This window comes from Armatimonadota bacterium (assembly GCA_013359125.1).
Classification (GTDB): Bacteria; Armatimonadota; Fimbriimonadia; order Fimbriimonadales; family GBS-DC; genus JABWCR01.
In genome coordinates this window covers 1-48520 of the sequence record JABWCR010000023.1, presented here as the reverse complement: position 1 = coordinate 48520, position 48520 = coordinate 1, and the positions used below count along the sequence as shown (strand labels likewise).

Below are 48520 nucleotides of genomic sequence, written 5' to 3'. Positions count from 1 at the left end.
CCGCACCAAACGACGGGTGCGGAGGATCTAGCGTATACGATGATGCACCGTCAGCAAACGGCCTTTTGCGAGAATGTAGCACAATTTTGAGTACGAATCTCAACCCTGAACTGGCAAACTGCGACCTGTTCAGGGAGCGAAAGCGGAAAGGAGTTCTGAGTGGAATCTCATTCTTATAGCGCCTTCCATGCCCTGAGATAGGTGCGCCAGGGCTTGAAGCCCAGTTTGCCGTAGAAGTTCGCCAGATCCGTCCAATCGATAACGCATTGGCGCGCGCCGTGCGATTGAAGAACCCTCAGCGCGCCAATAAGCAGCGCCATGCCCAAGCCCTTGCCGCGCTCGCTCTTACCGATGCCGATCGGCCCCAAGCCGCCCCAATGCCGGCCCATCGCCGCCCGCCAAAAGACGCTGCCACCAAGGTCGGCGCTCGTCTCGTCAAAGATATGACTGAAACCGACCACCCGATCGCCTCGCCATAACAGCACAAGGCCGTACGTCTCTTGCTTCAGGCGATTGGCCGTGTCGTAATGCCATCGGCCGGGGAATTCTGTGCTTAAAAAGTCAAGAAGCTGCGACGGCTCGTCCAGCATCGCAATACGATAGCCAGAAGGCAGATCGACGCTGGGCAAGGCGATCTGACCCAGGTCGGCGCTCAGGTCGAAGGCCTCGCCTCCCATCTCAAATCCGTGGTCTTCCAAAAGCCGGATCAGCTCGGAATACTCCTTCGGAACGCCCGGCCACAGGTGAAACGGGTCGGCGCCGAACGAAAGCTTCTTGTACCCCTGTGCCCGCGCCTGATCGATTACAGCCGCCAATGCCGCCGCATCGCCGGCAAAGGCCGCAATCCAGCACGTGTTTTGGTCAAGCTCCGGCCACAACGGCTTTGGACGGCGCAACAGAGCGAGGCAACCGTCAGCTTGAACCCAATCGACGGGCGCCTCGCACTCTAAGAGATTGCGGCGGATGAGGCGTTCGTCGATCGGAAACAACTCGCCGTAGCTTGCGTTCCAAATCGACTGGATCTTCTCAATCATCGGTCAAAGATCGAAGGTGGTCGCCATATCGAAACAGGCCGCTTCGTGCACGGATCAGGCGGTTCATCAGGCCTCCTCCGTCCGAATCGATCACGTCTTGCAAGTTTTCGGGCGCAAAGAGCGCCTCCACGGCGTCGGTCGGGCGCCCGGCAAACTGCATGCCGATCTCAACATCGGTCGGATCGCAATCGATGTGGGCGATCAGATAAGGCTGAATGGCCGGAAATTGATGCATTAGGTCGGCCCGAACTTCCGAATAGGCGGCTTGGAAGGGTTCGCCGTTGCCACATCGGGCGGCATCGCAAATCAGATCGGAGAGCCGTTCAAAGTCCTGATAGAACTCCGCCAGAAGTTGTCTTTGGAGCTGCCAATCGACGGGCGCGGGCTTGCCCAACGCTTCAAGGACCGTCTCTTTCAGGTTGATCTCTCTTCCTCCAAGCCGAATCGAGCGCACGAACGACATGATGGGATTCTACCTAAAAGTTCTACGAGGGCGGACGAATCTCCTGCACAGGTTGTGGATAAGTCCAGAAGTCATCGCAACGGGTGGTGGCTATCGGGCGAGCGCCATTTCGACAAAGAGACGTTCGGAACTGATCTGAGCGTTGGCATTGCCCAGCGCGGCTGCTTTGGCCGCCATGGCCTCGGCGATCAATCGTTTAAGCCGGTCGGCGCCCTCGTGCCTGCCTTCGATCAGTCGCTCTTCCAAGGCGTCGCGCAATCGCTCGGCGACGAACTCGAACCCTCGCGCGATCGCCTGTCGGCTTCCGCCCGTTTCGGCTTCGAATCCGGCGCAGGCGGCCCGAAATCGTTCGGCCCGAAGCAACGCGCCGATCGGTCGGCCCGAAAGACCCTCCATCACGATCTGATCCAGCTCTTCCATGGCCGAAAGCGAAGGGCTTTCGTCAGAAATCGCCCATCGGATAGCCCTGCCAACGCGGCCCCGAGCCAGCGAGCCGAGTCTCATGGCTCGCTCTGGATCGGTCCCGATTAAAGCGGTCAGGCCGTTGGCGATCTCGTTCGCGGTCAAGGGTCCCAGCCGAATGATTCGGCAGCGCGATAGAATGGTGGGCAGCATGCCGTCGGTCGAATCGGCTGTCAGCAAAAACGTGTATCCCGGTGGCGGCTCCTCCAGCGTCTTCAGCAAGGCGTTGGCGGCGGATAGGTTCATCATTTGAGCTCGCTTGATGATGATGAAGCGCCCGCGCCCCATGACGGCGTGAAACGAGGCCCATTGCCGGGCGTTGCGGGTTTGTTCGATTTTGATCTGATCGGGCGATGGGGCGACGATGAGCACGTCGGGATGATTGGTAGGGCCGTCGGTCAGCGCGAACTGCAGGTTTCGCGGCAGTGGCGTTTCGCCCGTTCCGAAAAGCTTAGCGCACGATTCGCACTCATAGCACGGTTTGACATTGGACAGGCAGAGCCAAGCTCCGGCATAGGTGAGTGCGAGCGTGTACTTGCCTAGACTTTCGTCGCCTGCCAGCATCAGCGCGCTGGGGGGCGATTCGCCCGCAAGCGAACTAAGCAGTTGGTCGACAATGGCGGCGTGGCCTATGATGCTCTTCAAAACCGTTCGGACCTCTCGACATCGATCACAAAGACCACCGCGCCGCCCACTTGCACTTTAACCGGAGTCGGATAAAAACTTCCCAAAGGCGAGGCGTCGGGAGGCAGCACGTTGACGTACTGTTCGCGCGTGCGGCAATTCTCATCGATGATCTTTAGCGCTTCGTCCACTTGGTCGTCTTCGAGGCCGATCAGGTAGGTGGCGTTGCCTTCGCGCAAAAATCCGCCCGAGCTTCCGATTTGGGTGAACTTGAACTGATTGGTCAGCAGCGCGCCCGTAACGCGGTTGCGATCCTTGCTGTGCACGATGGCCATCAACAGTTTCATCGTAGGCTCCATTTCTGCGCGATAACCGTCCATACCTGCTTTTGGAGCGCTTCCGGGTCGAGACAGCCGTTTAGGAGAACAAATCGGTCGGGCGCGAGGGCGGCTTCTGTCAGGTAGCCGGTTCGGACCCTTTCGTGAAAGGCCGCGCTTTCTAGTTCGAACCGATTGCGCTCGGATTGTCGGCGAAGGCCGATGCCTGCGGGCAGATCGATCAGAAAGGTAACGGTCGGCATCAAACCTCCGGTCGCCTCTGCGTTCAGTTTGCGCAAGAGTTGCGGAGACTTGCCTCGCGCATAGCCTTGATAGGCGACGGTCGAGTCGGCAAATCGGTCGCAGACGACCCAAGCGCCCGACTTGAGCCAAGGCCCGATCTTGTTTTGCACATGCAAGCGGCGGTCTTCCAGAAAGAGCTTCAGTTCGGTCTCGTCGTCTAGATGGGCGATGTCGAGCAGCCGTTGGCGGATGTCGGGGTCGCCGCCTCCCGGTTCTCGCGTCCAATGGGCCTCGTCTCCTCGATTTTGAAGCTGCTCGACCAGCCAAATGCTGAGCGAGGTTTTGCCGGAGCCTTCGACCCCCTCGAACGAGACGAAGCGCACGTCTAACCGTCCAACGGCTCGTCCGAATAGATGGGCAGGATGCGCACTCGGCGCTGCGGTTCGTCGCCGATGCTCTCGGACAGCAGCCTGTACTTTTCGATCAACTGATGCTGAAGGCGTCGGAGATAACTGTTCTGCGGGCTCAGTTCGAGCGGTTGGGCGGTGTTCATCACCTGTTCGATGCCTAGCTCGGCTTCGTTCAGCGCGCGCTCTTCCGCGTCGGCGGCGCCGTTCGGTTGGATGTCTCGCAGGGCGGCTGCGATCTGGGCATAAGTGTTGCTTCGGACGACCACGATCGGGATGTGCTTGGAAATTGCATCGCGCACCTTGGGCGGGCGGCGCTGAAAGGTGGATTTGATAGCGACGACCACATCGGCCTCTCTCGGCTCGCGCACAATGTAGGACGGAATGCGGAGGTCTCTGAGCGCTTTTTCCAACCGACTGCGGCTGACGCCGTATGGGAATATTCGCACCGGGTCGTTTGGTTTCCGCTTAGGAGGCAAGAATTCGATCGGCGGTTCGTCTACGCGGTCCAGCGGTTCGTCCTCTCGCAACGGACGGGACCTGCCATCGCTCTTTTGAAGAATCTCGATCTCGCCGGTCTCGGTGCGCACTCGGATTTCGGGCCGTGGCGGGATGCCGCGCAAAATCCGATCGACGGTTTGGGCTACGTCTAAATGCGCGGCCAACTTTTCGAAGTCGAGAATCTCGATCAGCACGTCAAAAGTGGGCGGGGCTTTGCGCTCCTGGACGGTCTTTTGAGTGCCGCGGCGGCGCGCTTCTTCGTCCGAAAGCGTTACGGTGCCAATCCCGCCGACCAGGTCGGAGAGGGTTGGATTCTGAAGCAGATTCTCCAGGCTCGTGCCGTGGGCGGTGCCGATCAGTTGCACGCCGCGCTCTGCGATAGTGCGGGCGGCGTAGGTCTCGAGTTCGGTGCCGATCTCGTCGATCACGATCACCTCGGGCATGTGATTTTCGACCGCCTCGATCATCACGTTGTGCTGCAAATTGGGCTCGGGCACCTGCATCCGGCGCGCGCGCCCGATGCCCGGATGAGGGATGTCGCCATCCCCCGCGATCTCGTTCGAGGTATCGACGATGATGACCCGCTTGTCGAACTCGTCGGCCAGCACGCGCGCCATTTCTCTCAGTTTGGTCGTCTTGCCGATACCGGGGCGCCCCAGCATTAAAATGCTGTGTCCGCTTTCGACTAAGTCGCGGATAATGTCGATGGTGCCATAGACGGCGCGTCCCACTCGGCACGTAAGGCCGATGATGCGATCGTGCCGATTGCGTATGGCCGAAATGCGATGCAGCGTGCGGGGAATGCCGGCTCGATTGTCTTTGCCGAACTCGCCGATTCGCTCCACGACGTACTTGATGTCGTGCTCTTCGACAATCGCCTCTTCCCACCGGACGACGCGACCGACAAATCGCGCCTCGGGCACGCGGCCCAGGTCGAGCACAACCTCCAACAGGTCGTCGATCTGGGGTTCGGTCTGCAGAGACTGCCTTATCTGGATAGGCAGAATCTCCAACAACTCGGCCAGGTCGGACGACGCATCGCCGGTCTGATTAGGAAGGTTAGTGGAAGACATACCTTGCTTGTATCGATTGGAGAACCGCCGTTGCGCAGTCCCGCGAGTAGTATACCTGGGCGCTAGGCCCCGCAAAGCCTGGTAGTTCTTGCAGGGATTCGCCCCGCTTAGCCGAAAATAGTTCGCGTATGCTCAAAAAGCGAATTTGGGACGCCCCGATCGGCGTCTGGCTCCTTTCCATCATTTTTGGACTGCTTTATTACGCGATTCGATCCTTTTACATCGATCAAGACGAACTTCGGGACGCGATCTCTGCGCTCCGGTTCTTCGATCGCTCCGACGAGTGGTTCTTCCACGGCTGGCATCCGTTAGGGATGGCGCCGCTCGCCTTGCTTTACAAGCTCTTTTCGATCCCGTTGGGCGGCATGGAGCCGCTCGATGCGATGCGCATGATCGCGGCGGTTTGCTTTACGCTGACCCTGTTGTTGCTGTATAAGTGGATGTCTCAATGGGGATTGTCTCGCGGAAACGTTGTTCTGTTGCTGTTCTTTATGGGGGCCAATGCGACGCTGTGCGCTGCGACGATGGGCGGCCAGTTTATGGTAAACGGCTTGCTGGTCGTGATCTTTTGGGGCGCCGTCGGCAAGTTGTTCCGACAGAAAGAGCCTAACGCTTCCTCTCTAGGGCTTATCGCCGGGCTGATGACGGGGCTGCACATGCTGATGATCGTGCCCGCCATCGTCATTGGGCGACTGTTGGCCGGCCGGCAAGCGGCGGGCATGGGATCGTACTGGGCTTCGCTTCTCGGCCTAACGCTTCTGATCTACGGCGGGAGTTTTGCCCTGTTCGCGGGCGGGCCTCAGGGCAAGCCTGGCTTTGTCGATTGGATATTGGCGACCGAAGCGAACGAGAGCCCGACCATGTCTCCTCTTAGCATTGCCGCGCCGATTACGATGTTGGAGCGTTCGATCAACGCGATCTTGCCGCTGGGACCGGACATGTTGCGCTCACAGGACATCTTCCAATATCATGCCTCAGGCAATTTGAACAAGTTGCTGAAAGGCATGTTTCTGATCGTCGTTTGGGTTCCTTTGGTGATGCTCTTTGCAATTCGCGGTCGAGAACAACAGCGATTGAGCCGCGGATGGCCGCCGACCTTCAAGGCTCTGGGCATTTCGTTTCTGCTCCTTCTGCCCCTGGTCATCGTTTGGCAAGGCGCTACTTTGGGTCTGTTCTATTGGCTGATCCTCCATCTGACGCTTTTGGCAGGCATCTGGCTGGCACAGTTTACTGAGGAGAATCAGGCGCAGTTTGGGATGGGTTTGGCGCCGCTGTCTATCGTCCTGATACTGTTCAGCCTGCAGAAAGGGGCGACGCTGACGGACAAAAAGTGGGATCCGGAGCGAGACCTGGTGATCGCGATGAAGGGCGATTCCAGACCGAACGACATCATCGTCTCGAACTTAAAGCCGGCCTTCTGGTCGCTCTATTACAATCCGACGGCCGAACTCTACATGCCGCATCGCGAGGAAGACCCGTTAGCGATGATAGAGCGTTTGATGGAGAAAGCTCGCGCAGAGAAGAGAAGGATTATCGTCTGGGATCACAGTTTGAACGGCTCTGTATTGCGCGCGGCGGGTTACCCGACAATTGCCGCATGGCAGGAAAAAGCCGAAGAGGCGATTACAAAGTGGCAGGAGAACATGCCCATGCTTTGGCGAAACTCGGACATGTTCTATCTGACGCCCACTCGGAACCACTGGCCGATCCAGGTAACCAAGCACGACTTTAGCGACGAATAGCGGGAACCCAGGGCGCGGTTCCGGGCCTTATAATAAGCATGATGAGACGATGGGTCGCGCTGATTGCCGTCTGGTGCGCTGTGGCTCAGGCTCAGCAAGAGGGGCAGTTGGGCCGTTGGAGCTTTGTCAACAGCGATGCCGGCCAGCCCTTGCGCTGGCGTACGGACTATAACAACGCGCCGGGCTTTACCGCCGCACCGTGGTACGACGAGACCTCGCCGCACGGGATCAGTACGGACTTTCGTCAGACTTTTGGCATCGATTCTGCGCTTTTGCACACCAACTGGGTCGTCTTTTGGGGCGCGGGAACTCAAAACTTTTCTAACTCAAACCTCCGTACCGGCTACTCTCCAACCCTGCTCTGGAATCCTTTCGATCAGACAGAGCGGGGCCGGAGAGGCTTCGTCCGACACAATCGCGATCCCCAGCCGGGCTTGCCGGGCGAAGGTCAACCGACCATCGACGCAAACATCCACACCGGCGGCCACGTTCGCCTGCCGGACGGACGCCTCTTCGTTGTGGGGGGCTGTTGGTTTCGAGCGGATTTGAATTTTGCCTCGGACGGTTTGCGCTCGACCTATCTTTTTGATCCGGCGCGGTTCGATCCCTTTGTGCCGCCGACCAGCGCACTGGCCAGTCCGTGGCGATTGTTGACCCGCAATGGCTTGCCCTATAACTCGAACGATCCCGAGACAGTGCCCGTGCTGACCAATGAGGCGCGGCGCTATCCCAGCGCGCTGGCCATGCCGGACGGCAATGTGCTGGTGGTGGGCGGCACGATCGACAACCACAGCACGCAAAACTGTACGGGCGCGTTTCGATTCACCTCGACCTACGAACTCTATGACGCCGCGACCAATCGGTACATCGCCTATCCGTTGCGCGCCGAATCGTGCGTGGGGAACTGGTGGCATCCCGAAGATCAGCGGCGCTTTCTAGGCGACGGCTATCCGTGGGTGTTCCTCACCTCGCGCTTTAACGGCCAGGACGAGTTTGCTCGGATCGTCTACGCCGGGCAGCGCGAGCCGGTCTATACGCTCGATCCGTACAATCTGAGCGGCGGATGGACAAGGCGGACGCCGTTGGGAAACGCTCAGCGCAAGGTGCGAATTTGGGGGAGCGCCGCGCTGTTGCCTAATCCCGTTCTGAACCCGCAGACTCCGCAAGAACAGGCGCTCAATCAGATCCTGTGCTTTGGTGGATACGACCAGTGCACGATCGTCAGCACCGATACGGCGGAGATTCTCGACTTCAGCCAAGGCGATACGCCGCATCGGCGCGTTTTCGATCTGCCAGGGCCAAGGCTCGACGCAGACGGCGTGCTGTTGCCCACCGGTGAGATTTACATCCTGGGCGGACTGAACCGGAGCTACTTTGGAAGCTGCCAATGGAGCCGCGACAATATCTTGTTCGACACTTGGCTTTACACGCCTCCAGCGTCGGGCGCATCGAACGGCTCTTTTAGACCGGCGGCGCGAATGGACGAACTGGATCGCGATGGGTGCAATATATTCTGTAGCGGTAGCGAGACGCAGTGCGACCGGGGCTATCTGACCAAGGACGGCGCGCGCGGCCACCACTCCTCGGCGCTGTTGCTGCCGGACGGTCGAGTGTTGTCCAGCGGCACCGAAATGAAAGCCCCCGGCTCCGACTCCTGCACTGTGGTCAATCGATTTCCAACTCTCTTTGACCCGCCCTATTTGCTTAAAGACGGCGGCCAGCCAGAGCCGCGACCGACCATTCAGTCCATCAGCCGCACCGATCCATTGGATTATGGCGAGACGATCGTGATGAGCGTCGGCCTGCCAGGGCCGCTGGGCGAGAAGTTCGAGGTTTCTTCTATTGCCTTGATGCGGCCAGGCTCATCGACCCATGCCGTGAACTTTGAGCAACGATTGGTGCGTTGCAAGTTCGAGATAACCAGCCAATCGCCGCAACAGGCGAAGATCGAGGCAACCATGCCCTGGAGCCCGAACACGGCGCCGCCCGGCTGGTACATGCTGTTTGTGAACGTCAAGCGAATGTCGGACGGCAAGATCATCCCGAGCATGGCGCAGTGGGTGCGCCTCGATGTGCCGGCCGACTTTACGCCTTGGTCGGTCTCTGGCAGCGGGGGCAAGGGCATCAAGATACGCTTCTATGATCCGGCAAGCGGCCTGATGCTGCGACAGTACGATGCGCCTTCAGACGGCTTCGATGCTTTTGGCGCGTGCGGTCGAATGCGAACGTCTCTGCCGAAAGGCGTTTACAAAATCGAGGCGAACGGCTTGACGAAAGAGATGCTTTTTGTTCCTGGCGAAGGGTTCAGCCTCTGACCCACCATTTGTGGAATCGCCGGTCATCGGTCAATTCAGGGTGAAACGCGATGCCCGTGATAGCGCCTTGCCTCGCGCCGACGATGGCTCCGTCCAACGTAGCGATCGGCTCGGCCTCCGCGCCTGCCTCGGTGATGATCGGGGCTCGTATAAAGACGCCTTTCACTCGCGCCTTTAGCGGCGCAACATCGACCATCGCCTCAAAGCTCTCGATCTGTCGGCCATAGGCGTTGCGGCGCACGGTAACGTCCAACAGCCCCAACCGCGGTTGGTCGGACTCCTCGATGCGTTTGGCCAGCAGAATCAGCCCAGCACAGGTGCCCAATACTCTCATCCCCTGTTCCGCCCGACGATGGAGGGCCTCATCGATGCCGTATCGCGCCATCAGTTTGCCCATCACGGTGCTCTCGCCGCCCGGGATGATCAGCCCCTCCAGGTCGTCCAAGTCGGAGGGGCGGCGAACCTCAATTGCCTGCGCTCCCAGGCTCGTCAGCGTCTCGATATGCTTGGCAAAATCGCCCTGAAGCGCAAGGACGCCAAACCTACCAGCCACGCCCGGCCAAGGTCTCTTCTTGCGCCAGCTTGGACGCCTCTCGGCTGACCATCGGCTGCCCCAATCCGCGGCTGACCTCTGCCAGCACGACCGGGTCTTGATAATAGGTTACTGCATCGACGATCGCTTTGGCGCGCGCCTTAGGATTTTCGGACTTGAAAATGCCCGAACCGACAAAGACGGCCTCGGCGCCCAACCGCATCATCAGTGCGGCGTCGGCAGGCGTCGCGATGCCGCCCGCCGAGAAGTTCGGCACGGGCAGACGACCGGTCTCGCGCACCAGTTTGACCAGTTCGTAGGGCGCCTGCAGGTCTTTGGCGATCGTCATCAGCTCGTCCGCTCGGGCGGAGTGAATGCGCCGTATCTCGCGCATGATCGTCCGCATGTGTCGCACGGCCTCTACCACGTCGCCGGTACCCGCTTCGCCTTTGGTGCGGATCATAGCTGCGCCCTCGCCGATGCGTCGAAGCGCTTCGCCCAAGTTTCGAGCGCCGCAGACGAACGGTACGCGAAAGGCGTGCTTATCGACGTGGTGCTCCTCGTCCGCCGGGGTCAGCACCTCGCTCTCGTCCACAAAGTCGATCTCCAGCGCTTGAAGAATCTCGGCCTCTACAAAGTGCCCAATGCGGCACTTGGCCATCACGGGGATGGAAACCGCGCGCTTGATCTCGACAATCATCTGGGGGTCGGACATGCGTGCTACGCCGCCGTCTCGCCGGATGTCGGCCGGCACGCGCTCCAGCGCCATGACGGCGGCGGCTCCGGCTTCTTCGGCGATGGCGGCCTGTTCGGCGTCCACCACGTCCATAATGACGCCGCCTTTGAGCATTTCTGCCAGGCCGACCTTGGTCAGCCAGGTCGATTTATTGGTATCGGAATTGCCGTTCTTGGCCATAGTATCACCCTATGCTGAGTATACCTTTGGAGACGCGTCAGGCGGGGCTAACAATGCCCATTATGGCCTCGTTACAACGGTGTCCACGTAGCCAAGGTGAGACGTCCACTGGTCCCCAATCTTGACCTGGACTTGGCAACTCTGTAAAGATTCTGGAGTAGCTACGTACTGCCAAGGGATGCGGAATGGATCTTTTGAACGAGGTTCTACTTCCACCCAGCCCTTGTTAGGAAGATAGACCTCGACCCATCCGTGTCTATTGTAATCGGTAAATCCCTGAAAGAGCTCTCCCTTCTTGTTGTAAAGGGCAAATCCGTGAATGGGCCGCGCTGGAATGCCGGCAGCCTGGCAAACCGCTAGAAACAGAGTTTGAAAATGCCCGCACCACCCGCGCTTATACTTCAGGAAACTGACTAAATCGTTGAACTTGTAATTGGCTTTCCCGTCATAGGCCCAAGGGGGGGCCATAAGCCACTCGCCCATCTGAGCGATGGCTTCGTCGATGCGAGGGGAGCTTGCCTTCAAGAGTTTGACAATTTCCTCGACTTCAGCCTTGGCTCCTTCAGGCAGCGGCTTCTTCGAAACCATTTCGACGACTGTTTTTTCCTGCAATTCGCTCCAAACAGGTCCTGGCCCGCTTGGTAGCCTCCGGTCTGAAGTCGACAGTGCGAACGAACTAATAAAAACGAGTTCGCGCCTGCCGTTCGCTTTTGCTTCCCACGTCCATGCTTCGCCGTTCTTCCAGGGTTCAAGCTAACCCGTGCTTGGGGTCAGCCGGATATCGCGAACGTGCTGGACGCCGGCAAGCATCCATGGACGGTGCAATGGTTTTGCGTGCCAAATCCGCACTTCCGTGGCTCCGTCAGGAATAGTGACGCGAGTGGTGTGCACCACGTTGACTGTTCGAAACCCACCGTCAGAAAGTTGAGACAACACTAGGAAGATGGCCAGTATTAGCTTCACAACGTTATTCTACCCTTCTCAATGCTTTGGACGAATGGGCGCCTAAACTCCCAAAATCGCCTTCAGTTCCAATACGAACACGTCCGTCAGCGTGCCGGGAGCAAAGACAGCGCGCACGCCCATGCGCTTCAGTTCCTCGGCATCGTCGTTGGGGATGGTGCCGCCCGCCACCAGCGCGATATCCTCGGCGTCTTTGTCCTTCAGCAGTTGCGCGATTTTGGGCAGCAAGGTCATGTGCGCGCCGGAGAGCATAGAGACCGCGATCATGTCCGCGTCTTCTTGGATGGCGACATCGACCACCTCTTCGGGCGTGCGCTGGAGGCCGGTATAGATCACCTCGAAGCCGGCGTCGCGCAGCGCCCGTGCCACCACCTTTGCGCCGCGATCGTGCCCGTCCAGGCCGACTTTTGCCACCACTACGCGCGGAATCTTGCCCATTTCTGGCTTCAATCTTACCTCAACCGCTCCAAAGCCAGCCAAAGGCAAGCGATGCTCTTGGCGTCTTCTATTTCGCCTTTGCGGATGTGTTCGATCAGACCGTTTAGATCGACCCTCTCCACTTCGATGACCTCGTCCTCGTCGCCTTGGGCCGCGTGAGGCGACAGATCCATAGCGAGGTAGGCGACCAGTAGTTCGCTGCAAAATCCGGGCGCAGAGTAGAACTGTCCCAGTCGCTCCATACGGCCTGCGCGATAGCCGGTCTCCTCGGCCAGTTCTCTTTGGGCGCAGTCGTCGGGCGGCTCGCCCGCGGACAGCGATCCGGCGGGCAGTTCCAATAGCGTCTTGCCCGTCGGGTAGCGGTATTGCCGCACCATCACCACGGTTCGGTCGTCAAGAATCGGCGCGATGACCACGGCCCCGGGATGTTCGATCACTTCGCGCACGGCTCGGCGGCCGTCGCTCAGTTCCACCTCGTCCACGCGCAAGTTAATCACCCGCCCTTCGTGAATGCGGCGCGAGGCGATTTGAACCTCTTTCATGGCGGCCATTTTGACACAATGCAGGAGAGGGGAAAGCCGCGCCGAACTTTGGGCTATAATAAGTATTGAGGGACCTCGAACATGCAGAACAACATTGACGCCGTCTTTTGGGGAATAATCGCCGCCGGTGTGATCTTCACTGGGATCATCTGGTATGTGGGCAATAATCGGATGCCTGCGCCGTTGCCGACCGTAACGCCGGCCGAGGTGGACAGCGCCCGGCAGCAGATCGTCGGCGCTCTGGGCAATGCCTTGCCCGAGGTGACTCAGGCGGCCGGACGAATGCCCGTGATGCCTCAGGCCGCCGGCATGACCGGTAACTGATTGGCGCGCATTTTCCTCGTTCGACACGGCCAGACGAACGCCAACGTCGTTGGCCGCATTCAGGGCTGGCTCGATGAGCCGCTCGATTCTACGGGTTTGGCTCAGGCTGATGCCGTAGCGCGCCGGTTAGCGCGGATCGCGAAAGGTTCTCAACTTGTCTCCAGCGATTTGGCGCGCGCATGGCGCACAGCCGAAGCGATCGGGATCGCGCTGGGCGCTGAGCCGGTTTCTGATTCTCGCCTGCGCGAGATGCAGTGGGGCGATTGGGAGGGTTTGAGCCGCGAAGAGATCAAGATTCGGTTTCCGGACGAGTATGCGCGTTACTCTGCGGATCCGACCCAAAGGCCCAGTAGCGCAGAAACGGTCGAGGCCTTTTGGGCGCGAATAGAGCGGTTTATCGAAAGCCAGGACCTGCGACGCGATGCGATCTGGGTCGGACATGGGGGCAGCGTGCGGGCTTGTGCGGCGCAACTTTTAGGCGGAGGATTGCCGCTTTATTACGGCCTACGATCGGACAACGGGGCGATCTCGATTATTGAAATAGGCGCCCAGCGCCGAACGCTGCTGTTGTTTAACGATGCGTCTCACTTGGAGGCGCCGCCGGCGGAGTCGTCAGCGCTGTCTTATGGATCGGAGCCGAGCGCGCCGAATCCGGCGGACGACTGAAGATTGCACCAAACGTTCTAAAGAGCAGCGACAGATCCATCAGTAGCGAGCGATTCTCGATGTATCGAAGGTCGGACGCGATTTTTCTGGGCAACAGCGCGCGCTCATAAAACTCTTCGGGGTCTTCTTCGTTTGCCAGCACCTCGGCCTCGTATCGAAGTTCGATCTGGGTCAGACCGGTGATGCCAGGCCGCACGCTGAGGATCGCTCGGCGCGCCTCATCGGGATATTTGTCCACGAACTGCTCGACCTCTGGTCGCGGACCGACCAGGCTCATCTCGCCAATCAGCACGTTCCATAACTGAGGCAGTTCGTCCAGTTTGGTCGTGCGCAAGAACTGTCCAAAGCGCGTGATGCGCGGATCTTTAGCGATAGTAACCGGGCCGCCGATCTTATCCGCATCGTTCACCATCGTGCGAAACTTGAGCGCCTTGAAGGGCTTGCCAAAACGACCTACTCGAGCGTGTCCATAAAAGATCGGACCAGGCGAAGTCAGTTTCACGCCAAGGCTGATCAAAAGGAAGAAAGGCGAGAGAACCACGATCCCAAGGGTTGACAATGCAACGTCCAGCGTCCTCTTGATCAGGTTGTTCAGCACTATGCCAACTCCTGGCCGACCTGCCACACGGCGGCGATCACGTCTTCGATGTCGTCATCGGTCATGCCGGGATAGAGCGGCAGCGAGAGCGCTTGGGCGAAGTAGGCTTCGGCATGAGGATAGTCGCCGCGCTGCCAACCGTAACGCTCGTAGTGGGGGTGGTAATGGATCGGGATAAAGTGGACGCTGATGCCGATGTTGCGATTCTTCATCGCCTCCGCAAACTCGTCTCGTCGCTCCTTGATCAGCGCGATATAGAGGTGCCAAGGATGAGTGCGGTCGGTCGGCATGTGGCGCGGGAACAGATCGATAAAGGGCATCTCGGCAAAGGCTCGATGGTATTGATCGGCGATCTGGCGGCGGCGTTCGTTCATAGCGTCCAACTTTCGCAATTGCCAAATACCGAGCGCGGCCAACAGGTCGGGCATATTGTACTTGTAGCCAAGCGTCTCGACCTGATAGAACCAGGAGCCTGCAGCCGTGTAGCGCTTCCAGGCGTCTCGACTGATGCCGTGCAGCGCCAGCTGTCGGCACTTTGCGGCCAATGCTTCGTCGTGCGTCGTTATCATGCCGCCCTCGCCGGTCGAGAGATTTTTGGTGGCGTAGAAGCTGAAGGCGGTCGCGTGGGAGATATTGCCGATCTTTCGACCTTTGTACTCCGCGCCGACGGCGTGCGCGGCGTCTTCCATAACTTTGAGGCCGTGTCCGTCGGCAAGAGCCATTATTTCGTCCATGTCGCACGGCAGACCGGCCAAATGGACGGGAATAACGACCTTGGTATTAGGCGTAATAGCCCTTTCGATCAGATTGGGGTCGATGTTGCCAGTTTGAGGGTCTATATCGACCAATACCGGCGTCGCGCCGACGTATTCGATCGCTTCGATCGTGGCGCAAAAGGTGATCGGAGTTGTGATAACCTCGTCTCCCGGCCCAATGCCCCATGCGGCCAAGACGACGTGCATAGCAGCAGTGCAGGAGTTGACGGCGACGGCATGAGGGGCGTTTACATAATCGGCGAACTCGCGTTCGAATTGTTGAACGCGGGCGCCCGTGGTGAGCCAGCCAGATTGGAGCACGGCGACAACCTCATCGATCTCTTCTTGACCGATGAACGGTAGGCAATACGGCAGGTGAGTCGTTCTGGTTGGCTTTGCCCGCCACGTCGCCTCCGATGCGACCACTTGTCAGCCCTCCTGCATCGGCTTTCCTAGCCGAGCTTGCAGGCAATTATACCCGCTCTCAGCCCTTGGCGGCTTTTATCAGCTCGCTAAGTCGCACTAAACAGTGTCCATTTCGCCTTAGGGCGCGATAGGCCCCTTTGGTAGGGTGCGAATAGTAGGACGCGGGCTCTTTTGCTCCCATGGATGCAGGATTAAGAATCGCTTCGACTAAGGCTTCCGATCCTTTATCGGCAAGCGTTTGAAACAGAGAGAAGGCGCTGATTCCTTTCGGAATCTTGGTCTCCCGCTGTGCAAGGATACGACCCTTGTCGATCTCTTCGATCATCTCGTGTACGGTCGTCCCGGTGCGCGTTTCGCCGTTGGCCAGAACCCAAAAGTAGGGCGCTAAACCGGCATAGGCAGGCAGCAACGAGCTATGGATGTTGATGGAGGTCTTCTTTGGGATGGAGAGCAGCTTCTTTCGAATTCGCTGGGGGCAACTGATGGAGAGGAGAATGTCGGGCTGGTGCGCTTCGACAAACGCGACCGATTCAGGGCTGTTGACCTTGACGGTTTCGAATGCAGGAACCTGAAACTCTTGAGCCAATCTCCGGACGGTGAGCGGTTTCTTGCCTAACATGCGGCTTAAGAACGACAAGCCCAAGGTTGAGGCGACCTTGTAGATAAGGTAGGGCAGCGCGGTCGCTTTGAGAAGCTCTTTGTAGGAGGCAAGCCCCGATTTCCCTTTGTAGTCGCCCGTTACGATCACGATTCCGGCCAGTTCGATTGCTGGGTGAGAGAAGAGCGGTTTCGCAATCTTTGCGGCAAAGTAGTTGCCGTTGGTCAGCAGGACGATCTGGGTCATCGGACCGCCAATTCTGCGCCGAGCATAAATTGATAAAGATCGCGATACTGTTCGATCATGCGCCGTTCGGTATAGCGTTCTTCAAAGCGCTGTTTGGCCGCTTGCCCAAGTTGCTGCGCGCGATCAGAATGAGAGATAAGTTGAAGAATTGTCCGGCAAAGCTGTGCTTTATCGCCGACGGATACAAATTCGGCAGCGCCTTCCGCCGCTTCAATGTTACTGGCCAAATCTGATGCAACTATAGGCTTTCCGGCGGCCATCGCCTCTAGTAGCGCGATCGAAAGGCCCTCGCGATGAGACGGCAACGCGACCAGGTCGGCGATGTTCAGCAGGTCGCCAATGTCGGTTCGAAAGCCCGGAGCAATGATGCCTTCGCCTTCGAACTTCAGATTGCCTTCTCCCGGTAGCAACAGCACGGCGCCGGGCTTTGCAAGGCGTATGTCGGGCAAGATTGAGACCAGTTCCTCTAGCCCCTTACCTTTGGCCAGGCGGCCGATCGAAGCAATTACGAATTGATCGGGCCCTATTCCTAGTTCGCGCCGAACATCGTCGGGTGTGCGCGCAGGCTTAACCCGCTCAGGCGAGATGCCATTTGGGATGGCGACGATCTTTTCGGGCGGGGCGATGCCCAATCGAACGGCCCAATCTCTATGGAACTCGCTCACCGTTACCAAACGGTGGCACCATCGGGCAGCCATGCGCTCCAGCGCGACAAAAAGACGCATCGAGACAGGATTGGACCGTTCGTGAAACGCGAATCCGTGCACGGTGTGGAGTATGCGCGGGCATCCAGCCATCCAAGCCGCCCTGCGACCAATGAACCCAGCCTTTGATGTGTGCGTGTGCACGAGATCGTATCGGTTCTCACGAAGATAGCGCGCAAGCGCCTGGGTTCCGCGCCAGTCGAAGATCGGTCGAATCTCGCGCCGAATCACATCTAATCGAACGCAGCGAACCCCAATCGCCTCAGATTCCGCACAGAATCGGTCGTCCGTTGCCAAAACTTCGACCTGATGTCCCATCTGAAGGCCAAGTTCCATTAGTCGTAAGATGATTACCGATCCGCCGCCAAACTTCGAATCGCCTATCGCGTGAAGCGTTCGAACGGGCATTAGCGCAACGCCTCACGGTTGCGGACTTCGGTTACGGCCAGGCCAAAAGCAGGTTTTGGAGCGGGCGCCGGCTCGTCTCGTTTCTGTCGTTGCTCGATAAAAGCGGCGATATAGGGCGAAACCAGCGCGAGCATCGGCGGATAGAACGGCAGCACCAATCGCAGGAATTGTGCTTGATACTCGATCCAATAGCCAAAGGCATAAATGCCGATGAAGAACCAGAGCGACCAAGCCAGCAGGAACGCGGTTCGATTAGCCATCCCGCGCTTGTTGGCCACCGTGTGCCAGACAAAGAGCAGCGGGACGATGAAGCTATCGGGCATCACAATGCGGGTGGCCAGCGCCATCGGCCAACTCATCGCGGTGGCAAAACTCGCGCTGACCTCGCTTCGAGAAGTGTCTGCAAAAAAGAAGTCCAAACCCAGCACAGACGGGATCATGCGTACAAGAAAGGCGCCGACATTGTCGAGCGAAAGCGCTGCATCGACATAGGCAACCTGCGGCAGCACCGCCTTTGCCGCAACAAATCCGATCGCTGCAAAACCAGCAAACGAGGCCAAGACGATAGCGCGACTAGGCTGCTTCTTTTGATAGAAGAGGCTGACCCATAGATAGACGATCGCTGTGCCCGCCATTACAAAAGGCAATTGAAAGCGAAGGTGATAACTGACGAACATCACAATGCCGCCGAGCAAGAGGTCCTTACGAACCAATGCCAGGCTAAAAAGCACGACGGACATTGCGATCATCACATCGCGCAGGACGAACATCGCATAGACGTTGGCCGATGGAAGGAGCAGGCCGCCGATGAGCGCGACAGTATGAGCAAGCTCGTTCGAGGGATAGACTCGCCGCGCCAGCCAAAATATCCCAAGCGCGGTAATCACCGTTATGTTCATGTTTAACAAGCGAAACATGAACGGATCGGACGATCCATTAAAGTATGCGAGCCAGCCGATGAGGATGTTGTAAAGTCGGTTGTGCAACATGATGATCGACTGGTAATCCGGCTCGATGCCTTGAGATAAGTCGGATCGAATGCGCTCGGCCGTGCTCAAGTAGAAGGCCTGATCGGGATTGACAGGGATCAGTGGAGAACCCCAGACCGCATTGGTGAGCACCGTTACGACTCCAACCATCGCCAACTTGACAAACAGCAGAACGCTAACCAGACGCCAATGTTGCTGAGGCACAAAGAATAAAGAGAGCCAGGGCGTTAGCAGTAAAACGACCGCCAGGCCGCTTTCGAGCCAGGTGGCCAGCGCAAAGGCTGCGCACCCGACCAACAGGCCGCCGATTATGAGCCGATTTCGTCGAATAGGGCTTCCCATTGATCAAGCACGGCGCACAGCGAGAACTTTTCGATGACCCGTTTGCGGGCGGCTTTGCCCATGGCCTCGCGCTCGGTTGGCGCCATCGCCATCACCCTTGTCATGTTTGCCGCCAAAGCTTCCGCATCGCCAGCCGAACAGAGCAATCCCGACAAGCCGTCTTCCACAACCTCGGGAATGCCGCCAACGCTGGTCGATGCGATAGGCAGGCCGGTTGCCGCCGCTTCTAACAGCGACATTGGCAACCCTTCCCAAGCAGACGACATCAAGAACCCGTCCGCCGCTTGCAAAAAATTTGCGCTGTCGGACACCGTACCGACGAATTGTACCTTTGCGCCCATCCCTATGGCCATGGTTACGAGCTCTGCCTTTAGCGGCCCATCCCCAGCGATCAGAAGCCGCCCCTTATCAGAGAGGGCGATGCGTGCGGCTTTGAGCATGGTTGGAATGTCCTTTGCAGCATCTAACCGACATAAGGCGACCCATACGAAATCGTCGTTCGGTGGCCTATCGATTGGTCCAAATCGCTCGGTATCGACGCCGTTCGGGATGACTCGGAGCTTGCCCGCGCTCGCTCCGCCTTTGTCGATCATGGCGGCGGCGGCGGCCTGGCTGATGATGGTCGTAACGTCGCATAGCCGCTCGGTCAATCGATAGGCCGCCATTCGCAGGCGACCGCCTTCGTTCATGCTGTGAGCCGTACAGACCAATCGACCCTGTCGAGCAAAGACACGAGCGATGCGGGACAGCAGATTGGCATGAATTTGATGAGAATGGGCGATATTAGGCCGCCAGGATCGGACGCAACGAGCAAGGCGCGCAATGGCGCGAGGGTCGGGCAACCGCCGTCGCATCTCCAACGAGGCGACCGGCACATCTTCGCGCAAGAGTTTTGAGCCAATGGGGCCAGGAGGCAGCAATGAGACGACCCAAGGCGACCATCCCCGCTGCTTGAGCCCTGTGGCCAGGCTGAACAATTGCGTCTCCGCGCCCCCTACGTCCAGTCCGGTCGAAACGAACAGAATCTTCTTCGGCGATGAGAGCGATCGGAAGAAGGCAAGACGTCGTTCCTCCTTTTCCGCCCAATCAAGATGTTGAATCTGGCATCGCTCGACCCTTCGGCCTTGCCAATCCTCTACAAATCTTCGAATCTTGGGTAGGTGATCGATCGGCTCGGAACCTAAAGGCAATTCTAAGAGGAACTCCGCCCCGCCCAAAAAGTCGCTGTCCCGATAGGCGATCAGCGTCGGCAGTCCCAATGCCAGGTACTCGCGGACTTTTAACGGCGAACCTTCTGCAACGCCCGCCCGATCCATCGCCAGCGAGCCGATCGCGGCATTGCACTCGCCCAGCGCCTGTCGATAATCCTGTTCTTTCAAATAGCCCAAGGCTTTGACGTTGGGCGGCGAGGCCGGAGCCTCGTCGGCGTTAGGACCGATTAAAATGTAATCCCAGTCTGGCGTCTCGGCGGCCAACCTTGCAATCTTGTCGGCCCCGTGCCAGCGCTGGCCGGGCGTGCCCATAAACGCCAATCGCGGACGAGCGTTCGAAGGCAATGGCAATGACTCATAACGGTTCAGGTCGATGCCGTTCGGGATGACGATGCCCGGACGGCACAGAGCGCGAAAATCCCGATCCAGGGCCAAGCCGTGAGCCACATAGACGATGCCCGACGCCAGCCCGAACAATCGGCCTCGAGTAAGACGGTGATAAAAATAGCGTCCGCGCGGTCCGGCGGCGTACTCCTTCAAGTCGTGCGAATTGACCTCGATCACGATCGGCGATCGCAACCCAGAAAGCGCAGGATAGTACAGGTCTTGGCGCAGATAGACGATGTCCGGCGACCAGTCGTTGATCTGTTCGACCAGAGACGCTACGGCGGCAAAGCGACCGCGAAATCCGTCGTACTCGACCGAACGAAGAGGTAGCTCGGTCGATGGCAAAGGGCTGCCCTGCGCTCGCAACAGAAAGAGACTCGCATCGCAACCGGCCGCTTGCCACGCTCGCGCTTGCGCGTCCACTTTTCTAAAAACGCCGCTTTCCGATCCGCCCATCCAGTGGAGCAGATAGGCGATTCTCACAGACGCGGCTCCATCGTTGTCAGGATTTCAGCGATCTTGCGCCCCGCTTGACCGTCGCCATAAGGATTGGGCGCGTCCTTGGGCAGATCGGCGTTGATCGCGTCCCGAATCGCCTCGGCTGCCAGCTCGGGCGAGATGGGATCGTGCACGCGGTTCCAACCCATCTCGACCAGTTCGACCCATTCCGTCTCGCTGCGCAGAGTCAGACAAGGCGTTCGATGAAAGTAAGCTTCCTTCTGAAGACCGCCCGAATCGGTAACGACCAACCGCGCATGGCGAATCAGCGAGGCCATCTCAAAGTAGCCGACCGGATTGATCAAGCGGAGATTCGGAGCCTCGAACGATCCCAGCGCGCTCTTGGTCCGAGGATGAAGCGGGCACAGCACAGGCAACTCCGCCCGCGCCAGGCCTTGAAAAATGGCCGAAAGGCGATCCGGGTCGTCCGTGTTCTCGGCCCTATGAATCGTCGCTACGATGTATTCGCCGGCAATAAGTTCGTACTTGCGAAGCGGTTCGTCGCCCGCTCGGTCCGCCGCATCCAGAGCGGCGTCATACATAACATCGCCAACTAGTCGGATCCGCTCGTCTGACAGGCCTTCTCCCAAAAGCGTTCTCCTGGCATTTTCGGTAGGCGCAAACAACAGCGACGAGGCATGGTCGGTCAGCGCTCGGTTGATCTCTTCGGGCATTTTGCGATTGTACGATCGCAGACCGGCCTCCACATGCGCCACCGGGATGCCCAGCTTGACCGACGCCAGCGCTCCGGCCAAGGTCGAGTTGGTGTCTCCATAGACCAGCGTCCAGTCCGGCTCTAACTCCTGTAAAACGCGCTCCAGCCCTTCCAACATGCGGCCGGTCTGCGCGCCGTGCGGACCAGACCCGATCGAGAGGTTGATGGCCGGCGCCGGGATGCGGAGCTCCTCGAAGAATCGCTCGCTCATCTCGGGGTCATAGTGCTGGCCGGTGTGGATGATGGACTCGTCGCAACGACCCTCCAGGGCGCGAGAGACGACTGCCGCTTTGACAAACTGGGGCCGCGCGCCGACCACCGTCGCGATCTTCATGCCCTTAAGAATACTGGATATCGAAAATCTCCGACCATAGCGCCAGGTTCAGCGCCCTCCAATGAGCCGACTGCAACGGCGTTTTGCCTGCAAAGACCAGATCGTATTCGGCAGCAAGCTTGCGCGAATCGATAAAGGGCAGACCGCCGAAAGCGCCGCGCTCGATGGCTTCTCGAATCGTCGGTTCCAAAGATCGCATCCACTGGCCTTCGTCGGTGGCAAAGCCGATCTTGTCGCGTCGATCCAAGATAGGGTCGGGCACTATGGGGCGCATCGCCTCGCGCAAGACGGCTTTGGTTACAGCCGAATCGCTCAGAAGCAGTTCGCTTCGAAGAGAAAACGCGATCTGGGCAAGCGCGGGCGTAACGAACGGCACTCGGCTTTCGATCGAGAAGGCCATCGAGTTTCGATCCTCAAAACGAAGGAGCATAGGCAGGCTGGTTGTGGTAACGTCGCTCTTTAAGTAGGCTCGAAAAGTTTGATGCTGATAGAGCGAGGCGTCCTGCGCGCTGAGCCAAGGAGGTGTCTTCGACTTCTCAAGGCGACGAAGGAGGGGGCGCTTCATCCAATCGGGCAGGGCGATAAGAAGCGACGCAAGCCCGAGCAAGGTTCGGCTTTGATTGGGGTTAATGCGCGCTGCCGAATTGATCAAATTGAAAGCAGATCGGAATCGAAAGGCCCTTGCGCGTTCAGCGACCGCCGGCCGAACATAGTTCAGATATCCGGCAAATAGTTCGTCCGCGCCTTGCCCGTCGATCATTACTTTGATGCCGGCTTCTTGGGCCGCTTTGAACACGCGGTACTGCGCATAGACCGACGTGCTGCTAAACGGCTCCTGCTGGGCTCGAACCAGCGCAGGCAAATCTGAGGCAAGTTCGTCTGCGCTGGGGCGCACCAGATGTCCCTGCAGTTCGGCCGCCTCGCCCACTACGTTGATCCACTTGAGTTCGCTAATGGCGTCTGACACCGGCACGAAACTGAAGGAGTGAATCTTCAAGTCCTTGCCTTCCAGGTAGCGCATGGCCATCACGATGGAGGACGAATCGATCCCGCCCGAAAGGCAGGCGCCGATCGGCACATCGCTGCGAAGATGGAGCTTTACGCTTTGCAAGAACGCTTTGCGAAGGCGGTCCGCGGCTTCCTCCATCGATAGCGAGGCATCCACCTTGTCCTCAAGGCGAAAATATCGATCGAGCGCGACAATCTTGGCCGAATCGATATCCAGTGTTAGCATCGCGCCTGCTGGAAGCTGGCAAACGTCCTGAAAGAACGTCTGATCGCCATAATCCGTAACGCCTGATGCTAAGTAACGTCCTGCTCGGTCCAGGTTGGCTCGGCGACTGACCCACTCTAACTCGAGCAAAGAGGCGATCTCCGACGCGAAGGCAAAGCGCCCGTCGCACTGAGCATAGTAGAGCGGTTTGATGCCAAAGGGATCGCGCGCCAAATGGAGTTTGCGCTCCTGAAAGTCGATCAGTGCGAATGCAAACATCCCTGTAAAGCGATTGAGCGCTTCGGCGCCATATTCGGACCAGGCGGCCAGCATGACTTCGGTGTCGGTACGGCTGCGGAAGCAATGGCTTTTAAGCTCCTCCGACAGTTCCAAGTAGTTGTACACCTCGCCGTTGTAGACAATGGCGTATCGACCGGTCGCATCGAACATTGGCTGGCGGCCATTCTCAGAAAGGTCGAGAATCGAAAGCCGGCGGTGCGCAAGGCCGATATGACCCCTGCCGCTCGGCGTCTGCATCAGTTGCGGCTCGGATCGGCCGTCCCAAATCAGGTAGCCGTGGTCGTCCGGCCCTCGGTGGTCTAGAGCGCAAGACAGTCGTCTTAGTTGAACTGCATCGAAGCCTTCCTGGACGATCCCAGCAATGCCGCACATCTTATCCCGCCCTCCCGGCGATGATTCGCGTTACGCCCGCCCTGATCTCGCCGACAAGCAGCCGGGCCAAAACCAGCACGGAGAATAGAAGAACGAGCGTTCGGATAGCGAGCAAAACCCAACCATCAAGGATGAGCGTTTCGAAATAACGCCCTACAAGTCCAAAGACGGTCGCAACGGCAAGCGCGGCGCAAAGTGTACCCCACCGATAGGGGATCGGATAGTATCGCTGGCTGATGACGAATAGAGACGAAACAGAGACCGTCGATGCGATCAATGTCCCCATGGCCGCGCCCGTAAGACCAAAACGACCGATCAGAAAGTAGCACAGCAGCGCGCTCAACCCGGCGCCCGCGATGTTGATCAGTGCAAAAAGGTGAGTCTTATTCGTCAGGTGCAGCCCGGGCGCAAAGGGAGTTAGGCTGATGATGGTGAGACTGGCCGCCAAGGGCAGAGCATAGGGATAGCAGGCCTGAAAGTCCGGACCGGTCAGCAACAGCGCGATCGGCTGAGCGAAAAGCGCCAGCCCGAGCAAAAGGGAGAGCGCTCCAAAAGCATATGCGCGCAAGATCGGCTCTATACGCGCCGGCGCGTCCGGATCGCGGTATCGACTCCAGATGAGAGGCGTTACGGCAGACTGAGCGCCCGCGACCGCCAACAGCACGAGCGATCCGATCCGAAATGCGGCGCTGTAAAGACCGTTAGCCTCGACCCCCATCAGCTTCAAGATCAAGAAACGATCCACAAAACCAATGGCAAGCGCCGCTATAGAGGCAGGCGCCAATGGAGCGGAAAAAGCAAGCATCCGCTTAAGAAACGCCCCATCGAATCGCGGCCCGATATAGGCTCGGGCAAAGGCGATCGACAGAGTCGTTGCAACGACCGCTGCAACCATCTGACCAAAGAAGAAGCCGCGGATCCCCATGTCGAAACCGGCCATCAGCGCAAGACTGACGACAGCGGCGAGCACGGTATAGACGAGACTCGCTGAAGCAAAAGCCGAGGGCATCAATTGCCAACGAAGCTGATTTTGAGCCAGATAGAACAAACCATTCAGCGCGATCGCCCAGCAAGCGATGCGGAACAGCCCGGCCTGTTCCGCAGAGTTCAAAACCAGAGAGGCGATAGGATTTGCAAAGAGAATCCCTATAATGACGAAGAGGCTGTAGAGCGCCACGCCGAACCACCAAGCGGTCGATGCATAGGCTTGCTTCTCTTCGTCCGTTTCGGCATCGGTAAAGCGCCTCGCCACGCCCTGGGCAATCTCCATAGTCAACAAGATGTTCAGAATGGAACCGACCACCGTCAGAATGTCAATGGCGCCATACTCGCCGCGGGTCAACAGCCGAGTGTAGAAGGGCAGCATCACCACGGCCACGCCGCGCGTAACGATGGTCGTCGCGCCGTAGATGACGCTATCTTTCAGCCACTGCCGGACCATTACGACTTGCCCTCTGCCGCAAATTCGACAAAACGACGCTCCAAGGCGGGCTTGTCGCTCAGCATCAATGCTTCGACGCCGTGCGCTTCGATCAATTCCCTCACCGTTGCCCGGACATCCTTCTCGATCAGCCCGCAGCCGTGCACGTAACGGATGTCGCACGGATTGACCAGCCACTCTTCCGGCGCGTCTCCGTATGCGATCATAAGGTAGCGCTCGGCGACGCGCTCAGGCGCCCATTGCGTCTCGACAAAGCAGCGCGCCTTGGCTCCGAGTTGCTTGCGTAGCTCGCCATCGCCAACCAAGCGTCGAACGGCGTCGGAAAAATCGCCCGGCAGGCAATAGTAGGTCGGCGGCAATGCGTCTCCGGGCAATTCCCTTGGCCAAAACTCGGCCGCATATCCGGCGATCACCGTTGGCCTGCCGAACCAGGAGGCCTCGGTCGCAAGCCCTGGCATCCCATAATCTGCAAACATCTGATCGACGACCAGATCGCACTGTTCAAGCGCGGCCTGAACTTCGCTGTTCGGCTTGCCGGTGATCTCGACGTACTCGATCGGCAGTCCCGAATCGATGAGTTCTTCGATCGATTTGCGGATTCGGTCGGTGCCTTTGGCCTCCGGGTTCGAGGGCGAGTGGAGAATGACGACCTTGCTGTTTGCGCTCGGATCGTACTTAATTTGGTCGGGCGTCCGAGAAGGCCGAGAGGGCAATCCGACGCGCATCCATTGATAAAACGGCTTCTCGTGAAAGTGCCCTTGCGGTTGAATGTTGACCGTCGCCGTCGCGTATCGCTCTGCTCGCGAGACAAATCGCTTGCGGCGTTTGACTTCGCGCATAAACGGCTCGCTCGATGCGCCTCCTAAATCGTTGATCGCCTTTCGATCCAAGTAGGGAGGACGAGAATCGCTGCCGTGATATTGATAGATGATCTTCTTTCCTAACAATCGCAAGATAGGAAGTTCGTAGAATCGAAAGAATGTCGAATTGAAACCAAAGACAAAAAGATCGTGCTGGGCCGCCGCCCAACAAAAGAGCCCGAGCATCGAGATCGACTCCAGCGCGAACCAGACAGGTTTGAGCAACCGGCCGCTGTGCAGGCGTCTCGCCCTCGATCGTATGGTAGCGCGGATGATCCAGTTTTCCGTCTCACCGCCATATTGAAAAGGGTGGATGGAGAGGTTGACGAAAGAGACCGGGCAGCCGAGCGCTTCAAAACCCCGGCGCAACCCGGCATAATAGCCAGCGATTTCCGTTAAACCCAGAAATACCCTGGCTCGTCGCTTCACTGGGCAGACCACTCTTCCTGAACGACCTGCAAAATGCCGTCTCGAAACTTGGTCTTGGGCGCGGAAAGCAGTTCGATCATCCGCCGAATGTCCCCGACAAGGTGCCGCTGCTCGGCCTCTTTATGGACGTCAAATGCCGGAGGTTTGCCGACCGCCTGACCGATCGCGTTGGCGATCTGCCTCAAGTTCAGCGCCTCAGGGCCACCGATGTTGATCTTTGCGCTCTGCTCCAAGCGCATCGCCCCCACGATCGCATCGACCGAATCTTCGACATGAATAGGGTTGATGCGAATGCCGTTCTCGCCCGCCAAGGTAACCGTCTTGTTCTCGCGAATATTGGCGATCAGCCGCGGAATCAGCATATGTTTGGCCTGTCCGACGCCGTAGACGAAAAAGAAACGAAGCGTAATGACGTGAAAGTATCCTCGATAGGCGTCGGCAAGCGTCTCCGCGGCATATTTGGATGCCGCATAAAAACCCATATACTCGCTCATGGGCTGCGTTTCGGTCAAAGGCCGGTCGCCCCAGCCATAAACGCCGCCCGTGGAGGCCAGGATAAATGTCCGCGCCCCCATGCGTCGCGCATAATCCAACAGTTTGACCGTGCTGTGAGTGTTGACCTGCAGCACATGCCCGACATTCTTGGGAAAGTCCCGAAAATGCTCCGATTGGGCCAAATGGATCACCGTGCTTACGCCGTCAGGAAGGGCGCGCTGGGACCATTCCTTCGACATATCGAGCGGTATGTAAGTCGCCCCGGCATGGACCAATTCGGGAGCTTCAGGGCGCCGGGCGGTGGCAAAGACGTTCATCTTCTTGGCCAATCGGCGCGTCAGATGCGATCCGATGAGACCAGTCGCCCCCGTTATCAGCGCGCTCTCGCGCTCGCTCATGGCACAAACCTCCTCAACCAATGCTCCAGGCTCAGCAACGACCAAATGAAGAGCCTTCGGTTGGCCTGTCCGCTGGTGTGCTGATCGAGAGCGGATTCAACATAAGCAGGCTGCAGCAGGTCATAGATTCTTGCTCGCGGCGACCGAAGCAGGCGGTTGATATAGTCGATGCTCTCGCCCCTAAACCAACTGGCATCGGGGGCGCTGAAGCCTTGCTTATTGCGTTCGGTAACTTCCTTCGGGATAATACGGCTCATGGCGGAGCGCAAAACGGCCTTGCCGTCGGCGGTCGCCCGTCGTTTCCAAGGCACGTTTTCGTCCATCTGGATCGCCTGATCCAGGTTGCTCAGTTTATATCGCACCGGCACGCGCAGAGCGAAATCGACCAAATCGTTGTCCAAAAACGGCACTCGCGTTTCCAGCGAATGCGCCATGCTCAGCTTATCCTCGACCACCAACAGACCTGGCAAAAAGGTCTTGAGTTCAAAGTAGAGTGAGGCGTTGATAAAGTCTTCAGGACAGATCAGTTCGCCCTTGTAGCCATCAAAGACGCTTCGAAAGGCGTCAAAAGGCTGCGCGCTGCCAATGTCTCTAAGGGTTGCTTCGTTAAAGAGCGAAGTTCGATGATCGTCCGGTACCAGTCGCTGCCAAAAATCGTAGTATCGCGAGTAAAACTCGTCACGATTGGCGCAGCCGGCGCTTCGATAATATCGCCACGGGTATCCGCCGAAAAGTTCATCGCCTCCCGTGCCCGCCAGCACAACCTTTACAAACTTGGACGCCAAGCGCGCCACATAGTAATTGGGATAGCACTGGCCGACGCGTAAGTCTTCTTGATACCAGATCAGATCGGGCAAAACGTGCTCCATGTCGCCCGCATGGAGCACCACTTCGTAGTGTTCGGTCTTCAGCCAGTTTGCCATTGCCTCTGCAACGGGACGCTCGTCAAAGCTGAGTTCCATCCCCGTAGCCGAGCTCAAATCAAATCCGCAAGTGAACGTAGCCAAACGCGGCAGGCTGCGCGCCGCGATCGCGGTGATCGAACCCGAATCCATCCCGCCGCTCAAGTAGGAGCCGATCGGCGCATCGCTCACTAATTGCCTTGAGACGGCCTGTACGAACAGCCGATACAGTTCGTCCGCGGCCTCCTCTTCGCTCGCCTTGATCTCGGCCTGGCTAAAGTCGTAGTCCCAGTAGGTCTCGATTCGCAGGTCTCCCGGCCGATCCAGATCGATCAATGTTCGGCTGGCGGGCGGCATCAATCGAATGCCCTCGAAAAGCGTCAGATCGCCAAAGGTGTTCTGAAAAGTGAGATACTGCGCCAGCGCTGGAAAGCAAATCCGAGCCTTGGCGTCAGGATGCTGCAAGATCGACTTGATCTCGCTGGCAAAGATCAGCGAATCGCCGAACTGTCCATAGTAAAGCGGCTTGACCCCAAACCGATCTCGCGCTGCGAACAACTTTCGATTAGCCTTGTCCAATATCACAAAAGCAAACTGGCCGTTGAATCGCAAAACGCAATCCGGCCCCCACTCTTCGTAGGCGTGAGCGACGACCTCGGAATCGGTCTTCGAGTGAAATCGATGGCCTTTTGCTTCTAACTCGACGCGCAAAGTCTGAAAGTTGAACAGCTCGCCGTTGTAGGTCAGGATAACGTCGCCGCTTTCGTTCGAGATGGGCTGGTGTCCGGCTGGCGAGAGGTCGATAATGGCCAGCCTGCGATGGCCCAATGCGACAAAGCCGTTGAGATATTCGCCTTCGCCGTCCGGACCCCGATGCTTGACCGCCTCCGTCATGCCTCTCAGAGTAGCGGGCGATGCGGCCGTTCGATCTAAGTTAGCGACGGCGACGATTCCGCACATTATCCTTTCACGGCGTACACAAATCGGTTTGCGCCGAGACCGCCTTCTCGGGCAACGGTCAGCCCAACTTGAGCGATCCACTCCCTCAGCGCTTCGTCTTCTACGTGAAAGAAGTGATAAATGTCTACCGCGCCCTCTGGCTGCTGCAGCCGCTCCATATACGCCCTTCGGTTGCGAGACAATCCGGTTTTTGCCGCAACGGCCTTTGCAAGCCCAGCAATATCTCCGCGCTTGAGCATGGCCGCCGCCTTTGTAAAGTAGGAGCCTTTAGGTTCGTCCTGATGATCATGAACCTCGCCGTACCAAACGGCGACTCCGCCGCCCGGCTTGACCACCCTTGCCGCCTCCTTCAGTGCGCGAACCGGGCTCAGCATATGATCGAGCGAAGTGGCGAACAGCGCTCGATCGAACGTATTGTCGGCAAAGGGAAGATACTCTCCGATCCCCTTCACAAACGCAAAATCTCTTGGCTGTCGGCCCATAAGCGGATCGATCCCGACCAAACTGCCTTTAACGCCAGCGCCGTAGGAAGGCAGCTCTTGCGGTCCGCAGCCGATGTCCAGGGTCAATCCGCTGAGATCGGCAAAATCTCCAAAAAACTTCGCGTCCTCTCGCTTGCCGATCGAGAGATTCAGATCGGGCGCTTCGGTGTAGCTCACTTCGCCATTCGCCTGCAACTGCTCCCATAACCCCCACTTTTCGGCCACATCCTGGTCGGGCGGAGGCGCGGGCGTCGCGTCCAGAATGCCGTCGTGCCAACGATACTCGCGCCCGCAGTTCTCGCAAACGCTCTCGTCGTTCTTGCGATGCAGTTGGCCCTGGCAGACGGGACAGACCAGCAAAAGCTCCAGCGCGACCGCTTCCTTAACCATCCGACAGACCTGCCTTTCGGCGTCTCGCTTCGACTTCCTCGATGTGCGAATTGCGCCATTGGATCAAACGCATCAAACCTTCTGTCAGCGGCGTCTGCGCCTTGAATCCGATCTCCGCCTCCGCACGAAGAGTGCTCCCTATGCGGTTCTTCACAAAAGTCTGACCAGCCGGTTCGTACTGTATCTCAAGGCTCGAGTCGGTCAGCCTCAAAAGCAGTTGCGCTAGCTCTTTGATCGTGGTCTTGACGCCCATGCCGACGTTGTAAAATCGGTCGGTCGCATCGGCCTTCATCGCGCAGACGTTGGCCGCCGCACAATCCTCCACATAGATAAAATCGTAGGCCTGCGAACCGTCCCCGAACACCACCGGAGGTTGACCCTTATCCAGCCGGTCCAGCATCTTCATAATGACGGAGACATAAGCGCCGTGGTAATCCTGGCGCGGGCCATACACGTTCATGTAGCGCAGCCCCGCATAGTCGAACGCCTTCGCCGTACCTTTGTATCGATGATAGAGCGCTCGGCACATCTGCTCGCCTGCGACCTTGGTCGCGCCATAAAAATTGGTGTTATTGTAGGGATGATCCTCGCTCATCGGCTCTTCGACCGCATCGCCATAGACCGACGCCGAAGAGGAGTAGACCAGCCTCTTGACGCCCGAATCGATGCAGGCTTCCAACACATTGAACGTGCCTCGGATATTCACGTCGAACGCTGCGCGAGGATACTCCCAGCACTGCAGCAGCCAAAGCGCGGCAAAGTGAAATACGCCGTCCATTCCTTGGCACGCCGCGTTTAGAATGTCGGCGTGGAGCAAGTCGCCCCCCGCCTCAAATATCTTGCAGCGAGGATCGCGCAACGCGCCCGATAGATTCTCTAAACTCCCTCTCGCAAAGTTGTCGTAGACAACGACCTCCTTCACGTCCTCCTTCAGCAACCGGTCGACTGTGTGCGAGCCGATCAGCCCTGCGCCCCCGATGGCTAAGAAGCGCTTTCCGCGTATGTCCATGCCTTCTCCTTCGATTCAAGTAGTCGATCGACGATGTGCCGTGCAAAACTGGGCGCGCAAGTGAACCCGGGCGAAACGGCGTTCAACACGTGCAACGACCGCTCGCCTCTTTCGATCACAAAATCCATAGCCAGCGATTGGGTCTTCAAATCGACTAACTGCGCTCGAATACCGACCTTTTCGCAGGCTTGTAGATCGCCAGTGCGAAGTCGAGGAACCATTTGCCGCGCCTCCCTAGCAAACTGGCTCCTAATCGCTCGGCGACTCTCCCGCCAAAAATATGTTCGAAAGCCGTTCCGATTTGCCATAAACAGCCGTGCAATCCGGGCAATGTTGGATCCCGCCGATCTGAGCGTCGCACCCGATAAGCCGCGATAGTGCTCTCGACCCAGCGCAGGCAGGGCGCTCGGCCCCAGGTAAACCGCGTCATCGATGCCCAGCGTAAAGTGAACGCCCAAAAACGGCACGTTGAGATCGGGCACGGGATAGATCTGATGCCGCAATGCCAAATCGCCAACGTGCTTGAAATAGCGACCGCGAATCGGCAGCATCGTGTAGCCGTCTCCCGCGCCATACGCTTGAGCGACCTTGTCGGCCCACAATCCCGCACAGTTGATCAACTCGCCAAACTCATACCGCTGGCCTTGGACGACGACAGCGCGATTCTCAAGTTTCGTCTGGCCATGGATGAACTCAACATCTGATAAATCGTCGCGCAAAGATCGTAGAATCTCCCTAGAATCGATAACCGCCGTTTGCCGAACCCAAAGCGCCCGACCGGTCGCAGTCCGTGCTTCCGGCTCCATATCTGCCAAAGACTTCCCATCGATCAACTCCGGCTCGGCGCCGTTGGCCCTGCCGCGCTCAAAAAGCAAGTCCAATGCCGTATCCTGGTCTGCCGAAACCGGTAGAACGATCTTCCCGGTCTCCTTCAACGGCAGTCCGCGCTCTCGGCAATACCCTTTCCAGACCCGAGCCCCCTCTGCGCAAAAACGCGCCTTCAGCGATCCCGGCGAATAGTAGATGCCGGAGTGCAGAACCCCGCTGTTTCGACCGCTGGCATGAAGCCCGATCTCCGGCTCTTTTTCGAATAGGGCGATCTTGGCCTTCGGCGCGCGATGGGTCAGCTCCCGTGCAACGGACAAGCCGACGATGCCGCCGCCAACGATCGCATAGTCGAAGTTCATGCTCTTAGGCCATGGCCAGTTCTGCGCCCAATGCGCTCTTCAGCGCCTCGACGACGCGCTCCTGAATGCCGCGCTCGATAGTAGGCCAAATCGGCAAACTAAGCGCCTCGGCGCTGGCCCGCTCGGCCAACGGCAACGAAACGCCCATCGATTCGTAAAGCGGCAACCGATGCAGGCAGACCGGATAATAGACCATCGTGTCGATGCCCGCCTCTTTCAATCGCTGTTGCACCTCGTCGCGACGACCGTTCGCAATCCGAACCGTATATTGATGGAAAACGTGGTCGGTGTAGACCGCCGATTCTGGGGTTACGATGCCGTCAACATCTCTTAGGAGTTCGTTGTAAATCTCTGCGGCGCGGCGCCGACCGGCGTTCCACTCGTCCAAATGAGGCAGCTTCACCCTCAAGATCGCCGCCTGAAGTTCGTCCAATCGCGAGTTGTAGCCCACCGTCTCGTTAAAATATTTCTTTTTGGCGCCGTGCACTCTCAACATGCGCGCAGCCGCCGCGATCTCGTCGTCGTTCGTTACCAGCATCCCGCCGTCGCCAAACGCGCCCAAGTTCTTAGAAGGGAAGAACGACAACGCCCCCGCATGGCCGATAGCCGCAACCTTTCGACCACTGTAGCGAGCGCCAAACGCCTGCGCCACGTCCTCGATCACCTTCAAACCGTGCTGCTCGGCAATCGCCATGATCGCGTCCATATCGCACGAGTGGCCATAAAGATGCACAGGGATGATCGCCTTGGTGCGCGGGGTAATCTTGGCCTCTATCAGGCTCGGATCGATGTTGAACGAGACCGGATCGATATCGACGAACACCGGCGTTGCGCCGACATGGCTGACGCACTCCGCCGTGGCAAAAAAGGTGAACGGCGTGGTGATAACCTCATCCCCCGGCCCCAGGTTCAGCGCGCGCATGGCCAGTACCAGTGCGTCCGTGCCGGAGTTACAGCCGACCGCATGCTTGACGCCCAAATAGGCGGCGATCTCTTCTTCAAATGCCTTGACGTTGGGACCCATGATAAACCGACCGCCCCGCACGGCGCCCTCGATGGCGGCCATCAGCGGCGTCCAGATCGATTCGATCTCTGGGGTCATATCTAAAAGGGGAATTTTGCCTTCCATTGCTTTCCTCGCGAGTTAAAGTAACAACGCAGATATGGTACCCGGTATCCCAGATGCGGATGTAGAAAGGGGCGGCCGAAGCCGCCCCCGATAGACTCATCGAACGACGATCGACTAACAGCCGTTGCCGAACTCTTCCAGCACAATGGCCAGGTCGATGTCATCGACGACTCCGTCGTCGTTCAAGTCTGCAGGCAGACCTGCGCCGGTATCGCCGAACGCCTCGAGCACGATAGCCAGATCGGTATCGTCCACGCAGCAATCGCCATTAACGTCGCCAGCCATCGCCGTGCCCCTCAGAATGAACGGAGCATCCAACAGGTTGGCACAGGTCGACGTGCCTTCCCCTAGGTTGGCCCATCGCCTGTTGTTCCAGTCGAGCGTGGTGCCGCCGGGCGCGGTGAAGATGAAGTGTCGAGCGTTGTCTGTCGCACGAGAGGGCGTAACCGGCGGAACCCAAGGACCGGACGCGAGGGTGCCCGTAACGCCCACTTCGATCCAGTAAGTACCGGCTTCTAACTGAATTCCCGCCAGATTCGCAAGCACGCGCATGATCGGCCGAGTGTTGCCAGTCAGTGCCGTTCCCGTAACTCGGTACATGCCCGTCCAGTTGGTAGCAGTCATCAGATTAGTCGTCAGATCGCCCGCTACCACGTTCGATCCCGTGTCGCCCGGACGGCCGTCCCAAATCTGAACAAAGATCCCGGTGATCGTGCTGACCGTCGTCGAACCAGTCTGGTATGTGAACCACTCTAATTCGGACAGATCCGAGCAGCGGGTCAAGGTAAAGTCGTCGGCGATTCGATACATCGGCTCGCCGGCCGGTCGATTGGCGATCGGCGCATTGATGTTGTTGTTGGAACCAAACAAGTTAGTACAGGCTTCGAGAACGCTGGTGTCCGCGCCGTTGAAACCGTTGCCGGTTCCAGTGCGTAACGGCCCGTTATCCCACAACACTTGGCCGAAGGCGGCTCCGATCAGTCCGGCAGTCGCGAGAGAAAGCAATAGGACTCGTCTCATCTTGGAATCCTCCGTTCAGTTGTTGGCGGAAAGCCCGCCTATCTATCTATTTCGATAGAAACCGAAGCGATTCCTTCTTCTTTCTGCCGGGTTGCACGACCTCTAGTTCAACTGCCCGGCAAAAGCGAACGAATCAGGCCGTCGATGTACCGCCAGCGTCCTCGCTGGCAAGGCCGCCCACATACCCCGGCCAATCCTCTGGTTTACCAACCCTCTCCTCGCATCCAACTCATTGCGAGGAGAAAAAGTGGACAAAGAAAACTGGATCAATCGGGAAGCCAAGCTCTTAGAGGCGGGCGACTATCCCGACAAAGGGGTCGTCATCGATCAAAACGACCTTCAACGCCTGGCCGATGCGTTCGACGAACCGGCGCCCATCTATGTGGAGCACGCCCCGTCGCCGTTCAAACTAGGCTGGCTCGACCGAGTCTGGCGCAAAGGAGCCGAACTCTTCGGCAGCCTGCGCCTCATGCAAGAGGCCAACGACCTGCTCGACCGATTGGGCATCGCGTCGCTCAGCGTCGGCCTCGCATCCGACCTTTCCAGCATCGTCGAGGTCTCCATTACGGGCAATCCCCGCATCGCGGACGCTCGACTTTTCAACCTGCGCCGCTTTAGCGCGCAACTATTGGAGGTGAAAAAACTGAACAACCCAGACTGGCAGCAAAAGGCTGCCGAACTCGAAACCAAGCTTCGGCAAGTCGAAGCCGAGCGCCAAGTCCAAGCATGGCTCACGGAAGGCCGCGTTACGCCAGGCGCAATCCCGTTCGCGCTGCGCATCTTGCAGACCGAGCCCACCTTGCGCTTTAGCGACGGCGAGCAGTCCATCGCCGAGACGTTCGTCCAATTCGTCAACGCGTTGCCCAAAAGACCGCTCTTTGGAGAACTGGCGCCTGCGCAGACCGCCCAAAGCCTCGATCCAGAGGCCGCCCAGTTCCTGCAAGAGCATTTCCCCGACATCGAGCTGAACGAACTGACCGAAAAAGGAGGACTGACATGCCGGCATTGACCCAAGCCCACGAGACGCACGAAAAGGACGGCTTGCTGATAGCCTATCCGCTTAAGGCGAACGCCAAGATCTGGAAAGGCGCGCTGGTCAGCATCGATTCCGCGGGATATGCGGTGCCGGCTGCCGATACCTCCGGCCACAAGTTTGTGGGCGTCGCCTACGAGACCGCCGACAACACGGGCGGCGCGGACGGCGCGCTCAGATGCCGAATCATGAAGCGCGGAACTTTCGTGTTCAATCGCTCGGGCTCCTATACCCAGGCGGATGTCGGCGTCGTCGTCAAGGCGGTAACCGACAACGAAGTCGCCAAGACCAGCACGAACAACATCAACGTGGGCACAGTCGTCGAGCTGCCCGCAACCGGCGTCGTGCGCATCCGCATCGACAACTACACCCTATAAAGGAGGCGATCTGAATTGCCAATTGTACGCTCGGACGTGATGCCCCTGCTCGAAGCAGGGCTTCGCGTCGACTTTATGAACGCTTATCGCCGTCGCTCGGATGAAGGCCTGGTCGGCCAGATCGCGACGGTCGTACAGACCACGCTGCCGACGCAAAAGTACGGCTGGCTGGGCAGCGCGCCGCTCATGCGCGAGTTCATCGACGAGCGCCTGCCCGCTGGCTTGCGCAGCGCCAACTACTCGATCAGCGACAAAACCTTCGAGGCGACCATCGCGGTGGACCGCAAGGCGCTAGAGGACGACCAATACGGCATGATCCGTATGCGAGCGCGAGATTTGGCCCGAGAGGCCGCTCGCCATCGCGAACAGACAGTGATCGAAACCCTGGTAACGGGCACAACCTCGGCCGGTATCGGCTACGACGGCAAACAACTGTTCGACACGACCCACAGCGAGGGCGACAGCGGCACGCAATCCAATCGCGCTTCGGCCGCCCTGTCCGCCAGCGCCTTGCAGGACGCCGCCTCGGCCATGATGCAGTTCAAAGACGACCGAGGCGCCATCATGGGCATCCGTCCCGATACGCTGGTAGTCGGTCCAGCGCTGCAATGGACCGCGCGCGAATTGGTCGAATCGGAAGTGGTCGTCGTCAAAGGCGCGGGAACGCAATACTCGCCCTACAAGAACGTGCTGCAAGGCAAGTTCCGCCTGATCGTCGCGCCCTACCTGATCGGATCGGCGCAGAACTACTGGTTTCTACTGGATACCAGCCGAGAGATGCGCGCGATCATCGTTCAAGAACGGCGCGACGTGCCGATCGAGTTCTTAGCCCTGGACGCGGCCAACAGCGACAGCGCCTTCATGCGAGATCGCTACCTCTTCGGCGCCCGATCCCGCTACGGTTGCGGATACGGACTGTGGCAGACCGCCTACGCCGGCATCAACTAAAACAACGGCCGCTCGATTTCGAGCGGCCAACCCTCGATCAAAAGGAGAAAAGCATGGATTGGACGGAAGTCGCAGGCATCACGAGCCTGTTGGTCGGATGGTCGCTCGTTGCGGCGCGCCAAGCAGCGCTCAGGATCGACCGATATGCGCGAGAAGCGCAAGAAAGACAAGAGGAGATCACAGAACGGTTTATCGACTTTCTGCAGGCAGCCTTGGAGCGCGCAGAAGATTCGACGCTCGAACTCAAGCGCGCTCTGTACGGAGTGGAGGCTGCTCTGGCCACGCTCACTGCAAAGTTGGAAGTCAAGCCGGCCGCCAAGAGAAACTCGCGGGAGATCCGCTCTTGATTACGGTAACCAGAAACGATGTGAAGCGAAAGGCCAGAGTATCCGGCACGGCCTACGATTCGGAAATCGACGCGCTGATCGACGAAACGGTGCCCGTTATCGAGTACGCGATCGATCCGGTCGTCCTGAACGATTCGACGCCCGGCCTTGTGGCGACGCTCGATCTAGCCGCCTTGGAGATCGTCTCCGGCGAATTTTTGGCCAGCCTGCTTTACGAGGAAGGCGCCATCGTGCCCTTCCAATTGGGCTGGCTGCGAACTCAGCCCCTAGGCGGTCGCGATCTGAATTTTAACGACCCGTTCGGCCTCAAATCGCAAGGCTGGCGCAGGCTGCGCCCCTACCTTCGCGCCGCACAAAAGCTCACAGCAAGATCGAACGAGCGAGTGTTCGTGCTCGAGGACGACCAATCATGACGCCCGTCCGATGGCTCGATCGTTGGCTGGCTCGATACGGCGAGGCGTTCGAGTATCAGTCGAACGAGCACATGGGACTGTTCCAGCCCGCTCCGGCCGATCTAATCCGGATGTTCTATAGCTTCCCAGAGCAGGATCTGCTCGTTCGGCCGCTGTTCGCGCTCTTCTTCAAAGCATCGCCGGTCATCGAAGAAGGCCAAACCATCGCATGGCGCGGCGCCAACTACACAGCGCTCAAGCAATACGAGGTCAGATCGCGCGATGTGCCGATCTATCAAGCCGTACTGTTGGAGCCGGACAAACCTTAAACGCCCAGGCTTACGCCCTTAATCTGATTCAGATCGCCGATCGGCTCGCCCAACTTGTTGGCCAGCTCCTCCGGTTCCTGCGCCACGCGGTACATCTCCTCGCGCGAGATGATCTTGTGCTGATAGAGAAACTGGAGGTGGTGGTCGAGAGTCATCATGCCCAGCTGCTGACCGGTCTGAATGGCCGAGACGATCGAGTGAATCTTGCGGTCTCGAATCATATGGCCGATAGCAGGGTTGCTGATCATAATCTCATAAGCCGATACTCGACCCGGCCGGTCGATCCGAGGCAGCAGAAGCTGCGAGATGATGGCGACCAGGTTCGTGCTCAGCTGAACGCGAATCTGCTCTTGTTGTTCCGTAGGGAAAACGTCTACAATGCGTTCGACCGTTCGCGCCGCTCCCGTGGTGTGGACGGTCGAGAAAACCAAGTGTCCGGTCTCTGCGGCGCGGATGGCGGCTTCGATCGTCTTCAGGTCGCGCATCTCGCCCACCAATATCACGTCCGGGTCCATTCGCAACGCCCGCACCACGCCTTCGTCGAACGTCGGCACGTCGGTCCCCACCTCGCGCTGGCTCACAACCGATGCCTTTGGCTCGTGGTAATACTCGATTGGGTCCTCGATGGTGATGATGTGCGTATCGCGGTTGGTGTTGATGTAGTCCGTCATCGTCGCTAGCGTGGTAGTCTTGCCCGATCCTGTCGGACCGGTGATCAGTACCAAACCTCTCGGTCGCCAGAGCAGCTGCTTAAGATGATCGGGCAGCCCGATGTCCTCAAAACTGCGAAGCTTATAAGGAATCAATCGGAAGTTTATCGCTACCGCGCCCTTCTGATAATAGGCGGCAACTCGGAATCGAGCGTTCTTGTGCGTGTACCCAAAGTCCGCCGTCCGCACGCGCTCCAACTCGTGGATGGCCTTGGTCGGCGCCACCTCTCTAAACAGCCGCTCGGTGTCTTGAGGGCTCAGTTCGCCAAACTCCTCTTCAAGCCGCACCAATCGCCCGTAAAGCCGAAGCGTCGGTGGCTCGTGCGAAACGATGTGAATGTCCGATGCGTCTCGCTCGTAGCAAATCTGCAACAGTTCGTCCGCGCTGGCGTATGTCCTCATGTCGTTGAAGCCTCCAAACCGGGCCGATCGTCCAGTAAGACGCGCCGACCCTCCAATCGCAATTTCTTTTCTGCAAACAATCGTACCGACGCGATATAGGCGTCGTGCTCGAACGGCAACAGCCGCTGCGCCCATTGCTCGGCGCTCTCCGACGGATCGGTCAGCACGGGCAACTGCAGGATGATCGGCCCAGCGTCGTACTCCTCGTCCACAAAATGCACCGTGCAGCCCGAAACCTTCACGCCCGATTCGACGACGGCGCGATGAACCCTGTCGCCATACATGCCCCGACCCCCAAAAGCCGGTAATAAAGAGGGGTGGCTGTTCATAATCCGACCTTGATAGGCCGCAACGACCGCGCTGGGCAGCTTTCTTAGATATCCGGCCAGGCAGACAAGGTCGATTCGCGCTTTGGCCAAAGCCTGCAACAAGGCGGCGCCATACTCCTCCTCATTCTCTCCAGGCTCGATCACTAGCGACCTATTCGACCTCGAAAGGGCTGGAGTCTCCGGCTTCGTGCCGATCACCAAGGCGATCTCGCCGTCGATCTCCCGTTGCCGGCAAGCATCCATCAACGCGCCGAGCGTGCTGCCCCGCGCCTTGCCCGAGACCAGCACGGCAATGCGAATCATCAGACGCTCTTTTCGGCGCAACGTCCGTCAATCCTGCCGTGCGGTCAGAATGCAAACGGCGACCGCCGTCCGAGCATCGTGAGAGATCGAAATCTGGCCCGCCGCTCCCTCCGCACGACCGGAGAAAGCTAAGCACGGACGACCGTTGCCATCCGGCAAGATCGAAATCTCTTGAAAGCTCAAAGGCGCGCCCCAAGCCTTGATCGCGGCCTCTTTGGCCGCCCATCGACCGGCCAAAAAAGCATCGTGCCGAAGCGAGCGAACGTAAAACTCGAACTCGGACGGCGTCAAGATTCTCTCGGGAAACTCGGGCTTGCGCTGTACCAACCGGGCAATTCGATCAACCTCAACGATATCGATGCCCAATCCCAGCAACATAAAGGAAAGCGTCCCGCCGCCAAGAGAGCGGCGGGACAGATTACAGATTTAGCAGCCGTCGCCGAACGTGCCAAGCACGATAGCCAGGTCCGTATCGTCGACAATACCGTCGCTGTTCACGTCGGCGGTGCAGTCGTTGCTGCCGAACGCAGTCAGAACGATCGCCAAGTCGGTGTCGTCGATACAGCCGTCGCCGTTCACGTCGCCCGTGCCCGCGGCAGGCGCGTACAGCGTCAGCCGGTCGATGCGCGGCGGGTTGGTGGCCAGGTTGCTGCCGACCGCCTCGCGGAAGCCGAGGTAGAACTGACCGCGGCGATTGGATACATCGTCAACGACGCCGCAGAAGGACGTGCCATCTGTCTTAGACCCGTACGTGCCGCCGAAGATGCCGCGAACCACACTGCCCTGAGCTTCGATCCGTAATCGGTACCATCCAGAAGCCATCGAGGTCAGGTCGATAGTGCCGAGCACGTTCCAAACGGTGCCCGTGTCGCCCGAGTTGCCGCCGTTCTTGGCGTCTACCAGGCGCAGCGAGTTCTCGGTGGCCGATTTCCTCCACACCCAAGCCAACCCAGTGATCGCACAGGCGCTGGCCGGATTGACAAAGGGCAGATTAAAGAAAGTCTCGGTCGTGCCCAAGATGCCTACCGCCCAAGATTCCAAGTCGGTACCGGCATGGAGCGCCGTGTCCAAGTAAACCCACATCTCAGCGCCAAGCGCGCCCGTAAAGTGGAAGTCGGTCGCCGCCGCGTTGCCGCCGCCGGCCCAGTCCCACATGCACATCGCGTTGCCGCCCTGGGGCGAAGCCGGAATGATATTCGGGTTGTACAGCACGAAATCGTCCATCGCCGTCGGATCGATGTATCGCGGATTGCGGAACGAACCGGTGAAGTCCGGCACCATCGCGCCCATGAAGTTATCGTCGAAATCGTACGATCGAGGCAAGCTGGGCGCCGCGGTCGGATTGTTGTTCGAGCCGGGCGTCCATATCTTCAGAGCAAAGTCGCGCCCATTGTTGTTGGTGTCGTAGCCGTCTTCCCATCGAGACAGGCTCTGAAAAGTCAGATCGGTTCCGGCCGCATCGCCGTCGATACTGGTGAAATTGCCCCAGAGCCCAAGACCCTCAAAGTGCCCGGCAGGGAAGTTCGATCCCTTGTTCGTCTCGTAAGCCAGGGCATCGATAATATTGCCGGCCGTGTCCTTTAGCGCCAGCCACTCGTTGTCGTTCTCCCACAGATTGTTGACGCCAACAATCTGGTTGACGTTGGGCACGACCGCCGAACCCAGCACGTAATACTGGCCAGGCTGAAGTGTGGTGCCGCCCGGTATCGTGTAGTCGGCGTTGTTATCGGTCAATGTGGCCAGATCGCCCGCTGCCAAGACCCAGCCAGAAATGTCAACCGGCTGATCGCCAGCGTTGTAAAGCTCGACAAACTCCTTATCGTCCGTGCCCGAGTCGTCGTACTGAAACTCGTTGATCACGATGCGACCCTGAGCAAAGCACGTCCCGACCAGCAGCGCGCCGGCCAGCGACGCAAATGCGAAACGCTTCATTGCGGAAACCCCCTTTCGATTTTGGTTCTCTACAATTCTACCCCGAATCTAGCCTATCCGAGGCTTGTAACCAATATCAAAAGGGGCCGCTAATCCTACGCTGCCTCGTCCTCGAAGAAAAGATCGTCCGACTCGGCGATCCGGGCCGACGCCGATTCCAGCGCTTCTGCCAGGTTCGCATTGGTCAGGCCGAGCACAGCCATGCAACGTTCGATCGGCTCTTCGTCGATTGGCTCCTGCTCGTTCAAAGGAAATCCGCACTTCGTCGCCAACCAGTCGCTCACATGAACGATCGCCACGATAGGGGAGGGCGGCGCGCTCGGTTCGTGGTGCATCCCAACGGCGTCTTGTATAGTGTCCGGCAAAGCCCACATCTTGCAGACCGCCTCGCCCAACTCGGCATGAGTAAAGCCCCACAGCGTCTTTTCCGCTTGATGGAACGAGACGCCTTCCTTAATCGCCTTTTTGCAAGCCTCTTCCCCTGCCTTGGGCGCATAGGCCGCGATCACGAGCTTGCCCATATCGTGCAGCAAAGCCGCCGCAAACGTCTCATCGGGATTGGCGCCTACCTTCGAACAAAGCCCTTGAGCGATAATCGCCGTCGCTAACGAGTGTCGCCAAAGCGCGCTCGGCTCCACCGTATAGCCCGGCAGCGTTTTGGATAGAAAAGGAAAAGTCCCGGCCAATAGCGAAAGACTCTTGACCGTGCGGCACCCCAACACCATAACCGCTTGGTCGATGCTGCCGATCCGGCGCGACATGCCGTAATAAGGCGAATTGGCCATTCGCAGCAACCTTGCCGCAAAGCCGTGGTCCTTGCCGATGATCAGGCTCAACTGCGCGGCGTTGGTCTGAGGATCGTCCGCCAACTGATACACCTTAAGCACCACGTGAGGCAAACTCGGCAAATCCTGCAATTTCGACAAAATGTCGTCCATTTTCAAAGCATTAGAAGCAGCCATTCTTTGCACAGTACGCTCCTTATAAAGGTTTCTTACTCTCGGCGTCATGACCGAAAGCGAGGCGCGGGCAAGGACTTTCGACTCCCGTTTTCTCGCGCCGAGGGGTTATTCCACATCGAACGCTCGGCTATAATTGCCGATATGACGGAGCAAGGACGCGACGACCTTCTGATCGAGCTAGGATGCGAGGAGATCCCCGCAGGATTCATGGCGGGCGCCTTAGAGCAGTTCCAAGAACTGATCGTACAAACCCTCCTGGAACTGCGCCTAAGCTGCGAGCGAGTTGACACATACGGCACACCGCGCCGCCTAATCGCCATCGGCAACCAGGTCGCGACCAACCAAGCGCCGACCACCAAAGAAACCCGCGGCCCGGCCAAAAGCGCCTGTTTCGACCCTCAAGGCCAACCCACCCAAGCCTTCCTCGGCTTCTGTCGCGGCCAGGGCATCCAACCCGACCAGGCCGAGTTTCGAACCCTTGGGGACGCCGAGTACGCCTTTGCTGTCAAACAAGACGCTGGCTTGCCTGCAATCGAAGCCTTGGCCAAAGCGCTGCCCGACAAAATCCTCTCCATGACCTTCCCTAAAACCCTCCGCTGGGGCGAAGGCAATATCCGATTCGCTCGCCCAATCCGCTGGATCGTCGCGCTCTTCGGCACCCAGATCGTCGACTTCGAGATCGCGGGCGCGCGCTCCGGACGTCTCTCTCGCGGGCATCGGTTTGCACATCCCGAAGAGTTCGAAGCCGCCGCGCCCAGGGACTTCCTAGCGCAGCTCAAAACCAAAGGCGTCATCGCCGATCCGAAACAGCGCGAGGAAACCATCCAGCGCGCATCCAAAGAAGCCGCCGAACGCATAAACGGCAACCTCTTGCTGGACGATGACTTGCTAGAAGAAAACGTCTACCTCACCGAAAACCCGCAACCCATCCTCTGCGAGTTCGACCGAGAGTTCCTCGCCCTGCCGCGAGCCTGCCTCGTCTCCGCCATGCGCAAGCACGAAAAGTTCATCCCTATCGAAGACCGGCAGGGAAGACTCATGCCCAACTTCGTATCCGTAACCAACGGCGGCGACCCAGATACGGTCAAGAAAGGCAACGAATGGGTCATGATGGCGCGATTCAACGACGCCAAGTTCTTCTTCGAAGAAGACCGCAAGCGCAATCTGCGCGACTTCCTGCCCGATCTAGAGCGCATCCTCTATCAGCAAAAATTGGGAACCATCGCCGACAAAGTTCGGCGCATGGAAAAAATCGCCCAGCAATTTGCCCAATTGCCCCAAGGAATTGCCGCGCTCTGCAAGGCCGACCTGGCCACCCAAATGGTCATGGAGTTCCCCGACCTGCAGGGCGCCATCGGGCGCGAATACGCCCTGCTGGACGGCATAGACCCGGCAATCGCCCAAGCGATCGAAGAGCACTACCGCCCTCGCTATAGCCTCGACGTTCTGCCCGATTCTGCGCTGGGCGCCACGTTGGCCGTGGCCGACAAGATCGACGCCCTGGTCGGCTATGTCGGTCTGGGCTTCATGCCCAAAGGCTCCACCGATCCCTACGGCCTCAAACGCGCCGCAAACGGCTGCGTCGAACTGCTGGCCGCGCATCCCGATTTTCCGGTACTGAGCCAGCTCTCGCGCTGGGCTTACGAAGCCTACCAAGAACAAGGGGTCGAGCTCAAACCTTTCGAGCAACTTTATACCGACCTTCAATCGCTCTTTATTGCCCGTTTGGACGCCTTCCTGCAGGAAATCGGCATCCGATACGACATCGCCCGCGCCGTGCTGAACGGCGATGAGGCCCCCGTCAACGACTACATACAACGGGCAGAGGCGCTCCAGTCGTTCGGCGGTCCCGATTTCGAAGCCCGCGTCCAAACCGCCACCCGCCCCGCCAACATCCTGTCCGCCGCCCTTAAAAAAGGCATTGCCATAGACGCCGACCTGACCAAGGTTGACGATAGCCTCTTCGAACATCCTACCGAACGGGCGCTGCACGAATCGCTCCAATCGATGCCCAAAACGGAGGACCCAGAAGAACTTTGGGAAGCGTTAAGAAAATTGGAAGAACCGATCAACGCGCTGTTCGACGCGGTGATGGTGATGGACGAGGACGCGCGCAAGCGCGACAACCGCCTGACTCTGCTCGCCTGCGCCGACCGCCTTTACCGCCGCCTGGCCGACTTTACGCAGATTGTATTGGAAGGCGAGTAAGGGAACAAAACTTCCGATGACGGCGTATTACGATACATCGATTCAACACGGAGGGTATCGCAATGCAACGGCAACAAAACGTTCTTCGCTCTGCCGCGGGGGGGTAAGCTCCTCTGCCTGCTGACCCTGTTTTCATCCATGATCTCCGGATCATACGCCCAGAGGAATCAAGACTTTACTTACTGTTGGGATCACAAACTGACCCAACACCCCAACGGCAAGTTTGACAAGGGCAAAGACGTTGCGACCTACTTGCCGCACAACGCTGTCTATGTCGTGGGCCAGACCAAAGGCGGCGACTATCACAGAGGGTTCGTCGTTCGATTGGAGGCATGCGGACAGGGAACCCGCGTCAAGTGGATCAAGTACATCGAGAGTTCGACCGGCAACGCCTCGGCGAACGCTGTTGCCGTTGACGGCGCCGGGTTCGTCTATGTTGCAGGCTTCGTTCATGTAAGCGGGGAAGGCCACAACGTCTTTCTCGCCAAGTACGAACCAGAAGACGGCGACATTTGGTTGGACGAACAGGCCTGCGGCAGTGCCGCAGTACCGTTTTTCATCACCTACGACCGGGACGACCAGGACGACGAGGCGGTCGATTTGGCGGTAACGCACGATGGACATGCCTTTCTGGCCGCGACGACCAAGGGCGGCGAGTTCGCTTCTACGGACGTAACCGTCATGCGGGCCAAAAAGTGCCCCATAATAGTTGACGACCCGACGCCTCATGTCGAAGGCTGAGAATGGATCGCGATCGACGAAACGGGCTCCAACGACAAAGCGATCGGGATCGGTCTTCAGAGCGCGCATATCGCTTATACGACGCCCTACGTGCTGGGTCAGGTCGCGGGCGACTTTGCCACTTACAAGCACAGCGTCTCGACCGGCGCGCAACAATGGAAGCGCGCATGGGGTTCGGGACAGCATACCGACATTCCCACCTCGATCGCCGTGCTCGCATCTGGACACGTCTACGTTGCGGGCAGCGCCTACACCAACTCGACCCGCAACTTCGACGCCGTGATTCTTAAGTACGATACGAACGGCGATCTTTCGACCTCCTGGGCGGGCAACGGCCAAACGCCCGACGACGACACCGTGGGCGTCAGGCGATGGAACGGCAACGCGAACGGGAACGACCGTTTCAACGCCATAGCCGCGAGCGCTGCGGGGCATGTTTACGCGACCGGGTTGGTTGTCTTTGAAACTCAGGCTGGCAACGAAAGCATACAGGGCAGAGGGTTCATCCTTACCGCCAAGTTCGTGCCCGTCGAGCGCGGAGACCTGGACCAAAACGGCTGCGTCGACGACCGAGACCTCGCCCTCCTGCTCGAAAACTTCGGCGCCGAAAGCGACCGATACGACGTCGACCGCTACGGCGTCATCGACGAAGCCGACCTGGCAGAACTCCTCCAAAACTTTGGAAAAGGCTGCCAGCCCTAGCCACAATCTAAGGTAGAATCGAGCCAAGAGGATATCAAGGAGCCAAACATGCCCATCACATTGACCGATAAGGCCGCGCAGGAAGTCAAAAACCTGCTGGCAGAAAACGATAAGCAAGGCGCAGCCCTGCGCGTCTGGGTGGCCGGAGGCGGCTGCTCCGGCCTGCAATACGGCATGGCCATCGACGAACAGGACGCCGAAGAGAACGACTTAATCTTCGAATCGCACGGCGTCAAAATCTTTATCGACCCCGGCAGCCTGCAATACATGGACGGCTCCAGCGTCGACTACCTGGAAGAGCAGTTCGGCGGCGGGTTCAAAATCGAAAACCCCAACGCCACAGGATCGTGCGGATGCGGCAGTTCGTTCCAAACCGAAGAGGGACAGAGCGGTTGCGGGTCGTGCGGATGCAACGGATAAACCGGCAACAATAGCAGGAATCGAAGGCCGGTCGCGTCGTATCATATAGAAAATCTGTAGGAGGATCTATGCTCAACCGAAAACGCCGCGCCTTTACCCTTATCGAACTGCTGGTCGTCATCGCCATTATCGCCATCCTCGCCGCCATCCTCTTTCCCGTCTTTGCCCAAGCGCGAGAATCGGCCCGAAAGACCCAATGCATCAGCAACCAGCGCAACTCGGCCGCCGCGGTGAGCCTGTACACGCAAGATTGGAACGAAATGTTCCCCATGGCCGTCTACGCCACCGCCATGGCCAATCAGCCCTGCGCCATGACCATGCTGACCGCCATCGAACCCTATTCCAAAAACAAAGAGATTTACACCTGCCCGTCCGAGCGAGAGGCCATCAACCTCGATCAAGGCTTCCGGGTCGCCATCAACATGCCCGAATGCGGCAAGCACACCTTCGTCAGCTACAACTTTAACTACGCCGTCTTTCCAGAAGGACGCACGCCGCTCAGCCCCAATCCGCCTCCGACCATCTCGGTCGCGCAGATAGAACTGGCCGCCGACACCGCCATGATCCACGAAAGCGATCTGGTGCTTCTGCCCGGCAGCTGCACGCGAATCGGCGTCAACTTTGTCGATACGCCGTTTGTCGCTCGCCATAGCGAACAAGGCACCGCCAATTATGTGGACGGCCACGCGGGCGTCGTCAAAGGCACCAAGCGCGTCGGCCAGACCGATTGCGAGTATTACGCCCCGCCCAAAGGCCCCAATCAAGATGCCGTCGTCAGAAGCCCTTGGTGCATCAACAGCGATTCGTACAGCCGACCGTGCAACAGCGCCAATCGCCTGCCGTGCCCATTCCAATTGGAAGGCATCATCTCGGAAGACGGCCAGGGCAAATGCTTTAAGTACATCCGATGAGCAAACTGCCGCGCTGGCGCGGCTTCAATCTCGACAATCGCTTTCATCAGGATTACGCCAACCGCCCGTTCCGCCGAGAGGACTTCGACCAAATTGCCGAATGGGGATTCGACTTCGTTCGGTTCCCCATGGACTATCGAATCTGGACCGACAAAGGCGATTGGACGCGCCTGTTAGAACCCGAACTGAAAAAAATAGACGAGGCCATCGATTGGGCGGCGCGGAACAAACTCCATGCCCAGCTCAACTTCCATCGAGCGCCCGGATACACCGTCAACGTCCCGCCCGAAGCCAAATCGCTCTGGCGAGACGAGGACGCGGTCAACGTCTGCTGCCTGCACTGGGCGGCCTTCGCCAAGCGGTACAAAGGACGGCCTAACCTCAGCTTCAACCCGCTCAACGAGCCGGCCAACGTCGGCGCCGAGCCGCACAAAAAAGCCATGACGCGAATCGTCGAGGCGATCCGAAAAGAAGACGATAAACGCCTCATCATCTGCGACGGACGCGATTACGGGGCAGTACCCGCCGAGGAGCTTCTATCCCTGAACGTGGCGCACAGCACAAGAGGCTATCAGCCGTTCCAACTGACCCACTATCTGGCCGAATGGGTAGCAGTGGCCAAAAACTTCCCTAAGCCCGAACGGTTCGAGCCCCGACAGGCCGATGAGATATGGGATCGCTACTACCGCCCCTGGATCGAGTTCGAAAAGAAGGGCGTCGGCGTCATGGTCGGCGAATTCGGCTGCTACAACAAAACGCCTCACGCCGTGGTCCTATCCTGGATGGAAGAGATGCTGAAGCGATGGAAAACCGCAGGCTGGGGCTGGGCGCTCTGGAACTACCGCGGCACGTTCGGCATCCTCGATAGCAACCGTTCCGACGTTCAATATCGAGACTACAAAGGCCAAAAACTCGATCAAGCAATGCTGAACTTGCTCAGGCAGCACTGAAGCGGATCGCAGCCCGATTGGGAGGGCGAGCGTCCCCGCGAGCCCAAAAGACCCGTCGGGAGGGCGAGCGTCCCGCGAGCCCAAAAGACCCGTCGGGAGGGCGAGCGTCCCCGCGAGCCCAAAACGGACCCGTCGGGAGGGCGAGCGTCCCCGCGAGCCCAAAA

Annotated in this window: 48 protein-coding genes and 1 pseudogene; 16 read left to right on the top strand and 33 right to left on the bottom strand. The window is 58.6% G+C overall.

The genetic code is table 11. The features are described from left to right. Positions 1-173: 173 nt before the first annotated feature. The 6 genes from HUU60_10675 to HUU60_10650 form a co-directional block, all read right to left on the bottom strand. A complete protein-coding gene (locus HUU60_10675; protein NUL83172.1) occupies positions 174-1034 on the bottom strand; it encodes a GNAT family N-acetyltransferase in 861 nt (286 codons plus the stop codon). After that, entirely contained in the window at positions 1027-1497 is a 471-nt protein-coding gene (locus tag HUU60_10670) for a hypothetical protein (GenBank protein ID NUL83171.1), read from the bottom strand. The genes HUU60_10675 and HUU60_10670 overlap by 8 nt, the downstream gene beginning before the upstream one ends. Before the next feature lie 90 nt (positions 1498-1587). Beyond that, positions 1588-2604, bottom strand: a complete 1017-nt coding sequence (locus HUU60_10665; GenBank protein ID NUL83170.1) for a hypothetical protein — start codon at positions 2602-2604, stop codon at positions 1588-1590. Then, positions 2601-2930 (bottom strand): cyclic-di-AMP receptor, encoded by a 330-nt coding sequence (locus tag HUU60_10660; protein ID NUL83169.1) that lies wholly within the window; start codon positions 2928-2930, stop codon positions 2601-2603. The genes HUU60_10665 and HUU60_10660 overlap by 4 nt, the downstream gene beginning before the upstream one ends. Next, on the bottom strand, positions 2927-3526 hold the full coding sequence (gene tmk / locus HUU60_10655; GenBank protein ID NUL83168.1) for a dTMP kinase: 600 nt from the start codon (positions 3524-3526) through the stop codon (positions 2927-2929). Before tmk ends, HUU60_10660 begins: the two co-directional genes overlap by 4 nt. Before the next feature lie 2 nt (positions 3527-3528). Further along, entirely contained in the window at positions 3529-5124 is a 1596-nt protein-coding gene (locus tag HUU60_10650) for a hypothetical protein (GenBank protein NUL83167.1), read from the bottom strand. Positions 5125-5252: 128 nt separating this feature from the next. On the opposite strand from HUU60_10650, the gene HUU60_10645 reads away from it, so the two are divergent. After that, entirely contained in the window at positions 5253-6866 is a 1614-nt protein-coding gene (locus HUU60_10645) for a hypothetical protein (protein ID NUL83166.1), read from the top strand. A gap of 38 nt (positions 6867-6904) precedes the next feature. Further along, on the top strand, positions 6905-9181 hold the full coding sequence (locus HUU60_10640) for a DUF1929 domain-containing protein (GenBank protein ID NUL83165.1): 2277 nt from the start codon (positions 6905-6907) through the stop codon (positions 9179-9181). Here the strand turns inward: HUU60_10640 and pdxT are convergent. The 5 genes from pdxT to HUU60_10615 all read right to left on the bottom strand — a co-directional run bounded on the left by pdxT (position 9171) and on the right by HUU60_10615 (position 12581). Next, positions 9171-9734 (bottom strand): pyridoxal 5'-phosphate synthase glutaminase subunit PdxT, encoded by a 564-nt coding sequence (gene pdxT, locus HUU60_10635; GenBank protein NUL83164.1) that lies wholly within the window; start codon positions 9732-9734, stop codon positions 9171-9173. The genes HUU60_10640 and pdxT overlap by 11 nt on opposite strands. Continuing rightward, positions 9724-10629, bottom strand: coding sequence for a pyridoxal 5'-phosphate synthase lyase subunit PdxS (gene pdxS, locus HUU60_10630; GenBank protein NUL83163.1), 906 nt, complete (start codon positions 10627-10629; stop codon positions 9724-9726). Before pdxS ends, pdxT begins: the two co-directional genes overlap by 11 nt. 60 nt (positions 10630-10689) lie before the next feature. After that, on the bottom strand, positions 10690-11217 hold the full coding sequence (locus tag HUU60_10625; GenBank protein ID NUL83162.1) for a transglutaminase domain-containing protein: 528 nt from the start codon (positions 11215-11217) through the stop codon (positions 10690-10692). Positions 11218-11634: 417 nt separating this feature from the next. Continuing rightward, complete coding sequence (locus HUU60_10620) at positions 11635-12030, bottom strand: cobalamin B12-binding domain-containing protein (GenBank protein NUL83161.1); 396 nt, start codon at positions 12028-12030, stop codon at positions 11635-11637. Positions 12031-12044: 14 nt separating this feature from the next. After that, positions 12045-12581: an NUDIX hydrolase gene (locus tag HUU60_10615; protein ID NUL83160.1), complete on the bottom strand. Its 537-nt coding sequence runs from the start codon at positions 12579-12581 to the stop codon at positions 12045-12047. A gap of 72 nt (positions 12582-12653) precedes the next feature. Between HUU60_10615 and HUU60_10610 the strand changes: the two genes are divergently transcribed. Together HUU60_10610 and HUU60_10605 are read left to right on the top strand one after the other, a co-directional pair. After that, on the top strand, positions 12654-12896 hold the full coding sequence (locus tag HUU60_10610) for a hypothetical protein (protein ID NUL83159.1): 243 nt from the start codon (positions 12654-12656) through the stop codon (positions 12894-12896). Further along, positions 12897-13562, top strand: coding sequence for a histidine phosphatase family protein (locus HUU60_10605; protein NUL83158.1), 666 nt, complete (start codon positions 12897-12899; stop codon positions 13560-13562). It begins immediately after the preceding gene. Here the strand turns inward: HUU60_10605 and HUU60_10600 are convergent. From HUU60_10600 to HUU60_10520, 17 genes are all read right to left on the bottom strand, one after another. Continuing rightward, positions 13468-14157, bottom strand: a complete 690-nt coding sequence (locus HUU60_10600) for a sugar transferase (GenBank protein ID NUL83157.1) — start codon at positions 14155-14157, stop codon at positions 13468-13470. The genes HUU60_10605 and HUU60_10600 overlap by 95 nt on opposite strands. A 2-nt stretch (positions 14158-14159) precedes the next feature. Beyond that, the gene (locus tag HUU60_10595; GenBank protein NUL83156.1) at positions 14160-15290 is read right to left on the bottom strand and encodes a DegT/DnrJ/EryC1/StrS family aminotransferase; all 1131 of its coding nucleotides are present in this window, start codon (positions 15288-15290) and stop codon (positions 14160-14162) included. Positions 15291-15399: 109 nt separating this feature from the next. Then, a complete protein-coding gene (locus HUU60_10590) occupies positions 15400-16185 on the bottom strand; it encodes a hypothetical protein (GenBank protein NUL83155.1) in 786 nt (261 codons plus the stop codon). After that, positions 16182-17297 carry a glycosyltransferase family 4 protein gene (locus HUU60_10585; GenBank protein ID NUL83154.1) on the bottom strand — a complete coding sequence of 372 codons (1116 nt, stop codon included), beginning with the start codon at positions 17295-17297 and terminating at the stop codon, positions 16182-16184. Before HUU60_10585 ends, HUU60_10590 begins: the two co-directional genes overlap by 4 nt. Beyond that, a complete protein-coding gene (locus HUU60_10580; GenBank protein ID NUL83153.1) occupies positions 17297-18628 on the bottom strand; it encodes a hypothetical protein in 1332 nt (443 codons plus the stop codon). Before HUU60_10580 ends, HUU60_10585 begins: the two co-directional genes overlap by 1 nt. After that, entirely contained in the window at positions 18595-20709 is a 2115-nt protein-coding gene (locus tag HUU60_10575; protein ID NUL83152.1) for a glycosyltransferase, read from the bottom strand. The genes HUU60_10580 and HUU60_10575 overlap by 34 nt, the downstream gene beginning before the upstream one ends. Continuing rightward, positions 20706-21773 carry a UDP-N-acetylglucosamine 2-epimerase (non-hydrolyzing) gene (wecB, locus tag HUU60_10570; protein ID NUL83151.1) on the bottom strand — a complete coding sequence of 356 codons (1068 nt, stop codon included), beginning with the start codon at positions 21771-21773 and terminating at the stop codon, positions 20706-20708. The genes HUU60_10575 and wecB overlap by 4 nt, the downstream gene beginning before the upstream one ends. 4 nt (positions 21774-21777) lie before the next feature. Next, positions 21778-23658, bottom strand: a complete 1881-nt coding sequence (asnB, locus tag HUU60_10565; protein NUL83150.1) for an asparagine synthase (glutamine-hydrolyzing) — start codon at positions 23656-23658, stop codon at positions 21778-21780. 1 nt (position 23659) lies between these two features. Continuing rightward, a complete protein-coding gene (locus HUU60_10560; protein NUL83149.1) occupies positions 23660-25099 on the bottom strand; it encodes an oligosaccharide flippase family protein in 1440 nt (479 codons plus the stop codon). After that, entirely contained in the window at positions 25099-26388 is a 1290-nt protein-coding gene (locus HUU60_10555; GenBank protein NUL83148.1) for a hypothetical protein, read from the bottom strand. Before HUU60_10555 ends, HUU60_10560 begins: the two co-directional genes overlap by 1 nt. Then, positions 26385-27281, bottom strand: a complete 897-nt coding sequence (locus HUU60_10550; GenBank protein NUL83147.1) for an NAD(P)-dependent oxidoreductase — start codon at positions 27279-27281, stop codon at positions 26385-26387. Before HUU60_10550 ends, HUU60_10555 begins: the two co-directional genes overlap by 4 nt. Continuing rightward, positions 27278-29143 (bottom strand): asparagine synthase (glutamine-hydrolyzing), encoded by a 1866-nt coding sequence (gene asnB / locus HUU60_10545; GenBank protein NUL83146.1) that lies wholly within the window; start codon positions 29141-29143, stop codon positions 27278-27280. Before asnB (HUU60_10545) ends, HUU60_10550 begins: the two co-directional genes overlap by 4 nt. Beyond that, a complete protein-coding gene (locus tag HUU60_10540; protein NUL83145.1) occupies positions 29143-30015 on the bottom strand; it encodes a methyltransferase domain-containing protein in 873 nt (290 codons plus the stop codon). The genes asnB (HUU60_10545) and HUU60_10540 overlap by 1 nt, the downstream gene beginning before the upstream one ends. Then, positions 30008-31024, bottom strand: coding sequence for an NAD-dependent epimerase/dehydratase family protein (locus HUU60_10535; GenBank protein ID NUL83144.1), 1017 nt, complete (start codon positions 31022-31024; stop codon positions 30008-30010). Before HUU60_10535 ends, HUU60_10540 begins: the two co-directional genes overlap by 8 nt. Continuing rightward, the gene (lhgO, locus tag HUU60_10530) at positions 30997-32211 is read right to left on the bottom strand and encodes an L-2-hydroxyglutarate oxidase (protein NUL83143.1); all 1215 of its coding nucleotides are present in this window, start codon (positions 32209-32211) and stop codon (positions 30997-30999) included. Before lhgO ends, HUU60_10535 begins: the two co-directional genes overlap by 28 nt. A gap of 4 nt (positions 32212-32215) precedes the next feature. Then, positions 32216-33340, bottom strand: coding sequence for a DegT/DnrJ/EryC1/StrS family aminotransferase (locus HUU60_10525; GenBank protein NUL83142.1), 1125 nt, complete (start codon positions 33338-33340; stop codon positions 32216-32218). 114 nt (positions 33341-33454) lie between these two features. Continuing rightward, positions 33455-34360: a hypothetical protein gene (locus HUU60_10520; GenBank protein NUL83141.1), complete on the bottom strand. Its 906-nt coding sequence runs from the start codon at positions 34358-34360 to the stop codon at positions 33455-33457. Between the two features lie 247 nt (positions 34361-34607). Between HUU60_10520 and HUU60_10515 the strand changes: the two genes are divergently transcribed. From HUU60_10515 to HUU60_10490, 6 genes are read left to right on the top strand one after another with little or no spacing between them, the layout of a single operon-like run. Further along, positions 34608-35369 carry a hypothetical protein gene (locus tag HUU60_10515; GenBank protein NUL83140.1) on the top strand — a complete coding sequence of 254 codons (762 nt, stop codon included), beginning with the start codon at positions 34608-34610 and terminating at the stop codon, positions 35367-35369. Continuing rightward, a complete protein-coding gene (locus HUU60_10510) occupies positions 35357-35770 on the top strand; it encodes a hypothetical protein (protein NUL83139.1) in 414 nt (137 codons plus the stop codon). Before HUU60_10515 ends, HUU60_10510 begins: the two co-directional genes overlap by 13 nt. A 15-nt stretch (positions 35771-35785) precedes the next feature. After that, positions 35786-36718 (top strand): Mu-like prophage major head subunit gpT family protein, encoded by a 933-nt coding sequence (locus HUU60_10505; GenBank protein NUL83138.1) that lies wholly within the window; start codon positions 35786-35788, stop codon positions 36716-36718. A gap of 53 nt (positions 36719-36771) precedes the next feature. After that, positions 36772-37065 (top strand): hypothetical protein, encoded by a 294-nt coding sequence (locus tag HUU60_10500; protein ID NUL83137.1) that lies wholly within the window; start codon positions 36772-36774, stop codon positions 37063-37065. After that, positions 37062-37478, top strand: a complete 417-nt coding sequence (locus HUU60_10495; GenBank protein ID NUL83136.1) for a hypothetical protein — start codon at positions 37062-37064, stop codon at positions 37476-37478. The genes HUU60_10500 and HUU60_10495 overlap by 4 nt, the downstream gene beginning before the upstream one ends. After that, positions 37475-37786 (top strand): hypothetical protein, encoded by a 312-nt coding sequence (locus tag HUU60_10490; protein NUL83135.1) that lies wholly within the window; start codon positions 37475-37477, stop codon positions 37784-37786. Before HUU60_10495 ends, HUU60_10490 begins: the two co-directional genes overlap by 4 nt. Here the strand turns inward: HUU60_10490 and HUU60_10485 are convergent. The 5 genes from HUU60_10485 to HUU60_10465 form a co-directional block, all read right to left on the bottom strand. Continuing rightward, the gene (locus HUU60_10485; GenBank protein NUL83134.1) at positions 37783-38898 is read right to left on the bottom strand and encodes a PilT/PilU family type 4a pilus ATPase; all 1116 of its coding nucleotides are present in this window, start codon (positions 38896-38898) and stop codon (positions 37783-37785) included. The genes HUU60_10490 and HUU60_10485 overlap by 4 nt on opposite strands. Continuing rightward, positions 38895-39530, bottom strand: a complete 636-nt coding sequence (gene purN, locus HUU60_10480; GenBank protein ID NUL83133.1) for a phosphoribosylglycinamide formyltransferase — start codon at positions 39528-39530, stop codon at positions 38895-38897. Before purN ends, HUU60_10485 begins: the two co-directional genes overlap by 4 nt. A gap of 27 nt (positions 39531-39557) precedes the next feature. Next, entirely contained in the window at positions 39558-39908 is a 351-nt protein-coding gene (gene acpS / locus HUU60_10475; protein NUL83132.1) for a holo-ACP synthase, read from the bottom strand. Positions 39909-39956: 48 nt separating this feature from the next. Beyond that, positions 39957-41462 (bottom strand): lamin tail domain-containing protein, encoded by a 1506-nt coding sequence (locus tag HUU60_10470; GenBank protein ID NUL83131.1) that lies wholly within the window; start codon positions 41460-41462, stop codon positions 39957-39959. 95 nt (positions 41463-41557) lie between these two features. Further along, positions 41558-42424, bottom strand: coding sequence for an HDOD domain-containing protein (locus HUU60_10465; GenBank protein ID NUL83130.1), 867 nt, complete (start codon positions 42422-42424; stop codon positions 41558-41560). A gap of 141 nt (positions 42425-42565) precedes the next feature. Here HUU60_10465 and HUU60_10460 point away from each other — a divergent pair, with 141 nt between their 5' ends. From HUU60_10460 to HUU60_10435, 6 genes and pseudogenes are all read left to right on the top strand, one after another. Continuing rightward, positions 42566-44632, top strand: a complete 2067-nt coding sequence (locus HUU60_10460; protein ID NUL83129.1) for a glycine--tRNA ligase subunit beta — start codon at positions 42566-42568, stop codon at positions 44630-44632. A gap of 138 nt (positions 44633-44770) precedes the next feature. Continuing rightward, a complete protein-coding gene (locus HUU60_10455; GenBank protein NUL83128.1) occupies positions 44771-45373 on the top strand; it encodes an SBBP repeat-containing protein in 603 nt (200 codons plus the stop codon). Between the two features lie 90 nt (positions 45374-45463). After that, positions 45464-46075: a hypothetical protein gene (locus HUU60_10450; GenBank protein NUL83127.1), complete on the top strand. Its 612-nt coding sequence runs from the start codon at positions 45464-45466 to the stop codon at positions 46073-46075. Between the two features lie 48 nt (positions 46076-46123). Further along, positions 46124-46495, top strand: a complete 372-nt coding sequence (gene erpA, locus HUU60_10445; protein ID NUL83126.1) for an iron-sulfur cluster insertion protein ErpA — start codon at positions 46124-46126, stop codon at positions 46493-46495. Between the two features lie 68 nt (positions 46496-46563). After that, a pseudogene (locus HUU60_10440) lies at positions 46564-46704 on the top strand (prepilin-type N-terminal cleavage/methylation domain-containing protein). A gap of 698 nt (positions 46705-47402) precedes the next feature. Further along, a complete protein-coding gene (locus HUU60_10435; GenBank protein NUL83125.1) occupies positions 47403-48356 on the top strand; it encodes a cellulase family glycosylhydrolase in 954 nt (317 codons plus the stop codon). Positions 48357-48520 lie beyond the last annotated feature (164 nt).

Bases quoted from the DNA above. Each gene is read 5' to 3' on its own strand.
- HUU60_10675 (NUL83172.1), bottom strand. From the start codon at position 1,034: ATGATTGAGAAGATCCAGTCGATTTGGAACGCAAGCTACGGCGAGTTG.
- HUU60_10670 (NUL83171.1), bottom strand. From the start codon at position 1,497: ATGTCGTTCGTGCGCTCGATTCGGCTTGGAGGAAGAGAGATCAACCTG.
- HUU60_10660 (NUL83169.1), bottom strand. From the start codon at position 2,930: ATGAAACTGTTGATGGCCATCGTGCACAGCAAGGATCGCAACCGCGTT.
- HUU60_10650 (NUL83167.1), bottom strand. From the start codon at position 5,124: ATGTCTTCCACTAACCTTCCTAATCAGACCGGCGATGCGTCGTCCGAC.
- HUU60_10645 (NUL83166.1), top strand. From the start codon at position 5,253: ATGCTCAAAAAGCGAATTTGGGACGCCCCGATCGGCGTCTGGCTCCTT.
- HUU60_10640 (NUL83165.1), top strand. From the start codon at position 6,905: ATGATGAGACGATGGGTCGCGCTGATTGCCGTCTGGTGCGCTGTGGCT.
- pdxS (NUL83163.1), bottom strand. From the start codon at position 10,629: ATGGCCAAGAACGGCAATTCCGATACCAATAAATCGACCTGGCTGACC.
- HUU60_10625 (NUL83162.1), bottom strand. From the start codon at position 11,217: ATGGTTTCGAAGAAGCCGCTGCCTGAAGGAGCCAAGGCTGAAGTCGAG.
- HUU60_10620 (NUL83161.1), bottom strand. From the start codon at position 12,030: ATGGGCAAGATTCCGCGCGTAGTGGTGGCAAAAGTCGGCCTGGACGGG.
- HUU60_10615 (NUL83160.1), bottom strand. From the start codon at position 12,581: ATGGCCGCCATGAAAGAGGTTCAAATCGCCTCGCGCCGCATTCACGAA.
- HUU60_10610 (NUL83159.1), top strand. From the start codon at position 12,654: ATGCAGAACAACATTGACGCCGTCTTTTGGGGAATAATCGCCGCCGGT.
- HUU60_10590 (NUL83155.1), bottom strand. From the start codon at position 16,185: ATGACCCAGATCGTCCTGCTGACCAACGGCAACTACTTTGCCGCAAAG.
- HUU60_10585 (NUL83154.1), bottom strand. From the start codon at position 17,297: ATGCCCGTTCGAACGCTTCACGCGATAGGCGATTCGAAGTTTGGCGGC.
- HUU60_10580 (NUL83153.1), bottom strand. From the start codon at position 18,628: ATGGGAAGCCCTATTCGACGAAATCGGCTCATAATCGGCGGCCTGTTG.
- wecB (NUL83151.1), bottom strand. From the start codon at position 21,773: ATGAAGATCGCGACGGTGGTCGGCGCGCGGCCCCAGTTTGTCAAAGCG.
- asnB (NUL83150.1), bottom strand. From the start codon at position 23,658: ATGTGCGGCATTGCTGGGATCGTCCAGGAAGGCTTCGATGCAGTTCAA.
- HUU60_10560 (NUL83149.1), bottom strand. From the start codon at position 25,099: ATGGTCCGGCAGTGGCTGAAAGATAGCGTCATCTACGGCGCGACGACC.
- HUU60_10550 (NUL83147.1), bottom strand. From the start codon at position 27,281: ATGAGCGAGCGCGAGAGCGCGCTGATAACGGGGGCGACTGGTCTCATC.
- asnB (NUL83146.1), bottom strand. From the start codon at position 29,143: ATGTGCGGAATCGTCGCCGTCGCTAACTTAGATCGAACGGCCGCATCG.
- HUU60_10540 (NUL83145.1), bottom strand. From the start codon at position 30,015: ATGGTTAAGGAAGCGGTCGCGCTGGAGCTTTTGCTGGTCTGTCCCGTC.
- HUU60_10535 (NUL83144.1), bottom strand. From the start codon at position 31,024: ATGGACATACGCGGAAAGCGCTTCTTAGCCATCGGGGGCGCAGGGCTG.
- lhgO (NUL83143.1), bottom strand. From the start codon at position 32,211: ATGAACTTCGACTATGCGATCGTTGGCGGCGGCATCGTCGGCTTGTCC.
- HUU60_10525 (NUL83142.1), bottom strand. From the start codon at position 33,340: ATGGAAGGCAAAATTCCCCTTTTAGATATGACCCCAGAGATCGAATCG.
- HUU60_10520 (NUL83141.1), bottom strand. From the start codon at position 34,360: ATGAGACGAGTCCTATTGCTTTCTCTCGCGACTGCCGGACTGATCGGA.
- HUU60_10510 (NUL83139.1), top strand. From the start codon at position 35,357: ATGCCGGCATTGACCCAAGCCCACGAGACGCACGAAAAGGACGGCTTG.
- HUU60_10500 (NUL83137.1), top strand. From the start codon at position 36,772: ATGGATTGGACGGAAGTCGCAGGCATCACGAGCCTGTTGGTCGGATGG.
- HUU60_10490 (NUL83135.1), top strand. From the start codon at position 37,475: ATGACGCCCGTCCGATGGCTCGATCGTTGGCTGGCTCGATACGGCGAG.
- HUU60_10485 (NUL83134.1), bottom strand. From the start codon at position 38,898: ATGAGGACATACGCCAGCGCGGACGAACTGTTGCAGATTTGCTACGAG.
- purN (NUL83133.1), bottom strand. From the start codon at position 39,530: ATGATTCGCATTGCCGTGCTGGTCTCGGGCAAGGCGCGGGGCAGCACG.
- acpS (NUL83132.1), bottom strand. From the start codon at position 39,908: ATGTTGCTGGGATTGGGCATCGATATCGTTGAGGTTGATCGAATTGCC.
- HUU60_10470 (NUL83131.1), bottom strand. From the start codon at position 41,462: ATGAAGCGTTTCGCATTTGCGTCGCTGGCCGGCGCGCTGCTGGTCGGG.
- HUU60_10465 (NUL83130.1), bottom strand. From the start codon at position 42,424: ATGGCTGCTTCTAATGCTTTGAAAATGGACGACATTTTGTCGAAATTG.
- HUU60_10460 (NUL83129.1), top strand. From the start codon at position 42,566: ATGACGGAGCAAGGACGCGACGACCTTCTGATCGAGCTAGGATGCGAG.
- HUU60_10455 (NUL83128.1), top strand. From the start codon at position 44,771: ATGATCTCCGGATCATACGCCCAGAGGAATCAAGACTTTACTTACTGT.
- erpA (NUL83126.1), top strand. From the start codon at position 46,124: ATGCCCATCACATTGACCGATAAGGCCGCGCAGGAAGTCAAAAACCTG.
- HUU60_10435 (NUL83125.1), top strand. From the start codon at position 47,403: ATGAGCAAACTGCCGCGCTGGCGCGGCTTCAATCTCGACAATCGCTTT.